This is a genomic window from Streptomyces sp. NPDC001492, from assembly GCF_053597275.1.
On the sequence record NZ_JBSFHW010000014.1, the window covers coordinates 56,724 to 114,394 of the forward strand.

At 66.7% G+C, this 57,671-nt stretch carries 51 protein-coding genes and 3 pseudogenes (2 of these 54 cut by a window edge); 30 read left to right on the forward strand and 24 right to left on the reverse strand.

Translation table 11 applies throughout. The features are described 5' to 3' along the window. The 12 genes and pseudogenes from ACWC1K_RS19445 to ACWC1K_RS19500 form a co-directional block, all read left to right on the forward strand. Positions 1 to 905, forward strand: the 3' portion of a protein-coding gene (locus tag ACWC1K_RS19445) for a hypothetical protein (protein ID WP_450832828.1). It extends 892 nt beyond the left edge of the window; the window shows 905 of its 1,797 coding nt (coding positions 893-1,797); the start codon falls outside the window, past its left edge; the stop codon is at positions 903 to 905. Between the two features lie 599 nt (positions 906 to 1,504). Beyond that, positions 1,505 to 2,176 carry a hypothetical protein gene (locus ACWC1K_RS19450; protein ID WP_450832829.1) on the forward strand — a complete coding sequence of 224 codons (672 nt, stop codon included), beginning with the start codon at positions 1,505 to 1,507 and terminating at the stop codon, positions 2,174 to 2,176. Between the two features lie 118 nt (positions 2,177 to 2,294). After that, positions 2,295 to 2,723 (forward strand): head decoration protein, encoded by a 429-nt coding sequence (locus ACWC1K_RS19455; protein ID WP_450832831.1) that lies wholly within the window; start codon positions 2,295 to 2,297, stop codon positions 2,721 to 2,723. After that, the gene (locus ACWC1K_RS19460; protein ID WP_450832832.1) at positions 2,720 to 3,769 is read left to right on the forward strand and encodes a major capsid protein; all 1,050 of its coding nucleotides are present in this window, start codon (positions 2,720 to 2,722) and stop codon (positions 3,767 to 3,769) included. The genes ACWC1K_RS19455 and ACWC1K_RS19460 overlap by 4 nt, the downstream gene beginning before the upstream one ends. Then, positions 3,766 to 3,984 carry a hypothetical protein gene (locus ACWC1K_RS19465; protein ID WP_450832834.1) on the forward strand — a complete coding sequence of 73 codons (219 nt, stop codon included), beginning with the start codon at positions 3,766 to 3,768 and terminating at the stop codon, positions 3,982 to 3,984. The genes ACWC1K_RS19460 and ACWC1K_RS19465 overlap by 4 nt, the downstream gene beginning before the upstream one ends. Before the next feature lie 71 nt (positions 3,985 to 4,055). Next, positions 4,056 to 4,376 carry a hypothetical protein gene (locus tag ACWC1K_RS19470; RefSeq protein ID WP_450832836.1) on the forward strand — a complete coding sequence of 107 codons (321 nt, stop codon included), beginning with the start codon at positions 4,056 to 4,058 and terminating at the stop codon, positions 4,374 to 4,376. 209 nt (positions 4,377 to 4,585) lie between these two features. Beyond that, entirely contained in the window at positions 4,586 to 5,290 is a 705-nt protein-coding gene (locus ACWC1K_RS19475) for a nucleotidyltransferase domain-containing protein (RefSeq protein WP_450832837.1), read from the forward strand. 69 nt (positions 5,291 to 5,359) lie between these two features. Continuing rightward, entirely contained in the window at positions 5,360 to 5,797 is a 438-nt protein-coding gene (locus tag ACWC1K_RS19480) for an NUDIX domain-containing protein (protein ID WP_450832839.1), read from the forward strand. 198 nt (positions 5,798 to 5,995) lie between these two features. Continuing rightward, positions 5,996 to 6,283, forward strand: a pseudogene (locus ACWC1K_RS19485) (hypothetical protein); the annotation flags it as partial. Between the two features lie 164 nt (positions 6,284 to 6,447). After that, entirely contained in the window at positions 6,448 to 6,765 is a 318-nt protein-coding gene (locus ACWC1K_RS19490; RefSeq protein ID WP_450832841.1) for a hypothetical protein, read from the forward strand. A gap of 92 nt (positions 6,766 to 6,857) precedes the next feature. Next, on the forward strand, positions 6,858 to 8,408 hold the full coding sequence (locus tag ACWC1K_RS19495; RefSeq protein ID WP_450832842.1) for a hypothetical protein: 1,551 nt from the start codon (positions 6,858 to 6,860) through the stop codon (positions 8,406 to 8,408). A gap of 156 nt (positions 8,409 to 8,564) precedes the next feature. Then, positions 8,565 to 8,660, forward strand: a pseudogene (locus tag ACWC1K_RS19500) (GP88 family protein); the annotation flags it as partial. 757 nt (positions 8,661 to 9,417) lie between these two features. On the opposite strand, the gene ACWC1K_RS19505 reads toward ACWC1K_RS19500, so the two are convergent. Beyond that, entirely contained in the window at positions 9,418 to 9,720 is a 303-nt protein-coding gene (locus ACWC1K_RS19505) for a helix-turn-helix domain-containing protein (protein WP_450832844.1), read from the reverse strand. Between the two features lie 667 nt (positions 9,721 to 10,387). Here ACWC1K_RS19505 and ACWC1K_RS19510 point away from each other — a divergent pair. Continuing rightward, positions 10,388 to 10,762: a VOC family protein gene (locus ACWC1K_RS19510; RefSeq protein ID WP_450832823.1), complete on the forward strand. Its 375-nt coding sequence runs from the start codon at positions 10,388 to 10,390 to the stop codon at positions 10,760 to 10,762. 58 nt (positions 10,763 to 10,820) lie between these two features. On the opposite strand, the gene ACWC1K_RS19515 is transcribed toward ACWC1K_RS19510, so the two are convergent. The 4 genes from ACWC1K_RS19515 to ACWC1K_RS19530 form a co-directional block, all read right to left on the reverse strand. Further along, positions 10,821 to 11,243: a hypothetical protein gene (locus ACWC1K_RS19515; RefSeq protein WP_450832825.1), complete on the reverse strand. Its 423-nt coding sequence runs from the start codon at positions 11,241 to 11,243 to the stop codon at positions 10,821 to 10,823. Then, positions 11,240 to 12,070, reverse strand: coding sequence for an IS5 family transposase (locus tag ACWC1K_RS19520; RefSeq protein WP_450832827.1), 831 nt, complete (start codon positions 12,068 to 12,070; stop codon positions 11,240 to 11,242). Before ACWC1K_RS19520 ends, ACWC1K_RS19515 begins: the two co-directional genes overlap by 4 nt. A gap of 188 nt (positions 12,071 to 12,258) precedes the next feature. Beyond that, complete coding sequence (locus tag ACWC1K_RS19525; protein ID WP_450832846.1) at positions 12,259 to 12,813, reverse strand: flavoprotein; 555 nt, start codon at positions 12,811 to 12,813, stop codon at positions 12,259 to 12,261. Positions 12,814 to 12,818: 5 nt separating this feature from the next. Then, on the reverse strand, positions 12,819 to 14,051 hold the full coding sequence (locus ACWC1K_RS19530; protein ID WP_351483440.1) for a helix-turn-helix domain-containing protein: 1,233 nt from the start codon (positions 14,049 to 14,051) through the stop codon (positions 12,819 to 12,821). 516 nt (positions 14,052 to 14,567) lie between these two features. Here ACWC1K_RS19530 and ACWC1K_RS19535 point away from each other — a divergent pair. The 5 genes and pseudogenes from ACWC1K_RS19535 to ACWC1K_RS19555 all read left to right on the forward strand — a co-directional run bounded on the left by ACWC1K_RS19535 (position 14,568) and on the right by ACWC1K_RS19555 (position 19,470). Beyond that, positions 14,568 to 15,634, forward strand: a pseudogene (locus ACWC1K_RS19535) (DNA polymerase III subunit beta family protein). 119 nt (positions 15,635 to 15,753) lie between these two features. Continuing rightward, entirely contained in the window at positions 15,754 to 16,188 is a 435-nt protein-coding gene (locus ACWC1K_RS19540) for a CU044_2847 family protein (protein ID WP_351483441.1), read from the forward strand. Continuing rightward, positions 16,185 to 17,048 (forward strand): S1 family peptidase, encoded by an 864-nt coding sequence (locus ACWC1K_RS19545; protein WP_450832848.1) that lies wholly within the window; start codon positions 16,185 to 16,187, stop codon positions 17,046 to 17,048. Before ACWC1K_RS19540 ends, ACWC1K_RS19545 begins: the two co-directional genes overlap by 4 nt. A gap of 988 nt (positions 17,049 to 18,036) precedes the next feature. Continuing rightward, positions 18,037 to 18,759 (forward strand): HAD family hydrolase, encoded by a 723-nt coding sequence (locus ACWC1K_RS19550; protein ID WP_450833018.1) that lies wholly within the window; start codon positions 18,037 to 18,039, stop codon positions 18,757 to 18,759. A 159-nt stretch (positions 18,760 to 18,918) separates the two neighbouring features. Continuing rightward, complete coding sequence (locus tag ACWC1K_RS19555) at positions 18,919 to 19,470, forward strand: hypothetical protein (RefSeq protein WP_351483443.1); 552 nt, start codon at positions 18,919 to 18,921, stop codon at positions 19,468 to 19,470. Positions 19,471 to 19,953: 483 nt separating this feature from the next. Here ACWC1K_RS19555 and ACWC1K_RS19560 read toward each other — a convergent pair whose 3' ends face one another. Then, positions 19,954 to 20,526, reverse strand: coding sequence for a GNAT family N-acetyltransferase (locus ACWC1K_RS19560; RefSeq protein ID WP_351483444.1), 573 nt, complete (start codon positions 20,524 to 20,526; stop codon positions 19,954 to 19,956). Positions 20,527 to 20,662: 136 nt separating this feature from the next. Next, positions 20,663 to 21,580 carry a hypothetical protein gene (locus tag ACWC1K_RS19565; protein WP_351483445.1) on the reverse strand — a complete coding sequence of 306 codons (918 nt, stop codon included), beginning with the start codon at positions 21,578 to 21,580 and terminating at the stop codon, positions 20,663 to 20,665. Between the two features lie 808 nt (positions 21,581 to 22,388). Here ACWC1K_RS19565 and aspS point away from each other — a divergent pair. Further along, on the forward strand, positions 22,389 to 23,711 hold the full coding sequence (gene aspS / locus ACWC1K_RS19570) for an aspartate--tRNA(Asn) ligase (protein ID WP_351483446.1): 1,323 nt from the start codon (positions 22,389 to 22,391) through the stop codon (positions 23,709 to 23,711). Positions 23,712 to 23,774: 63 nt separating this feature from the next. Here the strand turns inward: aspS and ACWC1K_RS19575 are convergent, their stop codons facing one another. From ACWC1K_RS19575 to ACWC1K_RS19590, 4 genes are read right to left on the reverse strand one after another with little or no spacing between them, the layout of a single operon-like run. Next, a complete protein-coding gene (locus tag ACWC1K_RS19575; RefSeq protein ID WP_351483447.1) occupies positions 23,775 to 24,560 on the reverse strand; it encodes a hypothetical protein in 786 nt (261 codons plus the stop codon). A 7-nt stretch (positions 24,561 to 24,567) separates the two neighbouring features. Beyond that, positions 24,568 to 25,473 (reverse strand): radical SAM protein, encoded by a 906-nt coding sequence (locus ACWC1K_RS19580; RefSeq protein WP_351483448.1) that lies wholly within the window; start codon positions 25,471 to 25,473, stop codon positions 24,568 to 24,570. Beyond that, entirely contained in the window at positions 25,470 to 26,771 is a 1,302-nt protein-coding gene (locus tag ACWC1K_RS19585) for a radical SAM protein (protein ID WP_351483449.1), read from the reverse strand. Before ACWC1K_RS19585 ends, ACWC1K_RS19580 begins: the two co-directional genes overlap by 4 nt. Before the next feature lie 3 nt (positions 26,772 to 26,774). Beyond that, positions 26,775 to 27,131: a hypothetical protein gene (locus ACWC1K_RS19590; protein WP_351483450.1), complete on the reverse strand. Its 357-nt coding sequence runs from the start codon at positions 27,129 to 27,131 to the stop codon at positions 26,775 to 26,777. Positions 27,132 to 27,474: 343 nt separating this feature from the next. Between ACWC1K_RS19590 and ACWC1K_RS19595 the strand changes: the two genes are divergently transcribed. Then, the gene (locus ACWC1K_RS19595) at positions 27,475 to 27,669 is read left to right on the forward strand and encodes a hypothetical protein (RefSeq protein ID WP_450832852.1); all 195 of its coding nucleotides are present in this window, start codon (positions 27,475 to 27,477) and stop codon (positions 27,667 to 27,669) included. A gap of 12 nt (positions 27,670 to 27,681) precedes the next feature. On the opposite strand, the gene ACWC1K_RS19600 is transcribed toward ACWC1K_RS19595, so the two are convergent. Then, complete coding sequence (locus ACWC1K_RS19600; protein ID WP_351483451.1) at positions 27,682 to 28,791, reverse strand: hypothetical protein; 1,110 nt, start codon at positions 28,789 to 28,791, stop codon at positions 27,682 to 27,684. A gap of 890 nt (positions 28,792 to 29,681) precedes the next feature. Here ACWC1K_RS19600 and ACWC1K_RS19605 point away from each other — a divergent pair. Continuing rightward, positions 29,682 to 30,041, forward strand: a complete 360-nt coding sequence (locus tag ACWC1K_RS19605) for an effector-associated constant component EACC1 (protein ID WP_351483452.1) — start codon at positions 29,682 to 29,684, stop codon at positions 30,039 to 30,041. Positions 30,042 to 30,043: 2 nt separating this feature from the next. Then, positions 30,044 to 31,981, forward strand: a complete 1,938-nt coding sequence (locus ACWC1K_RS19610; protein WP_450832854.1) for a caspase family protein — start codon at positions 30,044 to 30,046, stop codon at positions 31,979 to 31,981. A 439-nt stretch (positions 31,982 to 32,420) separates the two neighbouring features. Here the strand turns inward: ACWC1K_RS19610 and ACWC1K_RS19615 are convergent, their stop codons facing one another. Both ACWC1K_RS19615 and ACWC1K_RS19620 read right to left on the reverse strand, forming a co-directional pair. Next, complete coding sequence (locus ACWC1K_RS19615) at positions 32,421 to 33,122, reverse strand: 2'-5' RNA ligase family protein (RefSeq protein ID WP_351483454.1); 702 nt, start codon at positions 33,120 to 33,122, stop codon at positions 32,421 to 32,423. Beyond that, positions 33,064 to 34,458: a helix-turn-helix domain-containing protein gene (locus tag ACWC1K_RS19620; protein WP_450832856.1), complete on the reverse strand. Its 1,395-nt coding sequence runs from the start codon at positions 34,456 to 34,458 to the stop codon at positions 33,064 to 33,066. Before ACWC1K_RS19620 ends, ACWC1K_RS19615 begins: the two co-directional genes overlap by 59 nt. A 713-nt stretch (positions 34,459 to 35,171) precedes the next feature. On the opposite strand from ACWC1K_RS19620, the gene ACWC1K_RS19625 reads away from it, so the two are divergent. Together ACWC1K_RS19625 and ACWC1K_RS19630 are read left to right on the forward strand one after the other, a co-directional pair. Beyond that, complete coding sequence (locus tag ACWC1K_RS19625; protein WP_351480803.1) at positions 35,172 to 35,348, forward strand: hypothetical protein; 177 nt, start codon at positions 35,172 to 35,174, stop codon at positions 35,346 to 35,348. A 284-nt stretch (positions 35,349 to 35,632) separates the two neighbouring features. Continuing rightward, a complete protein-coding gene (locus tag ACWC1K_RS19630; RefSeq protein WP_351480806.1) occupies positions 35,633 to 37,123 on the forward strand; it encodes a S53 family peptidase in 1,491 nt (496 codons plus the stop codon). A 103-nt stretch (positions 37,124 to 37,226) separates the two neighbouring features. Here ACWC1K_RS19630 and ACWC1K_RS19635 read toward each other — a convergent pair whose 3' ends face one another. Continuing rightward, the gene (locus tag ACWC1K_RS19635) at positions 37,227 to 40,055 is read right to left on the reverse strand and encodes an ATP-binding protein (RefSeq protein WP_351480809.1); all 2,829 of its coding nucleotides are present in this window, start codon (positions 40,053 to 40,055) and stop codon (positions 37,227 to 37,229) included. A 92-nt stretch (positions 40,056 to 40,147) separates the two neighbouring features. Between ACWC1K_RS19635 and ACWC1K_RS19640 the strand changes: the two genes are divergently transcribed. The 6 genes from ACWC1K_RS19640 to ACWC1K_RS19665 all read left to right on the forward strand — a co-directional run bounded on the left by ACWC1K_RS19640 (position 40,148) and on the right by ACWC1K_RS19665 (position 44,998). Continuing rightward, on the forward strand, positions 40,148 to 40,330 hold the full coding sequence (locus tag ACWC1K_RS19640; protein WP_450832858.1) for a hypothetical protein: 183 nt from the start codon (positions 40,148 to 40,150) through the stop codon (positions 40,328 to 40,330). 13 nt (positions 40,331 to 40,343) lie between these two features. Continuing rightward, complete coding sequence (locus ACWC1K_RS19645; protein ID WP_351480815.1) at positions 40,344 to 41,213, forward strand: hypothetical protein; 870 nt, start codon at positions 40,344 to 40,346, stop codon at positions 41,211 to 41,213. Next, on the forward strand, positions 41,210 to 42,160 hold the full coding sequence (locus ACWC1K_RS19650; protein ID WP_351480818.1) for a hypothetical protein: 951 nt from the start codon (positions 41,210 to 41,212) through the stop codon (positions 42,158 to 42,160). Before ACWC1K_RS19645 ends, ACWC1K_RS19650 begins: the two co-directional genes overlap by 4 nt. Before the next feature lie 243 nt (positions 42,161 to 42,403). Then, positions 42,404 to 43,282, forward strand: coding sequence for a hypothetical protein (locus ACWC1K_RS19655; RefSeq protein ID WP_450832860.1), 879 nt, complete (start codon positions 42,404 to 42,406; stop codon positions 43,280 to 43,282). 298 nt (positions 43,283 to 43,580) lie between these two features. Continuing rightward, positions 43,581 to 44,126, forward strand: a complete 546-nt coding sequence (locus tag ACWC1K_RS19660; protein ID WP_351480827.1) for an IS1096 element passenger TnpR family protein — start codon at positions 43,581 to 43,583, stop codon at positions 44,124 to 44,126. A gap of 332 nt (positions 44,127 to 44,458) precedes the next feature. Beyond that, positions 44,459 to 44,998, forward strand: a complete 540-nt coding sequence (locus ACWC1K_RS19665; RefSeq protein WP_450832861.1) for an AAA family ATPase — start codon at positions 44,459 to 44,461, stop codon at positions 44,996 to 44,998. 55 nt (positions 44,999 to 45,053) lie between these two features. On the opposite strand, the gene ACWC1K_RS19670 is transcribed toward ACWC1K_RS19665, so the two are convergent. The 9 genes from ACWC1K_RS19670 to ACWC1K_RS19710 all read right to left on the reverse strand — a co-directional run. Continuing rightward, positions 45,054 to 46,532 carry a DUF6177 family protein gene (locus ACWC1K_RS19670; protein ID WP_351480832.1) on the reverse strand — a complete coding sequence of 493 codons (1,479 nt, stop codon included), beginning with the start codon at positions 46,530 to 46,532 and terminating at the stop codon, positions 45,054 to 45,056. Further along, the gene (gene eccCa, locus ACWC1K_RS19675) at positions 46,529 to 50,536 is read right to left on the reverse strand and encodes a type VII secretion protein EccCa (protein ID WP_351480835.1); all 4,008 of its coding nucleotides are present in this window, start codon (positions 50,534 to 50,536) and stop codon (positions 46,529 to 46,531) included. Before eccCa ends, ACWC1K_RS19670 begins: the two co-directional genes overlap by 4 nt. Further along, the gene (locus ACWC1K_RS19680; RefSeq protein ID WP_450832863.1) at positions 50,533 to 51,378 is read right to left on the reverse strand and encodes a nucleotide-binding protein; all 846 of its coding nucleotides are present in this window, start codon (positions 51,376 to 51,378) and stop codon (positions 50,533 to 50,535) included. Before ACWC1K_RS19680 ends, eccCa begins: the two co-directional genes overlap by 4 nt. Positions 51,379 to 51,931: 553 nt before the next feature. Continuing rightward, positions 51,932 to 53,227, reverse strand: a complete 1,296-nt coding sequence (locus ACWC1K_RS19685) for an EsaB/YukD family protein (RefSeq protein ID WP_450833020.1) — start codon at positions 53,225 to 53,227, stop codon at positions 51,932 to 51,934. 67 nt (positions 53,228 to 53,294) lie between these two features. Next, positions 53,295 to 53,588: a hypothetical protein gene (locus tag ACWC1K_RS19690; protein WP_450832865.1), complete on the reverse strand. Its 294-nt coding sequence runs from the start codon at positions 53,586 to 53,588 to the stop codon at positions 53,295 to 53,297. Between the two features lie 166 nt (positions 53,589 to 53,754). After that, positions 53,755 to 54,615, reverse strand: coding sequence for an immunity 49 family protein (locus tag ACWC1K_RS19695; protein ID WP_450832867.1), 861 nt, complete (start codon positions 54,613 to 54,615; stop codon positions 53,755 to 53,757). A 12-nt stretch (positions 54,616 to 54,627) separates the two neighbouring features. Continuing rightward, positions 54,628 to 57,165 carry a hypothetical protein gene (locus ACWC1K_RS19700; protein WP_450832869.1) on the reverse strand — a complete coding sequence of 846 codons (2,538 nt, stop codon included), beginning with the start codon at positions 57,163 to 57,165 and terminating at the stop codon, positions 54,628 to 54,630. A gap of 2 nt (positions 57,166 to 57,167) precedes the next feature. Next, positions 57,168 to 57,563 (reverse strand): DUF6507 family protein, encoded by a 396-nt coding sequence (locus tag ACWC1K_RS19705; protein ID WP_450832871.1) that lies wholly within the window; start codon positions 57,561 to 57,563, stop codon positions 57,168 to 57,170. Positions 57,564 to 57,619: 56 nt separating this feature from the next. Next, positions 57,620 to 57,671: the 3' end of a pore-forming ESAT-6 family protein gene (locus ACWC1K_RS19710; RefSeq protein WP_351480855.1), read on the reverse strand. It continues 257 nt past the right edge of the window; the window shows 52 of its 309 coding nt (coding positions 258-309); its start codon lies beyond the right edge, outside the window; it ends in the stop codon at positions 57,620 to 57,622.

The window sequence follows — 57,671 nt, forward strand, 5'->3', positions numbered from 1 at the left end:
ACGATCTGCCACTGGACAAGGCGCACTTCCGGACTCGCCCCGACGGCGAAGTCCTGCATCGCCTGGACCTGCAGCTCGACTTCATCCCGATCGTCCACATCAGCAACACGGTCGCCGACGGCGAGCACTTCGGACAGTCCACCCTGGCAAAGGTCATGCAGGCCCTGGACGAGTTGGCTGAGACCGACACCGACTCCGCCCGCGCCTCCGCGACTACAGGTGCGCCCATCATCGGTCTTGCCGGGGCACGTGCCGAAGTCGATCGCGTTACCGGCCGCCCCAAGCCCCTGGCAGTCGAGCCCGGCACGGTCTTCCAACTCGCCGACGGCGGACGCATGGACGTCCTCGATACTTCTGGCCAGCTCTCGGAGCTACGGGCCAGGGTCGAGGAGATCCGCGACCGTGCAGCCGTCAACGCCCGCTTGCCTGCCGTGAGTCTGGGCACCGTCGACCCCTCCGATGTTCCGAGCGGCTACGCGCTCCAGCTTTCACTCGGGCCGTTGGATTCCCTGGTGGACGCCATGCGTCTGGCCCGCGCCCACAAGTACGCCCTGCTGCTGAAGATGGTGCAGCGCATCCATCAGGCCGGCCGAGCCGAAAGCTGGCCCGCGGGCCAGCCGCTGGCCGCGCGCATCGTGTTCGGCCCGCACACCCCGACCGACCGAACAGCGATCCTCGATGAGGTCGTCAAGGGCGTGTCCGCCGGAGTGCTCTCTTTGGAGACCGGGATCCGCATGCTGCAGGACGCCGGATACCCGATCGAGGATGCGCGAGAGGAAGTCAGCCGGATCACTGCTCGGCAGGAAGCCCCGGCGCAGGAGCGTCATCCGACGGCAGTTGCGTCCTCCTCATCCCTTCCCGCTGCTGATCAACGGGCTGACGAAGATGCTCTTCTTCGACGGTGACGAGGTTCCCTCCACCTACCTGAACCTTGTAGGTGCCTTCGCCGCCAGGCAGGCCCTCGATACGCGTCACGTAGAAGCACAAAACTGCGATGTCGCCGTACGAGCTGGGCAGCACCTCGCCGGTGCTGGACTCGATGCCCAAGGCCAACTTGCTTTTCGGAGGCGTCGTAGATAACAACGGCCTCCCCCGCAAGATTGGGAGTGCATTCGCCGCCCTCGCCCTTGGCCCCGGGGTCCGTCACGGGTGACGCACCCGACCAAGGCGGTGAAGGGGCTACGGTCCACCCACGGCTCCCATGCCCACAGGGAGACTCCGGCAGCGACGACCACGGCGGCCGTGACCCCCCATATCGCCGCACGGCGCTTCTTGAGCGGCTCGGAGTCCTTCGCTAGGGACATAGCAGGAGATACCAGGTTAGACCCTTGGACATCAGACATGAGTTGATCATCTCAGGTTTGCGCCGACTGACAGCCAACGCAGCCGTGTGCAGACGTGGTTGGCCTACGAGATCCGAGTGGCCAGTGCCGGCAGCGGATGTGTTCTTGGCATCCGTAGACTCGATCACGGCGCGGGGCCGTCGTGGGAGTAGCACCACTTGATGACCCACAGCCTGCCCGCTCCGCGTACCGTGCTCGGCTACCGCCAGGACGGCCGCCCCATCTTTCCGGTTCTCGGCGCCTCTTCCGACGATCCATCGAACGACGAAGTTACCGTCAACATCAGCCAGAAGCAGCTCAATACGCTGATGGCCCGGGAGAAGGATCAGGGCGGCCGGGCTGCGGTGCGTGGCCTGATCGAGAAGCTCGGCTTCTCCAATACCAGCGCGCTTGAGGAGTACCTCGCCGGTGTCCGGCAGGCCGAGCAGGAGCAGCTGTCCGAGGCGGAGCGCCGCGAGCAGGCGGTGATCGAACGGGAGAAGGCTGCTGTCGCTCGCGAAGCTGCGGCTGTTGTTCGTGAGCGTGACGCTGCTCGCCGAGTTGCCCTCGCCGGTATTGGGGCGACTGGTGCCGACCTGGACGACGCCGTGGCGCTCCTGCGCATCCCGGACGACGCGGACGGCAACGCCCTCAGCGAGGCGGTACAGGAGCTGAAGACTCGCCGCCCCGAGCTGTTCGCCAGCGTCCCCGCAGGCGCCCGGCAGCTTCCTGCAGCTCCTGGCGGCGCACCTGCCTCCGTCCCGCCGCCGCGCCCCGGCGGTGTCGGCCACAAGCCCGGTTCGGCCGGTCTGGAGATGGCCCGGCGTCGCGGCATCCTCCCTCCGTCCGAGTAACAACCGATTGGCCCTGGTTCGGGTCTTGTTGGGGACCACGCCCCTGCCTTCCTCCTCGTGGACCGCGCCACAACCGGTGAGTGCGCGACCGCACCCAGTACCACCAGGAGAAGCGGCGTTGATCCAGCCGTACACCACCTCCGTCACGGTGACCGCTGACCGGGACTGGCTCGCCTCCCGGCACGGCACCGACTCCACGGAAACCGTCACCCTCGATCTGTCGAAGTTCGCCAAGGGCACTCACTACGTCGAGCCGTCAGCGGGCCAGCCGCACGGCTATGTACGCTCCGGCCTCCCGATCGGCCGCATCATCGCCTCCGGTCTCTACGGTCCGTACGACCCAGCGGCGAAGGACGGCCGAGAGGTCCTCGCCGGCCTCGTCTACGCCGAAGCGGCGTTCACGCCCGGCACCACCAAGGTCCCCGCGGCGTTGTTCTGGCACGGCACGGTGAAGACCTCCAAGATCCCCGGCGGAATCGACCCCTCGAAGATCACCTTTGACCCGTCGGGGGCGCAGATCCGCTTCCTCGGGGCGGTGAGCGCATGAGTGTCGCCGACCTCCTCAAGGGCGTCTCCGTCGCCGACCTGACGGTCTACGCCCGGTCCATCCCGACCCCTTCGGACTACCTCCTCACCCAGACCGTCTTTGGCGAGACGCAGGTGAAGGACGTGAAGTGGCGGGTTCGCCAGTCCAAACGTCGCGTCAACACCGCCTCGTACCGCGCCTATGACGCGTCCGTGCCGTTCGCGAAGCGGCAGGCCGAATCCACGCAGACCGAAGGCACCCTCCCGGCACTGGGCCAGAAGCTCCTGATCGGCGAGATGGAGCAGCTGCTCCTCGACGCTTCCCGCGGCGCAGACGACGACCGCCTGGTGGAGTTGCTGTACGACGATGTGGAGCGGCATGTTGAGGCGATCCGCTCCCGCCTGGAGCTCGCCGCCGGTGATGTGCTGCTGGACGGCAAGTTCAGCCTGGCCGGCGAAAACGGGCTGACCGTCGAGGTCGACTACGGCGTACCACAGGCCAACATGCCGACCGCCCCGAAGCCGTGGAGTGCCCCGGACGCGGATCCGATCGCGGATGAGCTGCGGTGGATCGACTACCTCGACTCGATCGGCGCGCCCGCGCCGGAGATGGTGCTCACCTCTCGTAAGGCGTGGTCGCACCTGGCCAGCAACCAGTCCTACCGCGCCGCCTATTACGGCACCCCGGCCGGCGGTCAGACGCCGACCGCGAACCTCAACCCGGAGCAGATCAACGCCGTGCGCGGTACGTACGGTCTGCCGCCGATCACGTTCTACAAGGCGCAGGTGTGGCAGGACGACATCTCGAAGCGGGTCCTTCCGGATGACCGGTGGATCATGCTTCCGCCCGACCGGGCGAAGTGGGGGCAGACCCAGTACGGCACCACCACCGAGTCCCTGGCCCTGTCCCGCGGGAAGAACCCGCAGATCGACCGGGAAGACGCCCCGGGCATCGTCATCACCCGTGATGTCGAGGATGATCCGGTGCAGATTTGGACCAAGGGTGCCGCCGTGGCGATGCCGGTTCTGTACTCGCCGGACTGCCACATCACCGCCACCGTCCTGTGAGCGCCGCCGTCAAGTCGCTCGGAGTGCTCGCCGCGAGCGTCCATGTTCTCGACCCGGTCGAGCGCATCCCCATGGTGCTGCTCGCCGGCGAGCCTGTGACGGACCCGGCGGTAGCCGAGCAGATCACCAACCCGCGCTGCTGGGAGGGCGAACAGCCGCCCTCGCGTGACGCAGCACCCAATAAGCCGTCTGCCCGGAAGGCGAAGCCCGCCTAGGGCAGACCCGCGTGGTGGGGAGAAGCGGGCGCCTCGATCCTCCCCACCACATCTCATGGATCAGGACCTGTGTGAACAGCGACGTACTGCGCTGGCTCCAAGCCCAGCTCGGCCCCGAAACCGACTCCATTGACCTCGCCGACCGCTACGAGCGACTGCGATCAGCCAAAGCGGTAGCTCTGGAGATCATTCATGAGCGCCTCGCCGCGCTCCTCGCCGAACCGTTGAAGGTCACGGTCAACGGGGTCGCCACCATCGACAACTCGGCCAACGTCTCCGCCCTGGAACGCCGTGCAGCACTCATCGTTGATGAGGCGGCGCCCGACGAGCCGGTCAACGCGGACCACGGCCTTCTGACCACTGTGCCGTTGTGCGCCAGACGAAGGCGGTGAACGCATACTCGTGTTCCCGGATCAGGAGTGACCGGCAGCCCGACGCGGCTACTCGGAGGGTGCGTGCCTGAGTTGGGATCGGGTCGTTCAATGGGCACAAGAGGGATGGGTAGTTCTGGCGGGGCGGCGAGAGATGCCGTACGACGGCTCGTCCGAGTGGTCGGAGAATCCACATGCGTGGCGCGTTCTGTATGCCGGATAGTGGCTGCATGGATACGGTTGTCGTTGCCCGCGCCGTTGTAGAGGAACGGCATCCTGCCGCCCGAGCAGCGTTTTTGGGAGGCAGCGTGCTGACGGAACGCCGCACGCCCTTGTCCGACTTGGACATCGTGGTGCTGTTGCACGGCACGCCGGCTCCGTACAGGGAGAGCCTGCAGGCGGGCGACTGGCCCGTGGAACTCTTCGTGCACACCGAAGAGTCCTGGCACGAATTCGTGGGCCGGGAAGTCCGCAAGCGCCGGTCCCCGCTGCTGTGGATGTGTGCGGACGGCGAGTTGCTCTTCGACGTGGATGGGCTCGGCGCGAGTGTGGCTGCCGAAGCGAGGAAGCTGGCCCTCGCGGGTCCGCCTGCGGCGACAGTGGAGGAGATCGAGGACTTCCGTTATGGGATCACGGATCTCCTGGACGATCTCGCTGGGTGTACCGATGAGGGTGAGCGGCTGTTTATCGCCTCAGAGCTGGCGAGGCGGACAGGCGAACTGGCCCTGGCGCTCGGCGGGTCATGGGGTGGTGGCGGGAAGTGGCTGGCACGTCGCCTCGATGACACGGCACCTGGCCTCAATGCGCGCCTGCACCACGCTGTCCGTGAGGCGTTGAATGGGCAGACCGAAGCCCTTGCTGGCGTCGTTGAAGACGTCCTGGCCTCTGCTGGAGGGCGACTGTGGATCGGGTGTCGGCGCAGCGGGACTCCGTGACTGGCGGCGATGGGTTGCGGGTGACCTCGATCGACACCGTAGGCGGCTCGTCGGCTCTACCGTGGAGCGATGGCTGAGGCTGTGCAGGGTCGCGCTGCGTTCCAGGTGTTGGTGCTGCCGTACCGGCAGACTGAGGGAGGGCTGCTCTACGCCTTGTTCCGTCGCTTGGACGGCGCCTACTGGCAGGGGGTGGCTGGTGGTAGTGAGGCGGGAGAAACACCGCTCCAGGCGGCCAGGCGAGAGGCCGCCGAAGAGGCAGGCCTGGGCGGCGACTTCGAGTTCATCGAACTGGATGTGCAGGCGACGATTCCAGTGGTGAGTGTCACTGGAGAGTTCACGTGGGGGCCGGAGGTTTTGGTGATCCCTGAGCATGCCTTCGGCGTCCGTGCCGACTGCATCGCAGTTGGTGCTGTCCAGCGAGCACACCGAGTACAGCTGGTTCTCCCTCAACAGGGCAATGTCGGCGGTGCGTTGGGATTCCAACCGGACAGCGTTGTGGGAACTTGACCACCGTCTCCGCCACGGGAGGGTGTCCCGAGAGTCGTGAGGGCCATGGGGACGGCGAAGCTGCTCCGCCGTCCCCATGGCCTCGACGGCTGTGGACCCGGCCGCCCTGTCGTCGGTTCGGTGGCCTCAGTCGGTCAGGAGACCCGCGAGCTTCCCGATCGCGGTGTCGATGCGGGTCAGCGTGCGTTCACGGCCAAGACCGGCGCGATCGAGGGCGCCTGGCGCCAAGAAATCGGCGACCGCCTCGACATCACCGGCGCCCGCTGGGGCCTGGCCATCGCCGAAGCCGTTCTCAAACTCCGCGCCCTGCACGACAACGACGACTTCGACAAGCACTGGACCTTCCACCTCGCCCGCGAACACGAACGCCTCTACCCCACCCCCGACCGGCACAGCCACCAACTCACGGCCTGCCCCACGGACTTCCCCGAGCCGGAGCTACACCCAAGTACGATTCCAGCTCAAGTATGGGCTGCTTGGGGATGATCTGATCAACCTGCGCTGCATCGAGTGCGATCCGAGTAGCACAGGGCGATACTCGATAAGCCGACCGTGGGCACTCTCCACGAACACCCGCCGCCTATCGCCACAACTTCTGCAAGTCACCGCCGCACTCCACGCCAGACGATCAGGGGACTTCAGTGGAACCGATGACCGTAGTGCTCGATTGCGCTCCTGAGACAGTCGACCCGATTGTTGCGCTCTTCACCGAAGCCGGGGCACCTACGCAGTCGACACCGCAGCGGAACCTCGACGGTACGGCGGCAGCGTCTTGGTTGGTGGTTGCGACGATCGTTGCCAAGCAGATTCCTGACACGCTTCGAGCGTTGGCGGAGTTCCTCACACGCGATCGTGTCACGCGCATCGAGGTTGGCGATCTCGTCCTGGAGAATCCTCGTCCGCAGGACGTCGACGACATCCTCCGGCGGCTGGGACCTTCGGCCGGCGAATCCGCCGCGGGCGATTGATCCTCGACGAGGCCCTTCTCGCACGGCTGGTCCAACGACGGGTCGGTGTCGCGGCGCGGGTGTGGGCCTATGGACGGGAACACTGGTCGCCGATGGTCGAGGCCATCCAGGTGGCCGAGGAACATCTCGGCCAGCCGATCACCGTGTTCTGGATCGACGGCGGGTTGCCCGAGACGTTTTCACTCCCAGGTCTGGATCCGCCTGTCGTGGTGTTCAGCGCCCGGCATCTGGAGATGCTTGCGTCGCTACGCGGGACCCTGTCTGCGGATCATCTAAGTGAAGAATTGGGAGCACGGGTCGCCGAGCGGCTGAATCTCCGCATCGTCGCCGAGCTGACCCTGCGCCACGGGGACGTGGCCACGGCGTGCTACTTGTTCCTCGAATCGGCGCTGAACGAGGGGTTTTTCGCACCGCTGGTGACGCTTGCGGATCTGGAGGCCCGACCTGTGGACGAGCTCTACATGGCGTTCTGGTTCTACGGGCTGTTGCACGAGTGTGGGCACGTCGTCCTCGCCCACGACCGGGGATCATCGACTGATTGGAGGGAGATCAACCTCGCTGACCTGATCGAGCGTGTCATCGACGAGTCGTTTGGCGACGAAGCAGCCACAGCACGCGAGTCGATACGTGCCGCCGGAACCACTCGATCCCTTGATCTTCAAGTGCTGATGGAAGAAGTCCGGGCCGATGTGCTCGGGGTGCGACTGCTGTTCGCCGCGGCGTTTCGGGTCCTCGGGCGGGCGGACGCGATCACCAATGAGACCGCCGGCCGCCTGGCTGTCGAGGTGGTGACGATGTTCGGGCTGTTCCACTACATGAACGGGTGCGCGCAGATCGCGCGGGACGCTTCCCAGGAGTTCGAAGGCGGGCTGGACAAGGACCTCGGATTCAACGTGGCGAACGCTGTCCGGCTCAACGTGGTCGCCGACGCGCTGGCCGATGACCTGGCGGCGGCTGTGCTCGCCTCTGGCGATGATGGCGAGGAGGCAGAGGAGACATACGAGCGCATCCGCACGTGGATCCTCGATGTCGTCAGCGAAGCCATAGAACGGCAGGCGGCCTTCGACCGCGGCCACCACCAGGCCATGCGCCTAGTGCTCTACGCCAACGAGCGCAGGGCCGACGTATACAGACGGCTCGCCGAGCACTTGTTGGCAAACGACGCGCGTGCCCTGTACTTCCAGAACGAGGCCAGGGCGTTTCTGGCACTGGCATCAGACCTGGGAGTCCAGCACCCGGACCTCGACCTGCTCGCCGCCATTGCCGGCGCTCCGCGCGATACGCACAGACTGGTGTCCGAGCATGCAATAACCTTCCGCCTGGCATGGGTGATGGGCGATGGAGTCGACCTCCCTCTGTGCGTGCCGCTGAGCGACGGACGACTGATCGTGTTCGTGTTCCTCACCGACGCAGTCGACCGGTACGTTGAGCGTGCACGGATATCGGCGCGACCTGGGTGGGCCGTCGGCAGGGCGGCGATTGTGGCCCCGACAGAGCACGAGGCCCGCATCAGCATCCATCGTCTGGTTGACCTGGACGCTCGGGACCTCACAGTCGTCTTCGAAGGCTCAGAAGCATTCGAGTTTCTGTCACGGAGCATCTTCCAGCACGAGGGCGGCGACGCGGTAGGACAAGCCACGTAGGCCAAGCAATCGCGCCCACTCCGCAAGTTCCAACTCCCGTGATCACCAGAAGCACGGCGCCTATGCGGAGCCCACACTCCACGCCAAGCACCACCCCAACCTCCGCTTGGCCCTCGGCTGTTCGGCCGCCGCCTGCTCTGCGTAGCCCTTCTCCTCGACCGCGTCGCGGACGTCTTCCCCGACGAGGGCGCCATCGCCGCCGGTCGGAATTCGCAGGAGGCCAGCAACCTGCTAAAGCATTGGCATCCCAGAGCGGGAATCCGCCAGGGGCCGAGCGTCGCGGCCACAAGCCCCGCGCTTCGGCCTCGCCGAGGATCTCGATGAACATCTCCCGGGTGATCTCCAGCCGCGACAAACCCACCTGCGCGCGCTCCGGCGGATCGGTCAACTCCGCGATCCGCTGCCGCAGTTCCCCGATCCGAGCACGAGCCGCCGCCTCCCGCGCATCCAGTTCCTCTCAGACCGCAGCCAGAAGTTCAAGTTCCCAGCTCAGCCAGTCCCTGAGGGAGAGCTACTACACCCATCTCCATTCCCGGGGCGTGCGCTGTTGATGCTGTTCCCGTTCTCCGACACCGCCGAGAACGATGCTCCGATTCGGATCCGCGTGGGGCTCGCACCTGAACGTCCCCTCGCGCCTGGAGGCCGCCGGGGAGGCCGGAATGAACACCGATGATCTTGTCGCTACCAGCTTGTTCGACTGACCGCGCGCCCGCAGGTCCTGACTACAGACGAGGCCGGGGACGTCTACCTGCCACCCGTTTCTGGTGCACGCTGCCCAGCATCACCGTGGGAGATTCCCACGGTGATGCTGGGCAGCCGCCGCTGTGCCCGGCCGAGCAGTATCACCTCGAACGCCCCTATAGCCACTATTCGCCCATGAAACTCGCTATCCGGAGCGGTTTGGGCAGGGCGGCCTGGCGAACCAGGCAGGCGCCGACTGAATGTTGCGACGTTGTGTCGGCAGGTTCCGGGCTCGCGCTGTCTTCGTGGGCGGCGATGAACAGCGAGGTCAGGATCGCGAAGCGGGCGTTTGAGTGGAGCCAACAGGCAGATCGTGCAGGCTTGGCCGCAGCATCGGTCCGGTGAGTTCTGGTGGGGCTTGCAGGCCATCCAGCAGTTGAATGATCTTGTCGATGTTGGTCAGCTTGCGGGCTCCGGACTCGAGCATCGACAGGAAGGGCTGGCTCAAGTCGGTGAGTGCGGCTATGTCGTCCTGGCGGACCCCGCCGTGCTGTCTGATCAGCTGACACATGTGCCCGAATTCGCGGTTGATCAAGGCTTGCCGGATGTCGGGTAACTGCCAGATGTCCATGGAGATGCTGCGTGCGGGCGGCTGGTTGTCGCGGGTACAACCGGAGCACACCTCCTCCTTGTTGTACCGGCTCAGACGGCATTGGCAGAGCGTGCAGAGCCGGGGGCCGCTGGCTTGCGTGGAGGTGCTTCTCGCGGTGTTCGCGACGAGGTGCTCCGTGCCCGACGGCGTCAGGGGAGCCTCTCGCGAGCGCCGAGACGAGTGACTGCCGCCTGTCCCATCCGCGCGTGCGTTCGGGCAGCTCCTGGATGTGCCGCCCCTGGCCTTCGTGCCGGGGAGCGTTGCGCTCAATCTCTGATCGGGCATCCGTACCCTCCGTTAGGCGGTGATTCCTCAGAGGGCGGTACGTGGCCTGATGTCCGTTTCGCGCTTTCGGGAAGGGTGTGCAGGTTGGCCGCCATGGTGCCGGGCGGTTGATCCCGGACACGAAGCCCTTCGAAATGGCGGGGCTGCGGGTGGGTCACATCCCGATGTGGCTTACGGGACGCACCAGGACCGTCGTCATCGGACTGCTCTCGCCAGCGCAGATACTCCACGCTCTGCCATGCCACGCGCTGGCCTCGATCTGCTCAGCCCGTCTGATGCACCCCGCAAAGACGGCCTGCGTCGATCCAGCACTGCGGAAAATGGATCGCCGCAGGCGAGCGTAGTCTCCTACGGTGCCCGAATGCAGATCGTCGTGACGCTGGACTGTGTTGATACCGAGGCACAAGCGGAGTTCTGGCTCGCCGCCCTCGCACCGCTGGAATACCGGCGTGCCCTCGACGCACCTCCCTACCTCAGCCTGACCGGGCCCGCGCCGGCGCCAACTCTGCTCTTGCAGCGAGTCCCGGAACCGAAGCACGGGAAGAACCGAATGCATCTCGACATCGACTTCGGCACTGCCAATCTGGCCACCGAGGTTGACCGACTCGAACGACTGGGTGCCCAGCGAACCTCTGGAGAAGAGAATGAACACGGCTTCCGATGGGTCGTACTCACCGACCCGGAAGGTAACGAGTTCTGCGTCTTCTCCCCGCCATCAGGCGCCAGCACGGAGTAGCCCACGACTCCGCCTCTCATCGCGGAATGTTACAGATCACCGGTTCTGACACAGCTTCTTACGGCCGCGGCTGGGTGAACAATCCCTGCTCGATCTCGACCAGGATTCCGCGCTCGGCCAGTCGCTTGAGTTTCAGGCGGGTGTTGTTGATGTTGTTGGGCGCGATCTCCAGGTCCATCGCTTGACACACCTGCCGCGCTCGCAGCGGCGCATCGGCTGCGGCGAACACCGCCATGATCTGCTGATAGGCAGGATGGTCCGGCAGCTTCGGGACCGGCGGCGCGGGCGGCTGTGGATCGGGCAGCTCCAGTAGCGTCTTGCGGGTGATCCGGATCTCTTCGGCGGCCCGGCCGAGCTCGTCCAGCTGAGCAGTGAGCTGCGCGATCTGTTCCCTCGTCGTCTCGGCCTGAGTGGCGATCTCCCCCTCTCGCTCCTCCAGGCGCGCCAGCACCGCGCCGAGGGTCAACTCCCCGCCACTCATGCGCTGCGCCAGGACGGCGCGGTGGCCCCGGTCAGCCGGCGCAGTATCACCGCGGTCATCGCCCAGTACACCCGCGACTCGCAGGTGCGGGGCAGGTGCTCATAGTCGCGCACCAGCCGACGGTGCAGCATCAAGATCCCGTAGGCACGCTCCACGATCCACCGCTGGGGGATCGGAACAAAACCAATCTGCGCGATATTGCGCTCCACGACCTCTACCTCGATGCCCACCTTCTGCCCATGTGCGACGACGGCGTTCTTGAAGCCCTGGTCGACCAGGGCCTTCTCCACGGTGTCGGTGTCGGCGACGACCTTGTCCAGCAGCGTGATGCCGACGGCGTTGTCGTGCACGGACGCGGCCACCACGACCACCGCGATCACCAGCCCCAGGACGTCAACGGCCAGGCCGCGCTTGCGGCCCGGCACTTTTTTTGCCGCATCACGCCCCGTCGACTGCGCGGGCACCCCGGCCGCAGCGTGCACACTTTGGGTGTCGAGCACCACCAGGCTCGGGTCGGCCTTCCGCCGCGCCTTCTCCCGCACCTGCCAGCGCAGCAGGTCATGGATGGTCTGGTCGGTGCCGTCGTCGCGCCAGGTGTAGAAGTAGTACTTCACCGCGCCGGGCGGCGGGAAGTCGTGCGGGAGCAGGTCCCACTGGCAGCCGGTGCGGCCCTGGTAGAGCAGCGCGTTGACGATCTCCCGCATCGCGTACCGGCCCTGATGGCCGCTGACCGAGGGGTGCACGGCCTTCCACGCCGTGATCACCGGCTCAACCAGCGTCCACTGCTCGTCAGACAGGTCGGACTTGTAGGGCTTGCGCTCACTCACGGCAACCAGCCCAGCACGCCCACTGCCGCCGAAGGGGCCCGGATACCGTCCTGCCACACATTCAGGTGACGACAAAAACACCTACACACTCACATACCGCTCTCTCAGAGTGGCGTCAGTTGTGACGAAGGACCCGGACAGACTGTCCGGGTCCAATTACTCATGCTCTCCGCTTCATTGATGGGCGGTCAGGACAGAGCCTCGCTCACCTCGTCCAGTACGGCTTCCCACGGGTACCGGCGCCCGGGCATCCCTGCCCGCGGCTCGGCGAGTGGCCATACCTCGGCCCCGTAGATCAACCGCACCCCTGAATCGCGAAGGGCCTTGATGTGTCCCTCCCAGGCGGGGTGGCGGGCATGCGCGGCGTTCACCCGGGGCCAGACGACGACAGGCAGGTTCGGTGTCCCGATGGCTTCGTTGACTTGCGTCAACGCCTGGTTGTCAGAGATCCCCAGGGCGAGCTTGGCGACGGTGTTGGCGCTCGCCGGGGCTACGACGTAGCAGTCCACTGGCGGATGGGGCCGGGAGTCCTTCGGCAGGCGTGGTTCGGACCGTACTGGAAGCCCGGTCAGCCTTTCGAGCTCGGTGGTTTCCCCGCTCGTGCGGAGCCACTGCCCTGCGGTTGGCGTGAGCGTGACCGCGACCGTCCAGCCCCGTTCGAGTGCCGGGGCCACAAGCCCTGCACGCAGCTCCTCGATCCCGCCGGTGCTCGATCCGACGACGCCCAGCACCTTGCCCTGCATCGAACTCACTGCACCGCCCTGCATCGTTGGGCCATGGCCAGCAGCTCGGACGAGTGGCTGCCGCCCGTGACCGGGGACTGCTTCCTCAAGTCGCGAAGGGTCTCGCGCACGCGTGGATTGTTCCGCACGAGCTGTGGCGAGGTTCGTTCGGCCTCCCGCAGCTCGCTGAAGGAATCGTCTACGCGGCCCCTGAGGCAAAGGGCGCGGGCGTAGTCGATGCGATGGGAGACGGCACGCTCCGCCGGCATGTGGGAGACGTCGATGCCGCCGTGCTCGACGACGTACGGGATGTTCTCCAGGTCAAGCTCGATCGACAGGCGGTGCAGCACGACGTTCGTCGGGCCGAAGCACGTCTGCCATTGGTTCTCGTCGGACCCGAGCCGTTCGGCGAGCCGATCTGCTTGCTCCAGCAGGGAGTTGGCGGTGGTGCGATCCTGATGACGTGCGGCGGCCACAGCAGCTCGTAGATGAATCATGCCCAGCAGGCTCAGGGCGGCTGGATCATCGTCGTGGGCCTGACTGACGAGCCAAGCTGCTGCGGTATCACCGAGTTCGAGGGCGTCCGAGTAGCGTCCGTTAGCCAGCAGTGCGTGCGTACCGGAGCGGGCGGCGGAGACGAGCGACAGCGGGTCCTCGGATTCGTCGGCGGCGCGCATAGCGCGCTCTGCCGCAAGCCACGACAGGTCGGACTCGCCGATCTTAGCGAGGGTGGTTGCCGCCAGGTGATGCGTACGAGCCGAGACGGCGAGGCCGCGTCTCCGCTCATCGCCAGGTGGAAGGTCTTCCAACTCCTGCGCAGTTCTCAGCAGGCCGGGCAGGGCGGCGATGACGTTGCCAAGGACGCCAGCTTGATAGTCGCCCCAACTGCGCTCGACGAAGACCTGCGCCTGCTCTGGCCGCGGCAACTGCCGATCCGCCGTGGGACCGAACAACAGCTTGGAGAGCCGCCGAGGGCTCATCAGCGCATCGCGTACGGCCGGCACGTCGTCCATGTGCCTCTCCTCGTCCTCCAGGAGGACGGGCTGTCCCATCAAGTCGCCGAGTGGGACCCGCAGCACATGAGCGAGCTCAGCGAGCTTGTCGATCCTGGGCGGCTTCCGTACGCCTCGCTCGATCTTCGACAGCCAGTCGGTGCTGTGCCCGACGAGACCAGCGAGCACAGGTTGCGTGTAGCCCCGGCGCTCGCGGTAGAACGCGATCCGCTCTCCGATGGTTAGGTGATCACCAAGACCACGCATGCGCGCTGCCTCCCCACTTCGGTCTGTCATTCACGGTAGCGGCCGAGCAAGCCGCGAGATCGGGAAGCGATCCGGGCTGCGATGCCATGGTCAACATCCGCCCTCGGGCCTGGAACAGGCCAGACACTTTGTCCGGGTACATCCACGAGCGAGGCAGCACGTCGAGCTGGTCTCCGACCAGCACGACAACATGCACCCTGGGGAGATCGAGACTTCTCTCCTCCTGGATGCATCGCCGGAGCTGATGCTGCCCGGCTACGAAGGCACCGGTCACAACGGCGGCCCCCGACGCCTTCTTCTGCCTGCTGGGATAGTCATCTACACGGGGTCTAGCGTGATCTGTCACCCGCCCTATGCCACGGCGGGCGAGGGCAAGGCGATCTCGAGCAGCATCGAGAAAGGATTCGCTGCTCGTCTAGAAGCATGGGCGAGGACAGTCATCGCGAGATCCGCTCCGGAGTCGGGATTGACCCTCGACCTTGTACAGGGCCCAGAGTGCTGGGTGTGGAGAACGACATGCGCAGCATTGGCGAGATGGCCCGCGGCAGCGGACTGAGCGTGAGCGCCCTGCGGTTCACGACCGTGCCGGCGTGCTGGCCCCGGCCTGGGTGGATCCAGCGAGCGGTTACCGCTGGTACGAACTCGGGCAGCTCGAAGAAGCCCGGCTGCTGGCCCACTTGCGCCGGGCCGGGATGCCATTGGCGGACATCCGGCTGGTGCTGGCCAGCTGGTCCGGCGCGGACACCGATCTGGTCGGGAAACTGCTCAAGGCGCACCTGCGCCGCCTCGAACAGGGACTGTCCGATGCCCGCAGCGAGTTCTCCGCGCTCCGAGCACTACTCGATCACAGGGAGAACGTCATGACTTCGCTCCGCGTCGCCACCGTCCGGCTGTCCATCGCCGCGCCAGAGCTGGCAGCCGCGCTGGACACCGTCCGTTTCGCGGCGAGCACCGACCTGGAGCTGCCGATGCTCTGCGGGGTCCTGTTCGACATCGAGGGCGAGAGCCTCCACGTCGTGGCCACCGACCGGTACCGAATGGCTGTCGCGCAGGCCGGTATCGCCGGACATGACGGGAGCCGAGTGCAGGTCATCGTGCCCGCCCCGCTCACGGACGCGATGCGGGCGCTATTGGACAGCGCGGGACCTGTGCGGCTCTCTGTCGACGGTGACCGCGTGACACTGGAGGCCGGGGACAGGCAGGCAGCCGGTCAGTGCCTCGACCACGACTTCCCCGACTACCGTCGTCTCCTCCCCCAGGCCGCAGGGCGCCGCACCGTCGTCGAGGTGGCGGCCTTCCGGAAGGCCCTGGAAACCGGTCCTGTCCGCACTGGAGATGCCGGAACGCACGACCTCAGCGTGCTCAGGGTGGAGGACGGCGGCATGGTGACCCTCTGCACTGACGGCGACGAAGACCCGAACCGCGTCGCAGTCAACCGTGAGTTCCTGTTGGACGCGCTGGCCGCCGGGGCCCGGGACCGACTGATTCTGGAGCTCGACGCCCCCACAACACCGATCGCGATCCGCCGGCTCGACGATGAGGGCACCTTCTCGATCCTGATGCCGGTCCGCCTGGAGGAATGACAGTCGTTCACCCTGATCCGGCCCGCCCAGACCAATCGGACGCAGCCGGATCAGGGTGCTGGCGAACCCATTTATGGCGGGCGATGTTGCCCAGCGGGCCGCGCCGTAACAGTGTCGACATGGTCCGACGGACCGTAGGTTCTAAGAACGCGATCCATCACAGACGCACTCAGGGCTACGCTGAGCTGATCAGTCCGGTCGTGCGGGAGGGCGCCGCTGTGGGGGATGATTCGACAAACGACGCACCTGTGGTGCGTGTTGAAACCGTAGAACTCAACGGGCATGGAGCTCGGCAGATCGGAAGCCGCACACGGCAGTCTGCGTCTTTGGCCGACCGCTCTGACGAACTACAAGAAGCGATTGTCCAGGCTTCGACAATCGCGCAGGATTCTCTGGCTCAGGTTCCACAGCGGCACGGCTGGTCAGTCACCAGCTTGGAGGTTGTCTTCGGGATCACGTTGGCGGCCGAAGCCGGAGTGATCCTTTCGAAGGCGTCAGCGGAAGCCTCCTTCGAAGTGACGCTCACCGTGGAACGGGCCGTAGACACGCCATGACCGACTGGCACTACTGGGTGCGGATCCGCGAGAACGGCAGGCATCTGGGCGCCGGCTTCCTCGTGACTCGGGTCTTCGTGCTCACAGCTATGCATTGCCTCCGTCAGGTGTCCTCGGAGGACGCCCGGCTGGAAGTCGAACTAGCCGACGGACAGGTCATGAGCGGTCGGTTGTGCGACTCAGTCAAAGAGGTCGATCTCGCCTTGATAGCCATCGAAGGCGCACATGCATTCGATCTGCCACTTGCACCGCCGACGGACTGGCCGCGACCGCAGGTGAGATGGAGCGGTGCATATTGCCCGCCGGGTGAGAACACGCAGCTGAGCGGTCGCGTGACACATGCACCGATCAACTACGGCAGCACAGAGGGCGGCGAGTTCAAAGGGATTCAACTGACAGTCGACCAATTACTTGGTGACTACTCCGGGTACTCCGGCAGTCCGGTGGACACCGATCCCGTCAAGTCTGGGCGATCCGATCCCTTCGAGCGCGAAGAGCGTCCGGTAGTGGGGATCCTCATGGAACAACAGTTCACCCGTGAGGATCCCGCTACGGGAAGCAATGTTCTGGTCGCAGCGTCGGTGCGGCACGCAATGGATCTTTTCCCGCACTTCAGCATCGACTGGCTGCGCAACGGGGGCCGCGCCCCGGGTCCGCAGCGTGCTGCAAGCCAGGAGCCCTCGGAAGCCGCAGAGGAAGCGGCAGCGCAGCGCGCGGCACGGGAGGCCGATGTCGTACTCAGATCGCTGCGACGATGGGAGGAGGCGGGGCTCATCACATCGACGGAGGCTCAGGAGCAGCGGCGCCGCACGCTGCGGCAACTAGGCGATGGCGCACTGGGAGGTGACGGTGATGACTGAAACCTCCACCATGCTGTGGCAGCACAGGATCAGTGTCGCGGAAAGAGCGGTAAGAGGCGACCATGAAGCCCTGGCGCCGCTTCGGGAGGAGGTTCTCCGCCTCACCGAAGACCCGAGCCTCCTGAACACTCCGGCCGCCGCAGGCCATATGTCCTACTTTGTCGCCTTGTTGCGTGAGCTGGGCCGGGTAGGGGGGCCGGATTACGCGCGCACGCTGGGCGTGATCGGCCAGTGGGTAAAAGGCGGCTTGGTTCCTCCGGAACATCAGTGCGTCGTGCATAACAGAATCGCCACCGTGCTCGCCGAAGGCGGGGCCGAGCACGAGGCCCGCGAGGCCCTGACGGCTGCGCAAGTTGCAGCGCATACAGAGCTGGAGCGGGCCTACACGCTCGCCCAACTCGGCTCCATCGAGGCCCGCCTCGGAAACTGGGGACGCGCGCGTGGGTACGCCGAGCAGGCTGCACGCCTCATCCCGGCAGCAGGCAGTGAGGAGGCATGGCTGGACGTGTCAATGCGGACGACCTCCGTGTTCTTCCGCATCGAGCACACCTCCAGAGACCGGGATCACCAGCGCGTGGAGCTCCTCGCCCAGAAGCTCGTGGATATCTGCGGGCAGCAGATCGACCGCTGGGGCAGTGATCACCCTCGAACATTAGAAGCCGTCGTCGTCATGGCCTCGGCACAGCATGCGATCGCCGAGATACGAGCAGATCTGGAGGCCATGGACCGGCTAACCGACGTCCTAGCAACGGCGGTGCAACGGTCCGCGACCATGCTCGGCGCACGGCATCCTCAGGCCGGATCCGCCCGCGCCGCGCTCGCGGAAGCCCATCAGACCACCCAACGCGTCCGCGAACAGCAGCGCCATTCCGTTCGAGCTCGTCCGCTGGCTCAGTCCGCGCTGGACGGTTCAGGTGTGCAGCCGCGCCAGCCGGCGCAAGGGAGCGAGCGCGAGTCTCCCGTGGCCAACACCGCCCGGGTCACCACGGTGGAGCCTCCTACGCCAGCCGGTGAAGCTGCTAAGGATCTACGGGATCTCGTTACCCGGGCTCGGTGCGTCCTGTTCGGGTTTGACGGGCCGATCTGCCGTCTGTTCGCGGGGTATTCAGCAGAATGGGCAGCGGACGGCTTGGTGGAATGGCTCGAGGGGCAGGGCCTGCGTGGTCTGTTGACGGAGGCCGAACGGGATTCTCCGGACCTGCAGGTCATCTTGCACGCTGTCGACCGAAGGCACCCGGGCAGCGACTTGGTGTCGGAGTTGGAGGAGCGGGTCACTCGCGAGGAGATGAGTGCGGTGTCCTCAGCGATGCCCACAGCGTACGCGGACCCGCTGATCCGTACCTGGACAGCCGTCGGTGCACGGCTTGCGATCGTCACGAACCACTCCTCGCGGGTGGCCCAGAAATACCTGAATAGCCGCGGCCTCATGGAGTGCTTTGCCCCCCGCATCTACGGACGTACCGCGGCGCTCGATAGCCTCAAACCGAACCCGCACAACCTGAACCGGGCGTTGAGCGCCATGGGAGCGATGCCTTCGGCCACGTTGATGATCGGCGGCGCGCCTTCAGACTTCATCGCTGCGAGCAGCGTCGGCGTCTCGTTCATCGGCTTTGCGCGCAACGAACGGACGGCCAAGCACTTGAGGGAGGCTGGTGCCGAACTGATAGTGGAGTCACTGGAGCCGGTGTTGCGAGTCGTCCGCGGCGGATGAACACTCTGACGCTGACTGGCGTCCCCTAGGTCCCGTCAGCATCCCCGGGAGAGTCGCTTCACACAACTCTCCTACCTGCTCAGGATCACTGGTCCGGTGTGTGGGAATAGCCGCACTAAACGGGCGGCTCGTGACGTCCGAGCCAGCGGAGGGGTGGGCGTGGGCACGGTAGATGTGCTGGTGGGGGTAGGCGGGACCGTGATCGGTGGAGTGCTCGGTCACGTGTTGGCTCTGCGCCAGCAGAGCCTGATCTGGCGGCGAGAGGATCGGCGACTCGTCCAACAACGCGAACACGCCGAACGGATTGATTTCGGCGTTGAGGTGCGCTTCGTGAGCGTGCATGGGGACACCTGGCTCGTGGAGCTGGCTGCCATGCTCGACAACAAGGGCCAGGTACAGTACGCGACTAGCCATCTGACCTTTGAACTCCGTTGCGTGTATCCCGAGGACCCCCTGATCACCGGCGCAGACATCGGTGGCCAAGTGCTAATCCCCCACGTCCTGATCACGGGTTCCTGGCTGCCGCAGGGGTGGGTCGCGACCTTGATTGAGCCGGGGCTGACCACGCGGTACAGCTTCGTGGCCAGCGTGCCGCGAAGTGCGACGGCCGTACTGCTGCACGGCGCCTTCCGTTATCGAGCGGGAAATGACGCCAGCCATCACACCGCCGAATCATTCCACGCTGTCCCCGAATCCCCAGGCAGTGAGTGAGCGAGCAGCCGCGTTTCGGACTCATGGCGAGAGGGAGGTGCAGGAAGCACTGTTCACTCGTGACTTCGGCAGGTTGTGTCAACTGGTGCGTGTGGCAGGCGACTTACGGCAGAGCGACATGGCTGTACTCACACGGCTGAGCCAGGCCTTCTTGTCCACGCTTGAGTCAGGTGGGCGACGGCTGACGAACATAGACAAGATCGTCGAGCTCCTTCCAGGACTCGGTGCTCCAGCGAAGCTCACCGGCCCCATGCTCCGAATGCCGCCCCAGACCGCTGATGAACCCATCGAGTGGCCGGGCACGCGAATAGTCTTGAGGGATGAACCGCTGCACACGGCGGAACGCGCTGGGGACCGGATCGGTTCAACGCCCGTCATTCGTTGGGACGTCAAACCCGTCCATGCCGGGTGTGGTGATGTTTCCTACACCAGCGGACGCAACCGCGATATGGATCGAGCAGTCCGCTAGAAGGGGCGAATCCGTCACCAGTGGCGACGCATAAACGCTGCACGGTCAAGCTGCCATGTAACGCGGCGTCCGCACTCTGCGGGCGCTTGCGGTGCCCCTCTGCTGATGCCGATCTGCGTGAACCCAAGTCGCTTGGGGATTGCCCGACTTGAGTGATTCGCTTCGTCGTGGAGGATCTCCACACACTGGATGTCCGGGAGGCTGAAGGCCTGGATCGTCAACGCGGCAACGGCCGACGTCGCCAGGCCGCGCCCTGTGTATGAGGGTGCGAGCCAGTACCCGATCTCCATTCCTGCGAGTTGGTCGTAGCGAACGACACCGCAACTCCCGGCCAGGGCGTCTCCCAAGAGGATGGCGTAGGTATAGGCGGTTCCTGCCGTCCACGCTCGTTCGCAGATGGCAGTGAACTTCGCACTCAGCGGCTGGCTGTGCTCGGCTGCCCATGGCATCCATGGGCGTAGGTGATCGAGCGACTCGTTCACGAGTTGGTACACGGCATCGGCGTCAGCGGCTCGCCAGCGTCGCAATGTCGCGGGGCCGTATTCGGTGGTTTCAGCGGGCATCGCGATCTCTCTATTGATCGGCATGACCAGGCTGGAGGCTCTCAGCGCCGCTCGTGTCGCTTTCTCCTGGTTCGGGCACGTTCTACCGTGTCTGGATGAGGCCACGGGCTTGTGCGCAATCCACCCCGGCACCTGGTGCGATGTGGTCGTGTCGTGATCCTCAGCCGATGTCGTGGCTTACAACGTCGGCTGGTGGACCGAATTCCAGGAGGCTGGCGCGAAGCTGCCCGCAGGCGGCAGCTGTTGCTCGTCCAGCGGACGAATGGTGGGCCACCGTCCACCCGGTCAGCTCGCGAGAGATCGCGGCGATGAATTCGGTCTCCCGTGTGCTGGGTCGCAGGGGGCTACCTTGTACGGGATTGAAACTGGAGAGCCGCAACAGCAGGAAGCGGCCGGCGTAGGGAGCGAGCAAGTCAGTAAGCGTGGCCTCGTCCTCGGGCCGGGTGTTGTGCTCGCACAGGACGTAGTTCAGGACCACGGGGCGCAGTTCGGCAGCCGCAGCCCACAGCGGTAGTACGGCAGCTGGGTCGTCAGCGCGTGGAATAACGACCTGCCGCTGAGCGGCATCGGCTCCGTGCAGCGAGAACATGAACCGGTTCGGTAGCCAGGCCTGCGACTTCAGGAGGCTCCGAACCCACGCTTGCGGGGCGATGCTGGTTACCTTCACCTCGCGAGCAAGTTCCCGGTTGGTGATGGTTCTCGCAGCGGCGGTAACGTGGGCCCAGTTGGCAGCCGCATCCCCGACGCCGGCGAAGTCGACCCAGGCGAGAGGGCCCTGCTGGTCACGGACGTTCATCTCCACCTGCTCTATCGCGGCGACTATCTCGTGGCCTTGGAGGTTCCGGACAAAGGGGGTGCGTGCGAAGGTTGTTGCGCAGTGCGTGCAGCCGTACCGGCACCCTGCCTGGGCCGACATGCACACCGAATAGGCTTTGTGGTCTCCCTCCCAAAGTTGCACAGCCTCGAAGGTGGCCCTGTCTGACGTTTTGAAGACGTACTTTATGGTGCGGTCGGGCGCTTTCGATGAAACGGTTGAGACAACCTCAACCAGATTCTCGGGAGCTGGCATCCCTTCCATCGAGTGGATTCCTTTCCCTGAGTCGTCTCGCCTGGCCGGTGGTGACAGTCGGGACGATGGTTCGCGCATGATTTCAGATTCGCTGATCGTTCAGCGGCCATAGAGGTCGCTATCGCATGGCCAGGTCGCCGGCAACTCAAGCGATGACGGCCGTGATTCACGCTAAAGCCCATCGCACGCAAATATCCCCAGACGCCTACGGTGGGCAAATATCCGCGAGGATCTAGCGAATGAACAGTAGAGCTTGATCGCAACTTACTGAAATCACTCTCGTGATATCTCTCGCGTAATTCCTGGAGGCAGGTCTGCAGATCTGCCTGCTCGGCGGGCTGCGGCCGGGTGGTGCGCGGCCTACCGGATGGCGGTGGCGCTGCCCATGCATCCGGGGCAGGGCGGATGCAGCCTGACGCCGAGCAGTTCGTCATAGGTGCCCGGGCTCGCTACGCGACGGCGGTGGGAGGTAGCCGCGTGGTGACGGGCCAACTCGTTGGCGTGATCTTGCTGTCGTATCCATGCCTGCCCAGCTATGCTCTTCAGCAACGCGTCGATGGAGACGAGTAGCCACGGGATCACGCGAGCAGAGAGAGCCGCCGGTAGCTGGGAAGGCGGCCTTGCGCCCCGGGGTGAAGACCCTCCTGAGTGCGGAGAGGAACGGCCTGGTGAAAGGTCCAATGCTCCGCCGGTTGGCCCCCGTCATCGGGCATGAATGAGGCCGTAGTTCTGCTGCGGTAAAGGCGCGGTGGCACCGCGAGTACCCTTCTCGTCCGCGCCCCCAAGGGATCATGACGACGCCCCTGGGAGGGCTGCGATGATCCACACGACTAGCCGTGTACTGGTGTTTGACCTGCGAGAACATGTCGGGCAGACCGTTTCTGTGTCGGGCTGGGTGAACACGCTCCGCCTGCAGAGCAAGATGCAATTCGTCGTCGTGCGCGACCACACCGGAATGGCTCAGGTCACCCACAAACGCGGCGGTGAAAGCGACGAGGTTGAGGCGGCGCTGGAGGGATTGACGCCGGAGTCCGCGATCCGGATCACCGGTCGCGTGGTCGACAACCCGATCGTGAAGCTCGGCGGCCTGGAGATCGTCCCGGAATCAGTCGAGGTTCTGAACCGGGCTGAGACGCCGTTGCCCATCGACGAGCAGACTGGTCTCGAACACCGTCTGGACTGGCGGTTCCTCGACGTACGGCGCCGGCCGCAGGCCCAACTGCTGTTCGCCGTGCAGACCACGTTCGAGCAAGGGATGCGCGAGTACGCCTATCGGCAGGGCTGCACTGAGATGCACACCCCGAAGCTGATGGGCACAGCATCCGAGTCCGGCGCCGAGGTGTTCAAGCTCGGTTACTTCGACCGCTCTGCCTACCTGGCGCAGTCGCCTCAGTTCTTCAAGCAGATGGCGATCTCGGCCGGTGTCGACAGGGTCTTCGAGATCGGGCCCGTCTTCCGCGCTGAGCCATCGTTCACCTCGCGGCACGCTACCGAATTCACTGGTGTGGACGTGGAGTTGGCGTGGATCGACGGGGTTGAGGACGTGATGGCCTTCGAGGAGCAGATGCTCGCGCATGCCATCGCCAAGGTCGCCGACGCACACGGGGAGGCGATCCGGGAGACGTTCGGTGTCGAGGTCACGGTGCCGTCGACGCCGTTCCCGCGGATCACGATGGCTGAGACGCAGGAGATCCTGCGGGCCAAGGGCTGGGACCCGGCGGGTGTGAAAGAGGACCTGGACCCGGAGGGCGAGCGCGGAATCGCAGCGCACATCAAAGAGCAGACCGGACACGAGTGGGTGTTCGTCACCCACTATCCGACGAGCATCCGGCCCTTCTACCACATGCGTCCGGCGGACGACCCGAGTGTGACGCTCAGCTTCGACCTGCTGTGGAAGGGGCTGGAGGTCACCACCGGTGCGCAGCGCGAGCACCGCTACGACGTGCTCTTGAAGCAGGCTGCGGAAAAGGGCATGAGCACCGAGCCGATGCAGGACTACCTGAACGCTTTCCGGTACGGGTGCCCGCCGCACGGTGGTCTGGGCATGGGGCTTGGGCGCGTCTTGATGGTGATGCTCGGCCTCGACTCGATTCGGGAGGCCACGTTCCTGTTCCGTGGTCCTAACCGGCTCACCCCGTAGTCACGCGAATGGCCGGGTCCGCTGCTCCCCTGAAGGATGCAGCGGCCCCGGCCTCGGCTCCGGTCAGTAGCGGACGTTGCGCAGATCGAGCTTCCATGCCTCGTCGGGGTGCTGGTCCCAGTAGGCGCGGAGTGCCAATTCCCGGTCTGCGAAGCGGCCCTGGTGGCACAGGCCGCCGTGCGCGAGGGTGACGCTCATCGCGAGCGGGGACTCCGTGGTCACCCAGTGCGGGGTCAGGGCATGGCTCCACAGCAGGTCGCCCGGTCCCATGCATACGGAATGGCGGTCGACTGGCTCGTGTTCAGGCGGTTCCTCCGCCGTGGTCTCGCCTACGACAGCGGCCTCAGCCGTGAGGTGTCGGTCGGGATTCTTATAGCTGTGGAAGGTCTTGGTTCCCTCGATCTGCCACACGAGTCCGTGTGAGTTGTCGTTGTGGTACGTCGAGGAGGCGCCTCCAGTCGAGATGAACAGCAGCGGCGCGCACCGTTGCCATGTGAACCCCCAGCTCGACAGTTGCGCACGCCAGGGGATCATGACCTGCTCCTGGAATCCGCTGAGGAGCCGGTCGTAGAAGCGGGTCAGGTTGAAGTGGACGAGGCGGAAGGTCCAGCTGGCGACTTCTTCGATCGGGGCTGTGCGGAAGGCCGATGTGCGGTCCATGCGCACGGACCAGTCCTCGTCTCCGAGGATGGTGAAGCGCACTTCTTCGTCTTGCCGGATCACATCGAGGACGTCGAGGGCAGGCGGAAAGGTGAAGCCGGTGGCGGTGAGGATGTTGCTGACGCGCAGGTTGGGAGGGGTTCGCCACCGTTCGATGAACTCGTCTGGTGTGGTGACTCGGGTCGTCATCGTCCGCTCACGGGATGTCGGGGGCGCGGCAGATGGCCGCGCACTCGGGGGTGGTCCGGTCGTCGCATTCAGCGTCGAGGAAGCGGCCGATCTCTGCGCGAGCTGCGCGGACGCTCACCCCTGATGTGCTGTAGGGGCACCGTCGGATCTCGCCGCTTGCGGACACGTACAGGGCCGCGGATGCGCAGGACGGCCGTCCCTCGGGGTACAACTGCATGGCTCGCAGCGTGGTGAGGTACTCCTGGAACCGCTCCGAGAGCTTGAAGAAGCGTCCGAGAAGATCGGCGTCCTCCCGCTGCCGGGCAAGGTAGTCGTAGAACGTGTAGCCGGCGCGCTGTCGAGCCGTGCTGTCGAGCGCCACCGGGCTGATCTGGATCTTGATTCCTAACTTGTCGACCCGCTCGTAGATGTCCTGGCACTCGCGGGCCGTGAGGTTCCAATACGTGACGTGGAGAACTCTCTCTCCCGCGGGGACCTGTTCCAGCGTCGCGATCGCCGACGCCACGGACCGGGTCGTTCGCCCGAGTTCCATGGCGCCCATCGAATCGGCCGACACAGTGACGTTCGCCAGCAGGCGCGCAATGTCGGCCAGGCGATCGACGTCTTCCGGTGCGCGGGCCGAGGTGACCATCGACACGGGAAGCCCGAACTGGTGGGCAAGCCGAACCAGTTGGCGCAGTTCTGGGTGGTGCGCAGGTTCACCGCCAGTCAGGCAGATCGCTTCGACGCCGGTCTCCTTCAGCCTGGACAGTGCCCGGGTGTAGGTGGGGATGTCGAGGAAGCCGTGGGCCCGATCCGCTCGGAAGCAGAATCCGCAGGCGATCTTGCAGTGGCCGGCGGTACTGATGAGCGCGGAGCGGAACCGCTGCCGGGCTGACGCGGACGAGCTCTCGGGGTGAGTGACGGTGTTCACTGCACCCCCGTGCTATCCCAGACTGCGATCTCCACAGTGCTGGCGTAGAAGTCGCACATCTGCGCATCCGGTCGGTCTCCGCCGATGAGAAGTTGTTCATTGCGGGAGGGCCCACCGCAGATCGCAAGGGCGGGGCACTGGGCGCATTCGGGGATGGGGGCGATGTTCTTGGCGATGCCGCCGAGCAAGTTCGGGTCCGCTCGCAGCTCGTCGAGGGTGTGCAGGAAGGAGGGGGCGGTGAAGTTGATGTCGCAGAGGCTGACTCGGCTGCCGGGCAGCAGGGCGACGTTCAGACTCCGGTCGCTCTGCATGTGATCCAAGAGCATGGGGCGGCGCCGGTCGAGGGCCTGGAATGCCCGGTCGAGGACGGAGAACATCATCCCGCCACGCCCGAGGGCGACGAGGCGTGCCTGATAAAGCTCCTGAGCCAGTTCTTTGCCTTTGACCGTCCAGCGTCCGCTGGTGGGGATCGGCGTGTTGGCGTAGATGAACTTCAGTCCGAGGTGGTCGATGATCCAAGTGACGGTTTCGGCCAGGCGGCCTATGTTCGCGGGCGTGGGAGTGAGGTTGCAGCCCACGTGGATGCCGCCCGCATCGAGGAGCCGACGGACGTTGCGCTGGATCCTGTTGTCGGCCGGTTGCCCGCCCAGGAGCCTGCGGTTCTCGGCGTTGATGGCGGGTGGTCCGTCGATGGAGATGCCGACGCCGTACTGGTAGCGGGCGAAGTGCTCGATCATGGCGTCGGTGATGCGGGCGCCGTTGGTGACGACTGTTCGGCGGACCCGTTTGACGTGGTACTGCTCGGCGAGAGAGTCCGCGAGAGTGTCCCCGTACTGCATCAGGTCGAACCGGGTCGTCGGTTCGCCGCCGAACCACTGGATGGCTACCTCGTCGCGGCCGGCGTTCGTCTCGAAAAGGTAGGTGAGGCCATCGGCGATTTCCTGCTCCGTCATATCCGGCTTGCCGGTGTTGGTCTCGACGAAGCAGTAACTGCACTTCATGTTGCAGGCGTCGGTGAGGACGACGCGCAGGCCGCTGATCCGTACGGGGACGGGATCCAGGTCGAGTTGGTGGAGTCGGATGCGGAGTGCTTCACGCTGGTCGACATCGGGATTGTCGGGCGTGAAGCCGAGCTCGGCGAGAGCTTTGTGTGTCGCGGCCGGGGGAACCGCGGAGAGGTCGGTGACCTCCCCGCGGTCGAGGTACACGCTGTCCAGCGTGACCGGGTCGAGGAGGGCACCCTCGCCGTCCCGGATGTACTGGATGTACTTCCCCCACAGGAGCTGTGAGGAGGTCACGTGTTACGCGGCTTCCTCTTCGACGATGCCGCGCTCGGCCATGACCTTGCGGACGAGCTCCTCGCCGGCTGCCTGCAGCTGTGCTGAGGCCTCCGGTGAGCCTCCGTCGGCGAGGACGATCACGCCGGGGAGGGTCGGGTTCGGCGCGATGACCGTGATGCCGGCGGGCTCCGTGCTGACCACCATGATCGCGTTCTCGACCGGGACCCAGTCCGCCTGATCCTTCACCGCTTCCAGGATCTCGGCCTGCTTGGTCTGGAAGGCGTCACGCTCGCCCATCCAGACTCCAGCCTTCTGCTTGGAGTCCACGACATCGGCGTAGAGCAGGTGATCGTTCTTGGCGCGACGAGGAGTCGGCATGCTCTCTCCCTTCGATTGCTCTGTTTCTTTCGACGAGCGATGTTGCTGAGTGCAGTGCCCTGCAAGGCTCCGCGGCGAGTAGCTTTCCGCACCATGGGGATCGAGTACATTCCACGAGTGATATCACCAGAGTGATATGGCTTCAGTGGCCTAATCCGTTGGGACTCGGAAGGACATGTAATTTCCGTGACCGCGGCAGGAGAGTTCAGCGACAGCTCGCGCTGCGACCCCGTAGCGCGCTTTCTTTCCTTTCACATATCACCGCAGTGATATGCGCTGCGTTTCAGCATTGTCGGCTGGCGGAAGCAGGGAGCGGGTGCCAGTAGTTTGCGGTCTCAGGTGGGTGCTGACGGCACTCTTCATGCTGCCCCAGTCCCGTCCTGTGACCCTCGAGACGTTCAACTACGCGGCCCTCGCCGTCGGCATGGTGCTCGCCTTCGCCAAAACCTGGTGGCTCGCCTCGGCCCGTAAATGGATCCTCAACCGACACCACGCGCGGAACGACATGCTGCTCAGCCTAGATCTGACGTCGGTCTGACGTATCCGGAGGTCAGGGTCGCCGGTGGGGCGCCTGATCCAGCTTTCCGTCCAAGGCGGCGTCGATCAGCAGATGCGCCCGGCGCTGTACCGCGGCAGGCTGGCCTTTGAGATTGCTCTCCACCTCGTTCGAGGGCATATCGAGGACACGCCGGATCTCGGCCGTCAGCGCAGGAAAAGGTTCCAAGGCGGTCGCGATGGTGTCCAAGTTCTCCTGCCATCCGGCACGGATCATCCCAATGACCATCGGCACGAGCAGCATCACGAACTCCGGATGGTCGTCCAGGTGCCCCATTCCTTCCATGCCGGCGTAGTTGTCGTTGCCGAACACGGCGCCGATCGTCCTGGCAACGAGCGGCAGGAACCGGAACAGCATCGCTACGAGCTGCCGGGCCGACTCCAACTCGGAGTCCGTTGCGTCCACGAGGGTTTCAGCCATCCTCGGCACGGAGATGACTTGCGCCGCATCGAACAGATCCTGCGCCGGACCGACCAGCCACGGCCCGTCCCCGTCCACGCGTTGCCGACGTCCCGGCGAGACGCCGAGAACCCTTTCGACGGTCGCGGCTTGCTCCTCGGTCGTGTCGAGCGTCTCACCGTACGCGAACAGTCGAAGCATCAACTCGACCGCGTTAGTGCGCTCGGAAGCCGTCACGCGTACTGGCCGCGGTAGAGCGTGCGGTCCGCGCCGTGCGGCCAGTGTCGATGCGATGGAGTTCAGCGCGGCCTCGCGCTCCGATGCCGGATCCAGGCCCCGGCGCGCGGCTTCCGCCTTGAGTTCGCGTTCCAGTGTCTGGGTCATCGTGCTCAGGCTGGCGCTCACGGATTCACGCACGGCGCTGGTCGCGATGGGAAACCCGTCGAGCCACAGCAGCACCCGCAGCACGTTGGGGTCCTTCGTGTGCTCGCGCCAGCGCATGAGGCTCACCAACTGCCGCTCGGCGCCGGGCGGGTACAACCACACGGGCCTGCGACCTCGATTCGCCCCGCGCTCAGGGCGAGGAATCAGGCCTTGCGTACGGGAACGGAACTCCTCAAGCATCCGCCCGCTCACGGGGTGCCCGGCTGCCGCTGCGGCCTGGAGTAGATCTTCGCTCTCGATACCAGCAGGGTTGACGCTCATGGGGTGAGCGTAGCCCCGTAAGTACTCCCGACAGATCGATCACTAACCCCCCATCAGTTTGAGTACTCCCAGGCAAGACCCCGATAACTTGCATACCGGTCTGGCTCCCTTGTTACCTGCACGTTTGTCCTGCTTCGCTGAGAGCACTGGCCCCCTTCTCAGGGTGAGGTCAACACACACATAGAGAGGCAACATCGTGTCTAAGAAGATGACTGCGGCGATCGCGGGCTCCTGCGCCCACGCCATTGCGAAGCGATGGGCGCTCCAGAACGGACTACAGCAATGGGAGGCCGCCGCCCTCGCATGGATGGCCAGCGCGGTCGTTTCAGCTTTCGTCATGCGCGCGTGATTGGCTGCCCGAGCCGTAGACGGTCTACGTCGTCACCAGCCTGACCTCCGAGCATGCCACGGCCCAACTCGCCGGACTCATCCATGACCATTGGAAGATCGAGGAGCTGCACCACGTTCACGACACCACCTTCGCCGAGGACGCCTCCCAACTGCGGACCGGCAACGCGCCCCGCGCGATGGCCACCTGGCGCAACCTCGCTATTGGAACCCTCCGTACAGCCGGAGTGAGGAACATCGCGGCAGGTCTCCGCCGCAACGCTCGCGCCCCTCGCCGCCCCCTCGCACTCCTTGGCCTCGCATGATCACGAACCGAACGTCATGCGACTACCCGAAGCCCTGGATGGAAGCCCGTGGCCAACAAGGCAAGGCCAGGGTGACGAGGAATTAGCCCCGACGGGCTGCCGTCAGAGCCGCAAGCCGCCACACTGTTGGGTACGTCATCGCGACGACTCGCATTCGGGGGACGCATGCAGGACGAGGTTTCGATGAGGAGGCACCACAGAGGTGCCCAGTCGGGTGATGAGCTGAACGTACGGCTGATGATCGCGCCCGACCCTGAGGTAGAGCCGGAGGCGGTCGAACGGCTGACGCGTCGATTGCGGATCGAAATCGCCGAGTTGGACATCGAATCGCTCAGTCCCGCTCCGACCGGTGCATCTCCCGAAGGGGCGAAGGGCGCAGATCCAGTTACGCTGGGCGCGATCGTCGTAGCGTTGAGCGCGTCCGGTGGGGTGTTCACCGCCCTCATCGAGACCCTGCGCGACTGGCTCAGCCGCCAGCCCGCACGGCATCGCATCTCCGTGACGATCGATGACGACACCATCGAACTGGAACAGGCATCCGCCGCCGAACGGCGAGACCTGATCGACGCCTACATCCGCCGTCATACCAGCGAGTAACCATGGGACGCAGACTGGCACTGCTGATCGCCACGTACGACTACCAGGACACGGGATTGCGGCAGTTGACCGCTCCAGCACATGATGCGGAAGCCTTAGCCGCCGTCCTCCAGGATCCCAAAATTGCGGGGTTCGAGGTCACTACCTTGATCAACAAGCCGCACTACCAGGTTGGTGAGGCGATCAGTGACCTCTACCGAAACCGGCGGAGTGACGACCTCACCCTCTTGTACTTCACCGGCCATGGCCTGAAGGACGAGGATGGCCGACTCTATCTGGCGATGGTCAACACCCGGCGCGAAAGCCTGCTGTTCACGTCCCTGCCCGCAGAGCAGGTCGACCAGGCCATGTCCGGATGCATGTCCCGGCAGAAGGTCCTGATCCTGGATTGCTGCTACAGCGGAGCCTTCCCGGCTGGGAATAACGCCAAGGCTGACACCGACGTGCACGCCCTGGAGAGATTCCAGGGGCGGGGGCGGAGCGTCCTGACCGCGTCCGACGCCACCCAGTACTCCTTCGAGGGCAACCAGCCCCACGGAGAGGCCGCGCAGTCGGTGTTCACCCGCCACCTGGTGGCGGGCCTGCGCGACGGCAGCGCCGATCTCGATGGTGATGGAAACATCACCATCGACGAATTGTACAGATACGTCCATGATCGGGTCGTCGACGAGACGCCCCAGCAGCGGCCTAAGAGGCTTGACAACGTCGAGGGCCGCATCGTCATCGCCCGGAACAACAACTGGACGCTGCCAGCACACCTGCGCAATGCCCTCGGTAGCCCGATCGCCGCTGATCGTCTCAGCGCCTTAGACGGACTCGCCTACCTGTACCAGATCGGCAACGACATCGTTCGCCAACGCGTCGCTGACGAACTCCAGCGCCTAGCGGACGATGACAGCCGGAACGTGTCGGCCGCGGCGGCTGCGAAACTACAGGCCATCCATCCTGGGGCGCCCGAACCCTCCAGAACCGCGCCTGAACCTGTTCCGAAACTGGCGTTCACGTCGCCGGCCGAGCCGACAAGCGAGGTGCAGGCAACGCCGCCCAGCGTCGCTACGGGCACGGCACCGTCGAAGGGTGAGAAACGCAGCGCACAGCCGGACGAGGAGCTGACCGCAGCACCCCTCGAGCCAGGGGAACATGTCGCGGGTCGGACCGCCACAGTGCTGGCCGCCAGTGTCTCTGGACTATTCCTGATCCTGTCAGCCGCCCTGTTGATCACAGGAATCATTCAGGAAGGCCACTCCGACGGCTATTTCACCCACGGAGATCCGCCATGGAGTAGGGACTGGTATGTCATCACCATGGCGGCAGTGGCACTGGCTGCGGCGATCTGCATGCTCCTACCGCGGACGAGGTTCCTCATCGGACCAGGCGTGGTGCTCGGCACGGCGGCAGCCTCGGTCTGGGGGCTGGTGTACTTCTACCTAGCGAAGGATGAGTACTCACGGCTCCCGATGGGTTTCATTAGGAATTCGGCCTATCAACTGGAATACGCCGGCCATGTGACCTTGATGGTCGGTGCCTGCCTCGCAGGTCTCGTACTGAGAAGGAGTCGGGCTGTTCGCATCGAGCTTTGGCGGCCAACGAGTCCGCTGACGTGGTCCGTGGCCACCCTGGCCGGGGCGAGCGCGGTCGCTGGCGCGTTGCTCTTGCACCACGAGGGCTCCAAACTGAACGGCTACACCATCGGTTTGTGCTACACGGCGGCTGCCGCGCTGGCGGTCGGCTTGCCCGTGTGCGCCGCCGCGCTGGCCCCCAGACGCTTCGGGCTCTCTCTTCTCTTCGGCTGGGTCGGGGGCGCCTTCGCCATCGCTCTGTACGTCTACGAGGAAGCTCCATGGAATGAAAGGCCGTACCTCAACATGATTGCCTTCGCCTGTACGTTGCTGGTGCTCACAGCTGCGGGGGTGGCTATGGACCGGTCGTCCGCCAAATGAGACCCGTATGCCCGTGCTACCTCGTTTTGTCGCCCCGAGGAGCGCCTAGCGGATCATCCTCAGCGCCGCCGTGGCGGTATCCCGTCCACCATCCAGGGCTTCAGGTAGGCGCATGACGTCCGGTTCGTGATCATGCGAGGCCAGGGAGTGCGAGGGGCGCGAGCGTTGTGGCGGAGGCTTGCCGCGATGTTCTTCACTCCGGCCGCGCAGCCCGGTCGTCTCCGGTCGGTGAGCCAGCGTCAGACCCATCTGGTCCAGTGCGTCGCCGTCAAGGCGAGCCGGCAGCCGCCGGACCGTCGTCTCCGCAGGCAGGAACCGCTTTGGGAACAGTCGGTCGGGGTATGCCAAGGCATTCCAGGATGTGAGGCGGGTGCCACCGCGCTGACAGACCGCTATGAACCGGGCCACACACGACAACCCCGAAGCCCTGGCATGGTGCTCACCGCAATTCCAGTGAGTGGATGACCTGCCAGCGGTAGGCCCGGTCTTCACGACGCATTTCGACTAGCTGAACCCTGCGCACTGGTACATCCACCGCATCGAGCTTCCGGAGGGGCCGTATAGCATCGCGCACGATTTCGGCTGCCATGGGGCGGTTGCAGTACGCGATGCCTAGGTGCGGGCGAAGAACCGCTGTGGGCTTGCGCGGCGGAATCCCCGACTCGGCACCGGCTACGGATAGAGCCGCATGCAGTTGAATGACGGGAGTCCATGGAGCGACGCTGTAACGGATCGCGCCGCGGGATGCCGTCAGCGGCACAGCTCGGAGAGTAAAGCTCTCCGGTCTGCGTTCATGCGCTTTTGCGGCCAGGCGGTCCAGATGCCCGGAGCCGATCTCGTCGACGCGGCCGATGCGTCCCAGGGTCAGGTGCAGGCCGTCCGCGTCAATGTCGTCGAAGGCGAGGTGGCGCAGCTTCTTCTGGCATTGGCCTGCGTGGTCGATGAGCGGGGTCGCGTCGGGGAAGGTGAGCATCCAGTAGTAGGCACGGGTGGAGGACGTCCAACCGGGCCGGTCCCAGTGGTCTTTCATCTCCTCGACTGCCTCGAAGGCAGCCCAGTCGTGCTCGGCGATCAGCGTCGCGTTAGTGGTGCTGGGTGGAGGGCTGGCAGGAAATGCGTCCGGGTCGGCTGTGAGCTGCATCCGCTGGCCCTCTCGTCTGCTCCGTCAGGCGTGTCATTTTGGCAGACTTCGCCAGGTCTCTCGTTTGTGGGGCGGACTGCCAGGAGTGCAGGGCGTCGCCGTATTCCCGTACGGCTGGCAGGTCCTGCCAGCTTTCGGCTGTGGCGTGGAGTTCACCGGCGCGTTGGACCACGGAGCGGATGGGTGGGCCGCCCCCGGCTTCGAGGACCTGGCGGCCGAGAACCATGGCGTGCTCGACGTCCGGGCGTGGGCCGGCCAGGAGAGCGGTGGCGACGTCCAGGCGGACCAGGGCCTGGCTCCAGGCGGAGTCGGACTGCTCGACGAGTTCGTCGATCTGATCGGCGTAAGCGAGAACCCGTGGGGCGTTGGCGAGGGAGACATGGACGGTCGCGGCGTTGGCCAGTGTGCGGGCCATGCCGTACGGCTTGAAGGAGATACACGAGGTCAGACCGGCAGGGACCAAGTGGCGACTGCTCAGTTCCTCAGCGGCGGCAATCGCGCGTTCCGCGCCGGAGCGGTCGCCGAGCTTACCCAAAGCCCGCGCGCGTCCATTCGATTGGAGTCGGATGGCTTGCGGGTGGTTGGGGGCGATCTCGATGCCCGCGTCTGCCCAACGGACGGCTTGGTCATAGTGGCCTGCGTAGTAGGCGTTGAGCGATCGCGTGCCTTGGATCCACATGATCAGCTCAAGGTCTGCGATCTCCCTCGCCAGTTCCTCTGCTTCCTTGCAGTAGGCCTCCGCTATGGATTCGCAACCCGCATTGACGGCCATGTAGCCGAGCAGCCCTGAGGCTTGGGCCGCCAGCCGGAACAGGGATTCGCGCTGTCGAGGTGGCTGTCGTCCGTCCAGCCGGTCCTGGATGAAGTTCCGTAGATCGACAGCCTCGGGGGCGAGGCGGTGCGGCCCTTCGGTCTCATAGCGATCGACGAGGTCCGTCACGCCCTGTTCCAGGATCGCGATGGTCGCCAGATCAGTGTTGGACGAAGTGGTGGCGTTCAGCCTCTTCGCGATAGCGAGAGGGCTTTCCCAGCCCGGAGTGGGTAACAGCGTCGGCTGCGGGCCGGGATCTTGGGACTGATTCTGGGCAGCGGGACCTGGGAGAGGAAGCGGTGCGACATGCGGGGGAACACCGAGCCGCTCAAGGACGGGGATGATCTTGTCGATGTTGAGCAGTCGTCGTGTCCCGGATTCGAGCGTGGACAGGAATGACTGGCTGAGGCCGGTGATCACCGACATGTCTTCCTGGCGCAGCGACGCAACCTGGCGGATCAGGCGGAACGCTGTGCCGAAGTCCCAGTCGGCCAGGGCCGCCGTGACTGCGGGGTTCTGCCACACGTGATCCGGCAAGCTAAGCGACGTCGCGCGCTCGTTGCCCGCAGCTCGGGTACACGCGCCGCATCGCGGGTCAGTGTTGTACCGGCTCAGGGGGTTACCGCACCGGATGCACCGACGATCGACCTCGTGTGCCACTGCCGCCTCCCAATAGGGCCGAGATCCTGGCAAGGGATCTTCGTCGGGCGCAATCAGTTCAGTGATATCACCAGACGGATGTGCCAACGCGGGCTTTCCGTCAGCCCTTGGCTCCCCGCCAAAACCATAATCGGCTCCCGTGGTGCCACGGCTGGTCCAGCTTGGGAGTTGGGGCGTGTGGCGCTCGCCCCTCGCACAGTAGCCACGAGGGGCCAGCTGCCAGTCTGCGCGACAGCGATGGTGTCCGCCTATCGCTCAGAGAATCCCACCCACCCCCTTGCCGATGTCCTGGCCTGTGTTCGGATCGCTTTGCTCTACCTCCTGTCTAGCTTCTACGGGGCGACCACTGGCGAGTACGGCCGGCAGACCACGATCCATCGCCTCCTCAACAACTCCGACGACCTCGAGGACGTACTGAACACCCCGGTTCCCCGTCCCGGGGACCACCAATGACCGCCACTTCCACCCTCTGCCGGACACCGATCACCAGGACTAAACCGGAGCTGCCGTGTTCGTTGCTCTCAGCAGCACCTTCATCTGACCAGCCCTCCTCCCCCGGCACGCAAGGAGTCCTCACCGTGGGATACACCACGCCCGAAGAATGGGACGCGCACTACACCGACGGTAGAATCTTCCGTCAGCTCGGCGACGGCGAGCGCCAGCTGCTCGCCGAGCACGCCCCGGCCCTCGACGGCGGAGTGGCCCTGGACGTCGGCGGCGATGGTTGTTTCCGCAGGAACCGCGTCCCTCGCTGATCGTGTCGCTTTACGAGGCGTCCAGTGCCGAGGGCGGTGTCCCATCACAGCGGCACATCGTGTCGCATCCCAATCATGACTGTGACGCATCCCACATTCCGCTGTGTGCGTCTCCAGTCCGCGGCGCCCAGATGGAGAACGACGGGCATGGCTACGCTTCGTGATGCCACAGGATGCGAACCGCCTGCGCCGGTGGAACGCTCGAAGTCATGAACAACACGCGACTGGTTCCCCTCCGAGGCAGTGAGCGCAGCGCCCATGCGGATGCGCGCTCGACCGGAGCGGTGAGCGATTCAGAACGTATCGAGGTCACGCTGGTCCTGCGCCGTCGCGCCGAGATCCCAGATGAGTTGGTCGAGGGACCCGAGACGATCACGCGTGAGGAACTGGCGGCCCGTTACGGCGCCGACCCGGCCGACATTGACATGGTGAAGCGGTCAGCGGAGCAGCACGGGCTGACGGTGACGCAAACGGATCCGGCCTCACGTCGGGTCAAGATCTCCGGAACGCTCGGTCAGCTCCGGTCCGTTGTGCAGGCCGACTCGCTGACCATGGTCACGACCCCCGACCCGGCGGCCGAAGGACGCATGGTGGAGCACCGGCAGCGGACCGGCGACCTGCGCATCCTGCCCGAGTGGGACGGCGTGGTGATCGGCGTGACGGGCTTGGACAACCGACCGCAGGCCCGCCCGCACATACAGCGCATGCAGGCCCATGCCGTCCACTCGTCGTACTCGCCCGTCGACCTCGGCAAGATCTACCGCTTCCCGCAAGGCAGGGACGGCAGCGGTCACACGATCGGCGTCGTCGAACTCGGCGGTGGGATCCCGCCAGGCGACCTGGACGCGTACTTCGCCGAACTGGGCATTCCCACGCCGCGCGTGGACGTCGTCGAGGTGGGCAACGGCAGTAACTCCCCGGGCGACCCGGCCGACGGGGAGGTGATGCTCGACATCGAGACGATCGGCGCGCTGGCCCCCGGTGCGCGCCAAGTCGTGTACTTCGCGGAGAACAGCGCGCAGGGCTTCGCCGACGCCATCAGCACCGCGGTGTTCGCCGATCCCACGCCCACGGCACTGAGCATCAGTTGGGGCGCCCGCGAGGACCTGTGGACCGCCCAGGGCCGCGCGATCCTCGACGCCGCGCTATCCGACGCCGCTGCCATGGGCGTCACCGTCTGCGTGGCTTCCGGTGACAACGGCAGCAGCGACGGCGACCCGACGGGCAAGCCGCACACCGACTTCCCCGCCTCAAGCCCCCGTGCCCTCGCCTGCGGCGGTACCCACCTGGAAGCCGACCCAGCCACCGGCACCGTCAACTCCGAGACCGTGTGGAACAACGGCAACGGGTCCGCCTCCGGCGGCGGCGTCAGCAGCAAGTTCAAACAGCCCAGCTGGCAGGCGAACGTCGGCGTGCCCAACGGCAACGGCCACGACCCCCGACGCGGGGTGCCCGATGTGGCCGGTGACGCCGACCCGAAGACCGGATACAGAGTTCTCATCCACGGCCGAGACGAGATCATCGGCGGCACCAGCGCAGTGGCCCCGCTCTGGGCCGCGTTGACCGTCCGTCTCGCCGAGGCACTCGGCCACCCGCTCGGCATGCTCCAGCCCGCGCTGTACGAGGGTGCGGCACCGGGGGTGAGCCCGGCCGGCTTCCGTGACATCACCCTGGGCGACATCGGCGACTTCGCGGCCACGCCCGGCTGGGACGCCTGCACAGGACTCGGTGTCCCAGACGGTCAGGCGCTGCTGACCCGCCTCGCCTCGGTATAACAGCCCACAGGCGACGTGTCGTCCACCAGGAAGCCTCTGGTGGACGGCACCGCGAACCCGAGGCTCGTGGCTGCCCACAGCCAGTGCAGTGCGTTGGCGCGGTTCAGTCCGCGGAGTCAGCGCGCTGTTCCGTCGCATGGTCGATGGCCTCGCGGAGCGCCTGGCGTGAGGTGATGCCGAGTTTTCGGTAGGTGCTGGTGAGATGGATCTCGACCGTGCGGCGGGCGACGAACAGTGCCTGGGCGATCTCCCGGTTGGTGTTGCCGGCGGCCGCCATGCGTGCGACCCGGAGCTCACTGGCGGTGAGGGCGGCGGGGCCGCTCAGCGCCGCACGTCTCGGCCGGGCGCCAGCCGCCACGAGCTCGTCGTTGGCGCGCTGTGCCAGGGCTCGGGCCCCGCATCGTGCCGCGAGGTCCATCCCCCGCCGCAACGGCTCCTGGGCGTCGGCGCGTCGGCCGGTCCGGCGTACCGCTGAACCATAGGCGACGAGCGCCTGGGCGTGTTCCAGCTCGGCGGGAGAGCCATCGAGGAGGGTGACGGCCTCCCGGAGCCGCTCGATACCTAACTGCCCGCCCTCGATCCGTGCGGCCGTGCGCAGGGCGGCAGAGATGGGGCGCGGCGCTCCGAACGCGCGGGCGAGAGCCAGCTCTTCGTCGACCAGCTTCCGTGCCGCGGAAGTCTCGCCCAGCGCGAGGTGCGCCAGCGCAGCAGGACAACGCCACACTGCAAAGCCCGGGTTGACGCATCCCGCAGCCACGAGGCCCGCGCCGCACGGGAGCAGGTCGGCGAGCGCGTCACGCGGCCGGTTCTGAAGCAGGCGGAGCCTGCCGCGCGCGGTATGCACGAAGTGCGCGATGAGCATGCTGAGCGGCTGGTCGCCGTCGAGTCCCTGCTCGGTGAGGATCCGCTGCGCGCCTGCCAGGTCCCCGCGGTCGACCAGAGCGTCCACCAGCACAGCAGCCGCGATGGGCGCGTCCTGAGACTCTCCTTCTACAAGGCGCAGCGCCGCCCACGCGTCGGCCTCCGCGTCCAGCAGGCGCCCGGCGTAGAGGGCGGTGTGGGAGCGCAGTACGGACAGATAGGCGAAGGCGGTGATGTCGCCGAGCCGCCGCGCGGTCTCCAGCCCGCGGTCGAGCAGGTCCAGGGCGGGCGGCAGATGGTCGGCGATGGCCAGGGCCGAGCTGGCCAGATTGATGAGGATCCAAGGTTCGGGCGGCAGCGGTGCGGCGCCCGCGGCGGTGGCGAGCCGGGCAACCTCGGCGCTCGGCCGGTCCCCGGTCGCGGCGCCGCCGAACGCGAGCAGCGCCAAAGCCACGCGGTCGTCGGCGTTGTCTCCGTTCAGTCGGGGAGCGACCGCGTCCAGTTGCCGCATCCAGTCCGCCGGCGGTTCCATCGCGGTGAGACGGCCCCAGGCGACGTTCACGAGGATGCGCCGCGGAATGTCACCGGAGCGGGCGGCGCTGCTCCGCCGGGCGGCCTCGAAGAGTTCGATGGCCTGGTGCCCCTGTCCGGTCATCACCATCAGCCTGCCGAGGTCCATGGTGATCTCGATGTTCCGGTCCGGATCCGAGGTGAGGTCGAGTGCGGCCCGGAGGGCATCAGCAGCCTCGGCGGTGCGGTTGAGCATGCCCAGGGTTCCGCCGAGCCGCGTGAGCACGTCCGCGCGCAGACCGGGCTCTGGCGGCTCCGCCAGGGCCCGTTGGAGACAGGCGGCCGCGAGCTCCGGCGCCCCGCGTGCGAGGGCGTCGGCCGCTGCCGCGCCCAGTTCGCCGACCACCCAGGGGTCACCGTCGGGCGCCGCTGCAAGCAAGTGCGGTACGAGATGCTCGGGGGGCGCGGCGTCCGCAGCCAGCATCCGGGCGGCCTCTTTGTGCGCCACGGCACGGAGGGATTCGGCGGTGTCCCCGTAGACGGCTCCACGCACGAGCGGGTGCGCGAACTCGATCGTCGGTCCTGCGGTGATGAGCCCGTCGTGTACCAGTGCGTCGACCAGATCGGCGGCCTGCCCCAGGCCCAGGTCAGCCAGTGCTGAGATCCGGCGCAGGTCGGCGGCGGGGCCGAGGACGGCCACGCAGCGGGCTAGGCGTACGGCGTCCGGGCCGAGGCGCGCGAGCCGGGTGAGCACGGCGCGGGTGAGCGTCTCGGGACGCAGCGCGTCGATCCGGTGGGCCTCGGAGGCGACCGGCTGCACGCAGTCCGTACGCAGGCCGATGAGTGCCTCGCCGAGCAGGAAGGGGTTGCCCGCGGTGGCTCTGGCGCAGGCCCGGCAGAACTCGTCCTCGGCGTCGGCGGACAGGGCTTGCCGGACCAGTGCGCCAACGGCTTGCTCGCTGAGCGGTCCCAGCCGCACAATCTCCGGGTGCATGCCAGTGAGCGCACGGTCCACCGAGTCGGTCCGGCCGGGCAGCACGGGCCGTGCAGCGAGAACGAGCAACACCGGTAACTCCGCGACTCGGCGCGCCAGGTGGGACACGAACCGCAGCGAGGCTTCGTCGCACCAGTGGGCGTCGTCGATCACCAGGAGCAGCGGGCTGCGGTCTGCGAGATTTGAGCACAACCAGTACAGCCCGTGCACCACCGCGCCCACGGATCCCACGTCGCGGCCCGCGGGTGCCACTCCGAAGACGGGCGCGGCCAGCTCCGCGGCGCCGGACAACAGCTCCTCGCGCACACTGGCTGGCTCGTCGCGCAGTCGAGGTTCGAACAACTGGCGCACGATCGCGAAGGCGAGGTCCCGTTCCAGTTCGCCTCCGCGCGCTGTCAGCGAGGCCATCCCCTGCAGTGTGGCCTGGGACCGGGCTGCGGCCACAAGCGCCGTCTTTCCGATGCCGGCCGTTCCTTCGATGAGCAGGGTTGCGCCTTCCCCTGTCCGGGCCCGGCCCAACAGCTCGTTGATGCGGCGCAGTTCGCGCTCCCGCTCCATGAGAGTCATCTGGCGCCCACCCTGCCAATCTGCGGCCTGCCGGAAAAGACTTCGGTAGCCACCACGATGTGTCCTCTCGGCAGGCGCCACATCCTCTTGCCATGGATTCCCCCACCGTCGGCGGCCTACGCCGTGTGATCGTCGACTTCTCGTCCGGCGCCGACCCTGTGTCGGGCCGCGTCATCTCCGAAGACGGCGAGGAGGAGTTCAGCGGCTGGATGGAACTCATCCAGCTCCTCGATCAAATACGGACGGGATCGGGGCACAACGGGGCACGGGGGTAAAGGGGGCAGTCGCATGACGGGATCACGTTCGATCCGCATGCACGTAACACTGGCGGCTCTGGCAGGGGTTCTTCTGCTGTTGGGGGTGTTCGTCATCGCGCGTACGGCATCCGGTGGCGGTGACTCCTCCTCCGGCAGCGGGAAGCGGCCGGACGCGGCCGGGCCGGGCGTGGTGTCGGAGGGGCAGAGTGGCGCCAACGCCTCCGGCGGGGAAGGTCAGGGCTCGTCCGGAGGGGGCAGCGGGGGCGGTGGAAGCAGCAGGGGCGGATCGTCGACGTCCGGCGGGGGTGGCGGGCAGCAGCCGGGCGCGATCCGGGTCGGCGGCGCGACGTTCACCAACGACTATCCCATCTATAACTTCCCGGATTTCAAAGGACCGGTAGGCTGCTTTGCACCGGGCAATCCATCACGCATCGTGCAGTTGAAGATCCAGGAGGTTGGACTGCTCGACGCTGACAATGTGCAACCGCTGATCAGCGGCTGTGACGACGCGGGTGATGCCGGCGGTGTCGTAGACACCCCCTTGTCCCAGGGCTGCGTGGGCAAAGTCCTGGACCCCGGCACCGGTTGCCTCATGACCGCCCAGGTCAAGGCGCCGGGGCCCGGTCGGGCCACGGTCTACGTCAAGGCTGAAGCCACTTGCACCTCTCATTCGGGATGGCCCTGCAACAGCCCTGAACTCGCACGCTACTCGCCCTCACCGCAGCACCCCATCGTGGCCCAGGTGACCACAAATCAGGTGATTACCTTCCCTGCGGCAACACCGGACGACACCACCTCGGCTCCGTCGACGACCGATCCGTCGTCTCCCGTCGACGAATCCCCGCCCGTCGGCACATCGCCTGCTGCCGAGAGCACCGGCCCCACGGACAGCGGAACATGACCGCCACCGCGTCGCCCGGCGGCCAGTTCTTGGAACGGACGCGCGCTGTCATCAACGTGCTGGGACCGGCCACCGTCGTGACCTCGCTGCTGTTCTACTTCGGCTACGTGGCAACGACGGCGCGGTTCCGGTATTTCGGGGTCTATCTGTCGCTCATGAACCAGTCGCTGCAGGACATGTTGCTGTACGGGGTGGAGGCGGTGTACCCGCCCCTCATCGCGGTCTCCATCGTTGGTCTCCTCGCCCTTGCCATCCACACCGGCGTCCGCGTGCTGCTCTTGGCGGAGGCCAGGGACGACGTCACCGGCTGGATCGGGGTCTTCGTCACGCTGCTTGGCTGCCTGGCTCTGACCCGCGGCGTCGTGGGCATGCTGATACCGCGCATCGCCCGCACCGAGGCGATCGCGACCACGCCCTTATGCCTCGGTGTAGGCCCCGTGGGCCTGGCCTACGGGGCCTGGCTACTTCGCCGGATGGCCATCCGCCGGGACCGGCGCCGGCTCCGCGACGCGCCCGAGAACTCGGATCCTCCCGCGCGTTCACCCGTGGCGGACTGGCTCGGCTCACCGGCCTGCGTACGGCTGTGCAGATACGCGATGGCGTGGGTCACCCTCCTTGTCGTCGCCAGCGCGTTTTGGACGGCCAACAGCTTCGCCGCCGCCTACGGACTGGGCAGGGCACTGGACGACGCCGATTCCCTGCCGCGCCGCCCGGAGGTCGTCCTGTACACCAAGGAGCCACTGCGTGACCTTCCGGCCGGTGCCAGCAGTACGCAACTCGCGCCGAGCGCGGGGAGCCAACTCCGATACCGCTACCGAGGGTTGCGGCTGCTCGTCCAGGCGAACGGCCGCCTCTTCCTGGTGCCCGCACATTGGACAGCGCCTGGAGGTCGCACCCTGGTCGTGCCATACGACAACACCATTCATCTCGAACTCGTGCCGTCCTGAGTGACTCCGTGAGCCTGTCCGCCAGCGCCGGGCAATCCGTCGCCACGCCGCAGGCACGCCTCATGATGCGAGCGCGGACAGGTTGCCGTCCACAAGTGGACGGCCCGGCTCGGCAGACGGCCGAATCGGTCGATGGCCGCCCGTCCCACGCGCCTGATCAGCGTTCCGTCAGCTCAGCACTTCCACACAAGGAGCTCCGGCTCTGATCATCACCTACGCCACGTCTGGACATCCGGAGGAATCGTGAACGACCGTACTTTCGTGATCTGGAAAGGCCACGGCTCAGACCAGGGGATCTACTCGGCACGCAACGACCACGGCACCGACTTCAACGACGCCCGGCAGGTGAGCTGGTTCGCCAGCAGCCGCGGGATCGCCGCGGTGGTCGAGCCGGTCGGACACGGGATCCGCGCGGCGTGGCGGGGAGCGGACAACGACAACCGGATCTGGACCGCCGCCGGGCACTTCACCGGAGATTCCTGGGGTGAGCAGTTCCTTCCGAGCGGGGTGCCCCGTACCGAGGACCGGCCGGCGCTCGGCGTACTCGGCGAGCGGGTGATCATGGCGTGGCGCGGCGCTGGCCAGGACGAGCACATCTGGTACTCCGTGCTCGGGCCCGGCGGCTGGAGCCCGCAGCAGCTGGCCAGCGACGGCACGGCGAGCTCGACGCACGGGCCGGCGCTGGCCCAGCACGACGGACGTCTCTTCATGGCGTGGAAGGGTTCCGGCGGCAATCAGAACCTCTACTGGTGCACGTACGACGGCCAGTCCTGGACCGCGCCGAAGGCGTTCCCCGGCGGTTCGACCCACGGGCCGGCACTGGCGTCGAACGGCGCGGCGCTGGTGATGGCGTGGAAGGGTTCCGGCGACGACGACCGCCTCTGGCGGGCCGGCTACGGCAACGGCGGCTGGTCTGCCCAACAGCTCGCCATCGGCCGATCCAGCCATGGCCCCGCACTGGGGCGAGTGGACAACCGGATCGTGATGACGTGGAAGGGGGCGGGAGGCGACGAACGGCTGTGGTGGACGCCGGACAGCTTCCGCACGCAGCTGCCGCTGCGTGCCGGCTACACCAGCAGCAACAGCCCTGCGATCGTCGCCCTCAATTTCGCCGACCTGTGAGCTGGCGCCGCATACGACATCGCGATGGGGCCGTTGCCTCCATGGCGCGATGTAGCGAGTTGGACGCCCGAGTCGGGTTGTATGACGCCGCTCCACGGCCCCGGCGGACCGGGAGAAGACATGAGGCCTGGCCGCCGACCAGTTCTTGGCTCTCCCCCGCTCCGTGTGAACGCCGCGATCGTCCACGGCGGCCAGAACCGGCTGGTCCCCACATACGGTCACGCAGATTCGCCACCGGCAAGTCACGCTCTGTACCTTGTGTCGTGGTCTGGTTACCTGCCCGTGAGGAGCAGCCGTCGTGGCGCGCACCTGGTTGTCCATCCGTGTGGCGCTCGTTTCCGGGGGTGGAGCGGACATCTGGCCGCGTCCCGGACGGATCTTCGCGGCGGCACGCTCCCATTCCTTCGCTCAACTTGCCGAAGCCATCGACGCTGCGTTCGGGAGGTGGGACCTGTCCCACCTGCACCTGTTCACTCTGGCTGACGGAACCGGAGTCAGCCCGTTGGACTGGTGGGGAGACGAGGTCCCTGATGACACCGTGGATGGCCGCGCCACCAAGCTCAGCAGATTGGAGACCGGCGAGCAGTTCGCCTACGTCTTCGACATGGGAGACGCCTGGGCGCATCTGTGCACCGTGGGCGAGAAGCGCATCGACCCTTTGGAGGCTCTCGGCGACACCCCGAGCCACCCGGCTCCTTACTGGGGTTGGGGCGCCCTTCCCGATCAGTACGGCCGCCGCTGGGATGGTGACGACGGCGAGTCCCCGCAGCCCAAACGGCCCGCCGGATGCTTGAGCGACCTGCCTCCAATCCTGCCCTGGTGGGGTGATCAACGCACCCGCTGATCGTCGTGCACTTGCAACGGAAACTGATCACCGGCGTCCAACGAGCAGAACACGGGCATCTGCTGAGCCACCGTCGGGAGCCATGGTCTTGTGGCTCTCAGGCAGTGAGATCGCCGGTCAGGCCGTCAGCTGGAAGGTGTGCTGGTCGGCACGGGCGTAGAGAAGTTCACGTTCTCGTTCGCCTGGAGAGAACCCGGGAGACGTGTGTCTCTCGACACCGGCATGCCGCAGGGTCTTTGCGTGTAGGCGACCTCTCCGAGCCGCGACGCGGCCCGGAGATCTCGGCAAGGAAAGCAGTTGTCCTCCAGCTGGTTTCCTTGAACGATCTGGGTGTGACCACGTTGTTCCTGACCGTCGGCCTGCCTGGGGCCGGAAAGACCACGAGGGCCCGGCAGTTGGCCAAGGAGCACAACGCGCTGCGGCTGACACCGGACGAGTGGATGATTCCACTGTTCGGCGAGCCGGAGGCGGACGGGAAGCGCGATGTGCTGGAAGGACGGCTGCTCTGGCTGGGTCTGGAGGCGCTGAGGCTGGGAACCAACGTGGTGCTGGATTTCGGATGCTGGTCTCGTGACGAGAGGTCCGCGATCCGCTGGTTGGTGATGTCTGTGGGCGCGTCCTGTCAACGCGTGTACGTGCCGGTCGACCACGAGACCCAACGTGCTCGGATCGCCCATCGCCAGTCGACCACCCCTGATCAGACCTTCGTGATGAGCGAGACGGACCTCTTGCACTGGAGGACGCTGTTCGAGGAGCCCGGCGCCACGGAACTCGATGGACATGAGGTAGGAGGTCCGCCTCCTGGGTGGTCAGGATGGCTGGAGTGGGCCGCCGACCGGTGGTCATCGCTCGCGTTCCCGGCGGATGAGTGAAGATGAACAGTGTCTCCAGTTGCTCCAGCTCAGACCGTTCCATCGCACGTGCTCCTTACATGGGGCTGCCCAGGCTGTTCTTGAGGTGGATGGCGAGGTTTTGGAATGCCGTCCAGGCTGCGGCGTCGGTTCCGTCGCCGAGCGGGTAGTAGAGGGCGGGGCAGCTGGGTGAGCCGAGCTGTCGCGGTTTCGTGGCGAGCGGCGGGCGGCGGGCGTAGGTGAGGCCGATCGTGTCGACGTCGCGTGGGCCGAGGGTGAAGGAGACCGGGAGGGGCGGAGCTTCCAGGTGCGCGGGGAGGGTGAGGTCGGCACGGGCGGTGCGCAGGGTGGTGAGCATGGTAGTCAGGCCGTGTTCGTCGACGAGCGTCGCGGCGAGGGATTCCAGGCTCTCCAGGGGGACCTCGGCGGGGGTGGTGTAGCCAAGGGTGAGGGTGGTGTCCTCGGCGACGCCGGCGGTGGTGCGGGTGATGCGGTGAGTGGCGATGGCCGGACGGTCGGGTGTGCCGATGGCGATGAGGTGAGTGGGTGCGGGGGCCCGGTTGCGGGCGAGGTCGGTCAACTGGCGTGGGGACCAGGGGAGGTTGACGGGTTCTGCGGTGCCCCAGCCGGAGGGGGGTGCGCCGGTGAGGTGGCGCCAGGCTGTTTCGAGGGCGTGGCCGAGCTGGAGGTCGGTGTCGGCCGCGTGCACCGTGCGGAAGGAAACGGTGAGCTGTCGTTGCCCGGCGGGTGTGGTCGATGCGGTGAACGCGTCGGCGACAGTGGTGCCGGGCGGGGTGAACGTGCCGCCCAGCCAGGCAAGTCGGACGCCGGACAGGCCGTCGTAGTAGCCGCCTGCGGGATCTTGGACGACCCAGCGGTTGGGCGCACCGCCCAGTGCGGTGCGCAACGGCAGGCTGAGGCGGACGTGGGGTGGTGTGACGAGGTGGAGGGCGCGGTTCGCCTGCACGGTGGTGCGCAGGATGTCCGAGAGCCAGCTGGTGAGGGGGACGAGCGGGCGGTCGGCCAGGACGACTGCGGTCGAGTCGGTCAGGACGTCGACGGCGGGGAGGATGGAGGTGGGGGCCGGGGCGACTGTCTCGGTGGGGTCGTCGTCCGAGGCGCTGGTGGGCGTGGGTGGGTGCGGTGGCTCGGCTGTCGTGTCTGTCGCGTCGTCGGGGGCTGTGACCCGCGCGGTGTGGGCTGCGCCGGGCGGCCATGTGGTCCCGCCGAGCAGCATCGTCAGGCGTCCGCACACGGATCCTGCCAGGGCTTCCGCCTGGGGAATGGCCGCGGAGGCGCGGGTTTCGGTCCACCAGAACGGCGGCTCGGGAGTGACCGCTTGAGGGCCGAGGAGGCGTTCGGCCTCGCCGGGGATATGGACCAGGACTGGTGCCTCGACCGAGACCAGCGGGCGGCCGCCCGTCGTGCACAGCTGCAGGACCGCGCCGTCGTCGGTGGCGGTCAGGTTCAGCTCGGGGCCGCCGGCGTGCAGGGCTGCCAGGAGCGAGCGGGTGTCGGGCATTTTCGGGGTGAGCGCGATGATGTCCTTGGTCACGCCGAGTTCTCCACGGGGTCGGTCTCGGCCGCGAGGGCGGTCTGGATCAGCACGTGACGCCGACCGCGGCGGACCAGAGTGCCCCTGCCCGGCGGCTGCGCAGAGGCGTACAGGCCCGGGAAGAGCTGACCCTCCGTGCGGTCGCCCGTCATCACGAGGGCCGTGGCGCCGGTCTCGCGCAGCGTCGTCAGGAACGGCTCGTACAGGGCGCGCGAGGCGCCCGCCACGCGGCGTGCGACGACGAAGTGCAGTCCGATGTCCTGGGCCGAGGAGATGTACGGCAGGAACGGGTCGAGGGGCTGCTGGCCGGCGGTGGTGAGGATGTCGTAGTCGTCGACGAGGATCACGATCCTCGGGCCGGTGAAGGCCGGTTCGTCGCTGACCGCGTCGGGGTCGGTGCTTTCCGGGAGCCGTTTTTCCAGTTCGGTGGCGATGCCGGTGGCGAGGGCGGCGGACAGTTTCGCGTTGTGCGCGTAGCCGCCGCGGTACGGCTCCGGGATCACACCGCGCAGGCCGCGCCGCGGGTCGAAGATGCCGAAGACCAGCTCCTCCTCTGCGTATCTGTCCACGAGCGCACGGGAGATGAGCTTGAGGAGGTTGGTCTTGCCGCACTCGTTGTCGCCCAGGACCAGCAGGTGCTGGTCGGTGCCGAACAGGTCGAGGACGGCCGGGGACAGGGACTCCTGGTCGACGCCGATCGGTACCGCTTGCGGTACCTCCGCGGTGGAGGGCAGGCGCCCCGCGGGCAGCCGGGTGGGCAACACCCGTACGGGAGCGGCGAGGTCACCGTGCCAGGTGGCGCGCACCTGGTGTGCGGCGTCCTCGAGGGCGGGCCCCAGGTCGGTGCTCGAGGCAAGGGTGTCGAGCCGCGGCAGGGCGACATGGGCGAACAGCTTGCCGTCGGTGAGGGCGCGGCCCGGGGTGTCGGCGGAGAGGGTCTCGGACAGCTTGCGGTCGATGGAGGAGTCGGCGGCATCGTTGAGGCGCAGTTCGATGCGGCTGCCGAACATCGACTGGGTGGCGATGCGGACATCGTTCCAGCGGAGCATGCCGGCCACGACATGGATGCCGTAACCGCTCCCCCGCTTGAGCAGGTCTGCCACGGCGTCGTCCAGGTCGGCGAACTCGTCGCGCAGCGCGCCGAACCCGTCGATGAGCAACACCACGTCCGTGGAGCCGAGCTGCGGCAGCTCCCCCTTGGCGCGCAGGGTGCGCAGCTGGTCGACGGAGTCGATGCCGTGCTCGCGGAAGACGGCCTCGCGTTCGGCGAGCATGGCGCGGACCTCGGCGACCGTGCGGGTGGCACGTTCGTGGTCGGCGCGCCCGGCTATCCCACCGACGTGCGGCAGGCCGGACAGCGCGCTCAGACCGCCGCCGACCAGATCGAGACCGTAAATCGCCACGTCGCGGGGCGTGTGGGTCAGGGCGAGGGACAGGGCCAGGGTGCGCAGCAGGGTGGTCTTGCCGGACTGCGGACCGCCGATGACGGCCGTGTGCCCGCCAGCGGTGTTCAGGTCGTGCACCCACCGGCCCTGCCACTGCCGCGCCGGATCGTCGAGGACACCCAGCGGAATCCTCAACGCGCCCTCCCTGTAGGGGAGTTGCAGCCCGCCGGCCGATGCCTGCACCGGGCCGACCGCTTGCGTCAACGTCACCGTGTCAGGCAGCGGAGCCAGCCAGATCCGCCGAACCGGCTCGGCCGCGCCCGCGAGCTGGTCAACCACGGCGGACAGCACGGTGGGCCCGCTCGTCCGCTCGCGCGGCGAGACCACGGTGTCATCGCCCGCTGCACCGGTCGGCGTCGCCAGGGCGTTGTACGGCGGATACAGCCAGGCCAGCGGCTCGTCGGCGGCGACCGCATCGCGCTGCACCGGCCCGCGGTAGGCGCCGGAGACGAAGCCTGCCTTGAACCGCGTATACGTGGACGTGTCGACCTTGAGATAGCCGAAGCCTGGCAGCGGCGGCAGGTTGAAGGCGTCCGTGGTCTCCAGGACCGTACGCGACTCGTCGGCTGAGAACGTGCGCAGTCCGAGCCGGTACGACAGATAGGTCTCCAGGCCCTTCAGCTTCCCGCCCTCGATGCGCTGGCTGGACAGCAGCAGATGCACCCCGATGGAGCGGCCGATCCGGCCGATGGAGAGGAACAGGTCGATGAAGTCCGGCTTGGCGGTGATCAGTTCACCGAACTCGTCGATCACGACGAACAGATGTGGGAGAGGTTCGAGATCCGGGCGGGCGGTGGCGCGCAGCGCCCGGTAGTGCCCAATGTCGGCGATGTTCCCGGCATCCTTGAGGACCTGCTGACGTCGCTTGATCTCACCGGCCAGCGAGGTGTGCACTCGCTCAACGAGACCGGCCTGGTTCTCCAGGTTGGTGATGACGCCTGCCACGTGCGGCAGGGCGGTGAACGGGGCGAAGGTGGCGCCGCCCTTGTAGTCGACGAGCACCATCGCCAGATCCTCCGGCGGATGCGTCGTCACCAGCGCAAGCACCAGGGTGCGCAGCAGCTCGCTCTTGCCGGAACCGGTGGCGCCCACGCACAACCCGTGTGGCCCCATGCCGAGGTCGGAGGACTCCTTCAGATCGAGCAGGACCGGCTCGTGCCGGTCGTCCAGCCCGATCGGCACCCGTAGGAAGTCCCGCTCGCCACGCGGGGCCCACTGCCGGACCAAGTCCAGGGCGGCCGGATCATCAATGCCGAGCAGCTCCGGGAAGTCCACCGCCCCGGACACCGGCGTCCCGTTGGCGGCCGACTCCGGGGACAGACGCAGCGGCGCCAGCATCCGGGCCAGCCCCTCGGCGCCAGCAGCACTCACCGAATCCAGGATCCCCGCCACCCGAACAACGTGCTCACCCCGCAGGTCCTCGACGGTGACCCGTTCTCCGTCGACGGTGATCCGCACCGACACCTGATCGGGCTCGTGCACCTGCTCGGCAAGCAGATGCAGCACGGTCACCCCCATGTCGCCGAGGGCAACCGCCGCATCCGGCCGGGGCAGTTCGACGGCGTTCTCCCCGTACTCGTCACTCACCACGAGCAGGCGGCTACCAAGGCTCAGCGCCGTGCGGTCGGACAGGCCGCGCCGCACCTCGGCGGCGTAGGAGGCACGCTTCTTGAGGTCCACGCCGATGAGGCGAGCGAGCTGAGTGAGATCGGGCGCGATACGGCGGGCGGCAACCGGCCCGTCGAGCTCGTCGGCATCGAGGACATGGGGCAGCCACTTCGCCCATGCCCACTGATCGATATGCTCTGCGGGTACGCCCAGCGCGAGTGCAACGTCGTCGGGCGCGTGCGTGACGGCGGCCTGTACTAGCAGCGCCCGGGCGACGCGCAGGACGCCCTCGCGGTCGCCGATGACGCTCACGTTGCCCGCGCGGTCCAGCGGCACCGTCAGCGGATGGTCGGTAGTGGTCGCGAAGCGGGCCTGCAGCGCCCGCGCCTCGTTGAGCATGAACGGGTCCGGCGGCGTGAGCACCCCACTCGCCGAGTTCTGCCCGACCACCACGTCCTGTACCGGTACGTCGCCCACGCCGATGCGTACCCGAAGGAAGTCGGCGTCCGTACGGCGCCGTTCCCACAGCCGCGCCGGATCGCGCACCAGGTCGTACAAGGCCGCCGGTGGAGGGTTCAACTCCCGTGCCGCGCGGCGTCGTTCCCTCTCGGCTTCGCCCAACTCCTCACGCAGCTTCTCCAGATATTCCAGATACCGTTCTCGTTGCACTCTCCGCTGTCGCTGCGCCTTGCCGCGCTGCGACAAAAACAGCGCCACGGCCCCGAGCAGCGCGATGACGAGCACGACCGCGCCGAGGCCCGCGAACTGGCTGGAGCGGATGACGGTCATCATCACCACGGACCCCATGACTCCGGCCATCGGCAACAGGGCCGTGGCCGGGCTGCCCATCTTGCCCTCGGGCAGGTTCGGTGGCGGCTCGATGGTGCGTGCCTCGGCCGCAGGCAGCGGGCGGGTGGCCCGGGCGGGGCGGTGGATCAGGTGCTGCGTCATCGGACCTGCACCGCCCGCTGCAGCGCCTGCGCCGCGAGTTGCGTGGCGGCGCGGCGCGTACCCGAGCCGAGCAGCTGGGTACGGATGGGTCCGCCGGCCGCGAGATGCCGGTCGTAAGGCAGGTGCACGATGGTGACCCCTGTTTCGCGCAGATGCGCTGTGGCCGTCTTCAGGTTGAAGTTCAGATCAGGTGTGCCCGAGGTGAGGGCGACGACGGTGGACGCGAGAGCTTGGTGCGGCAGTTGGGCGAGCCAGTCCAGGACGATGCGCGTGCCGCCGACGCCCTCGGCGGTGAGCGGGGCGACGACCACGCGGGCATGTGCGGTGTCCATCGCGGTACGGGCCACTTCACCGGGCAGCGTCTCGCAGTCCACGACCGTGACGGCGAAGTAGCGGCGCAGCGCGAGCGTCACCGTGCGGTAGGTGCGGATGTCCAGCGGCGCGCCGAGGCGTCCCTGGCTGGCGGGCAGCAGCCAGCCGCCGTCCGTAACCGGCACCAAATAGCCGGTGATGTCGGTGAGTTGCATCGACGGGGTGAGGATGTGGGCCAGTTCGGTGCACGACCAGCGCACCGACTCGGCGCCGAGCCGTACCGGCAGCGTTCCCAGAGCGGCGTCCGCCTCCAGCGCGAGCACCGGATCGTGCCGGTAGTGGTTGAACGCACGGGCGAGCAGCGCGGCGGTCGTCGTCTTACCGACACCGCCCCGGATCGACGTCACGGCGATCACCCGGCCCGTGGTGACCGGCTGCTGCAACTCCCGGCCGATCCGCGTTTCCTCGGCGACCTCCTGTGAGGCCGATGAGGTCAGCCGCCGGATCGATTTCCCGGTCCGCCGCGCCACGGAATCGCCGTGCAATGGCTTCCCCAACGCGAGAGCAAGTCGCGGGTCGAGGGTGGGGACCGACTCCGGGGTGAGGAAGGGAAGGTTGGGACTGGCGGGGCGGTGGCGGACCACCGGCGTGCCGCTCTCCTCGGGCCGGGCCCCAGGGGTATCCGGATGCGCAGGCGCAGGCGGGGCAGCTGGGTAGGGGGGCGGCATGGTGGGCGGGCGGGGCTGGGCCACCGGTTGCGCAACCTGGCCGGCCAGCGGCCCCGGAGGCTCCAGCCGATACTGCGGTACGTCACCGTGGTGTGCCGCCGACGCGGTGTGCGGGGCAGGTGGCTGTCCAGGGTTGGGGCGCTGCTCGTCAAGGTGACGGACCGGGAGAGGTGCCTTAGCGTCCGCCCCGTCCTTCTGGTCCGCCGAAGCACCGTGCTCCGTCGCGTCGTTCGCGTTCGCGTTCGCGTTCGCCGCAGCATCCGGACCGGCCGGCTCCGACGCGGCGCCCCGCAACTCGCGCAGAACCTCGTCCTGCCAACCGCCCTGAGCCCGGTTCATTCCTGCCGCCCTACGCTCACGCGAACGTGCCGAGCAGCCGCCCGTACACCCCGAAGACGCCAAGCACCAGCGGGAACAACGCAATCACCCCGACCGACTCGAGCACATCGCCGAACCGGCGCAACCGCACCCGCACATGCTCCGGCGGCTGCACCACGAGCACGGCCAGCGGAACGACCGCCAGCACCACCAGCACCACGAGCGGCGCGACCGTACCGGATCGCTCCAGCCACACCCAGGCCAGCCGCATCACCACCACCGCGCTCGCCGCAAGCAGCGCGACGACCTCAGGGACCAGCGGATACGCCCGGGCCCGCAGCGCGAGCACCAGCGCGACCGCCACCGCGAGCAGCACCGTCCACACCGTCCCCGCATCCAGGACGAGCGACCCGGCGACGGCGGCGGACAGCGCCGTCACGATCGTCGCGAGCGCGAGCCCCCGGTGCGTGGCCGCGAGCGCCGTCGACACCTGATAGCGGCTCACCGACACGCCGCCCGAGCGCCGGTCGTCGAGCCCGGAGAGCCCCGACGCCATCAACGCCAGACGCGGCAACAGCCCCAGCGCCACGACTGAGACGAGGGCGAGCAGCGCGCCGGCCCGCCCCGCCGACTGCAAGGCGAGCGCACACTCCCAGCACACCCCGCTCCCGAGGACCGCGGCAGCACCGAAGAGCCCACCGCGTCCCAACGGCGAGCACCATCCCAGCAACAGCAAAGCTACGGCCACCACCCCGGCCACGCCGGCCAGCCGCACCGCGCCGGACCAACCTTGGGCATCGCCCAGGCTCCATGCCCCGAAGACTCCCAGCGCGCCACCGGTGACGACGAGCGTGGCAGCGAGCCCGCGCACCCCGGCCCGGCCGAAGACCGCGCCCGCGCCCGCGGCGAGCCCGGCGACTATGGCCAGCACGACGCCCACGCTCTGCGCGGCGAACTCCTGCCGCGCAAGGAAGGAGGCGCCCAGCGCCCACCCGACCGTCGCTCCCCCGGCGACGACGCGGCGCGCGGCGGGCTGCCACCGCCAGGCCCGTACGTCGAGATCGTCTGCGGCTTCATCCGTGACATCGTGGACGACGGGCGCGGACGGCGCGTCCTCGACGCGCACCAGCCGCAGCACCGCACCGTCCGCCACAGCTGCCGACTCCAAGGTGGCGTCCGGGTCCAGGACATGGCCGTCGCCCGCCACCAGATGGCGCGTTTGCGGCCGCGCACCCACCTGATCGTCCAGTAGCCGCATCACTTCGGGAAGCAGTCGCCCGATCGGCTCCTGCGACGGCAGCACAAGATCGACTCGCCGCCGCTCGCCGACCAGGGTGACTCAGCTCAACGCTAGTCCCGTACGGCTCAATGCCCCCGCAGATATCACGCGTTCGAACCTATCATCGGGCAGAAGAGGCAACGGTTGGTGTCTGGGCAGACGGTGTTGACGGGACCGTGGTCGAGGTCCCGTAGGGGCTCGTGCTCGCGCCGAGAACCCGATGCGAAATGAACGACCACCCCACACAGCCGGCGCACACCACCGCAGCGATCACCACACCCGCAAACACCTTGCCCAGCCGCTCATCCACGGTGCGCCGCTGGCGCTGTCCGCCGAACAGCACAGCATCGCGCAGCCGCCGACGCCGGACCGAGACCGACTCAAGAAGCTGGCTGTCATAGTCCTGCGCCGACATGACTCGATTCCTTCTGGTTCCACGGGTTACGCGGGGGCTCAATGAGTACGAGCATGGTGACTCCTCGCCGCCATGCCGAGCGTGTTGGCGAGCAGTTGTTCCACCTGTCGTTACCGGCAAGGCTTGACGAGGCACGCCCGTCAGTACGGGGACTGCTCAAGGCCGGTCACGTCTCGAACTCGCCTACCCACTCACGTTCGAGGAGATGCTTCGGAAGGTAGTCGGACTCCACTTCGATCGGGAACCCTGCATCGTAGGCCAGGCACGCGATGGCCAAGGGCCCGAGGGCTACAGAGCCGCCGAGGTCGTTCGCCCGCTTCTCGTCAGCAGTCCAATATGCCTTGTGGAGTTGCAGCGCCTCGACCAGAGCCGCGTTGAAAGCGGCATGATCCTTACGCAGGAACTGGTAGAAGAGATTGATCGGTTGGTACAGAATGTTCTGGAGGAGATCCCGGGAGACGATCGTTGCGACTTCTGGAAAGGAATTATCGATTGCGGCGGACAGCTTCTCCACCAGCCCCGGACGCTCGAGCCAATACGTTTGCAGGGTGTCGACCCAGTCGTAGACGTATTCGTCGCCTTGTGCGCCCGATGCACGGAGAAGTTCCAACGGCACTTGGCACATCTGCGTCATGCGCTCCTGATCACGACAAATAATGGCGAACCAGAAGGCGGTGAGCCAGTTTCCCGCGTTGGCGTAGAACTGCGGTCCCGTCGCGGGCAGCGAGCGCATCTCGTCGAGGATCCGGCACTCCACGGTGCCCTCGGTCACTGCTGCCGCGGCAAAGGCGGCAGAGCCGACCTGCATGGCCGACACCGTTGCTCGCCACGTCGGCAACTCGGACGCCTTCGGATCAATGACGAGGCGAGCCTGTACCTGCATCAGAGCTTCGTTGAGGGCGAGTCCGAAGACGGTGGCCGACCTTCCCAGGTTCTGGACGCTGTCTTCCAGTTCCTCGGCCAAGTCCTGAACATCGGCTTCATCCAGGGTGCTCGGCCTGTCATGCCGGGCCACTGTCTCAGTCACCGATGTCTCCCCTTAGCTGATGTCGAAGGTCCATTTTTGGTAGCCAGCATACTCGCCCGCCGAGGTGACCTTCCCCTTGACCAGGATGTAGTCGACATTGCCATGCTTCAGGGCCTTGCTCAGCTCCTTGTACAGACGTTTCTCGTTCGTATTGCCGTCGAGTCCACGCTGCTTCATTTCCCGCATAATGTCGAGGAAGTAGTCCCTTGAACCCTGCCGGGCATCGATACCGCTTGGCAGCTGTCGCTTCCCCAGTTCCGTGGTGACGGTGCTCTTGGACTCGATGACAACGAAATTTTTGTTCCCGTGCTCATCCGTCCAACTCCACAGCTGATCGAACTGGTCGTTCCCGTTCTTGGGACCCGCCAGCTCCTCCATCCGCGCACCAGGGTAATGCTCTGGAATGACATGATGCTGCGCGACAGCTTCTCCGAACGCCTCACTGTCCTCGCTCATGGCCCGGTGAAACGGCGCATGATCGGCCTTGATTTCTTCGTAGGCCTTGAGGTTGTCCGGGGTGGGGTCTGCCTTGTAGGCGTGCTTCGCGTCCTTCAGCGGATCGTGCCACGCATTGTCCGCAGTCACGGACGAATGTCGCCGCTGCGCCCTGTCGCTGATGGCGTCAAGACCCTCCTGCGTACGCACAGTCTCCGGTCCCTGTTCGACCTTGGAGCCATGGACATACTTCTCAGGGATCGGTGAGGCCTTGTCACTGGCTGCGATCCAATTCCCAGGGTGATGCGGGTCCTTGACCAACTGGGGCGGCGCGAAGCCGCTTTCGTCGGGGACGGCTACACGTATGCGGTGGCCGTTCTTCTGGTAGTACGTCTCACGGTAGCCCGGCTCGTGATTGGCCCTGTAGACCTGCACGTCCTTGATCTGGTGCGGATCGAGGTCGTCGTACCAGCCCTTACCCGTCGGATGCACGCCGTCACTGGTCCGGCCCGGCAGTTCTCCGCCCGATCCGCTCCCGGATGGACCATTGGACAGCCCGCGTCCACCGCCGCCTTCTCCGTGTGCAACACCGGTTGTCGCGTGCCCTGTTGAGACGCCCGAACCCAGACCGTGGGTCCCGTCGCCGCTGGCGTGGCCGGCAGCGGCTGGCCCTGTGTCCGTTACCGAGTTGGTGGCGGCATGCGCTCCCACTAGTTCGGGGCTGCGTGCCCCACCTTCCGCGGCCTCAGCACCCGCGCGCTCGGTCGCCGATGGTTCGACCTTGGCCTGGGTGACGTGCTGGTGAAGTGTGCCGTCGGCATTGAGGACGTGGCCATCCTGGGTGAGATAGACCGGGTTCCCCTTGGCATCGATGTACTCGATGGCGCTGTCGGGCACGGAGACCGGGCGTTCCGCGAGGGGCAGCGGGTGTTCGGCGGGCGTGTACCTGTCGCCGAGGTTCGCCATGTCCAGGTACGTGCCGGAGTGGAGGTTCTCCAGCGTGCTGAAGGTGTCGCCGACCTTGACGAAGGCGAACTTGCCCACCTTGCCGATGTACGTCATCGGGTCGACGGCCCGGCCGACCTTGCCGACCACCGACAGGGTACGGGCCGCAGCGCCGGCCTTCCCCGCCCCGCTTGCCGCGCTCCCGACGCCCTCGGTGCCGGCCACGGTCAGGACGTTGAAGCCGAACGCACCGGCCGCGCGGGCCGGGTTCGTCTTCCACTGGTCGTAGGCGAGGAAGCCTTTCACCGCCTGGTTGTGGACCTTGCGCGAATCACGGAGCCAGGAGGGCAGTTGGTCGTCCGGGATCAGCCACCAGGCGCCCAGCGTGGAACTGGTGAGGAAGGAGGCGGTGCCCAGCTTGGCGAGGTTCTTCCAGGCCTCGCCGGCCGCACCCCAGCCGTCGGAGCCGAACAAGGTGCCCAGGCCGTGAAGGGTGCCGATGACACCGTCGTGCCAGACGCCGTCCCACACCTGCTTGCCCTGGTGGACCAGCCAGGACCAGCCCTCATACTCCCGCTCGACCGGCGCTCCCCAGGGGGTTTCCTTGGCGTGGTCGAGGTCGTCGGCGTTGTAGCCGTACGTGTTCTTGCCGTGGGAGCCGTCGTCGGCGCTCAGCCCGGCTCCACCGATCAGCGCCATGATCTTGTTGTAGGCGGCGCGTTCGGCGGCCTGGAAGGCGGCGACCGTGTGGTTGACGTCGTGCCACAGGTCGTTGTTGTGGTCGACCTTGTCCTGGTCCTTGTGCCAGCCGTCGTCCCCGGTCACTGAGTTCACGAACGCGGTCGCGTCGGCCTTGAGCGCGTCCAACTTCTGTACCAGCGGCTGGACTTCGAAACTGTAGTCCGACAGGGCCGTGGCGACCTTCTCCAGGTCGTCGGCGAACGCGTCCGACTTCTGCTTCACCGGCAGCGTGGACGCAAACAGCTGCTCCGCCTCCGGCGCTTCATAGAACGCGGACAGGCCCTGGAACTCGGTGTGCACATCCGAGCCGGACGCCCGGAACTGGCCCGCGTCCGCGGTCAGCAGCATCACATCGGTGTCCAGCGTGGCCAGGTCGCCGATGAAGTGCGGGATCCCGGACGGGTCGATCAGCTTCGCCTCGTCGCCCACCGCTACCGGCCCTCCGTACGACGGCCCGTCTCACCGCCGGGCAGATCCACCTTCGGCTCCTTCGCGGCGTCGCGCTGAGCGTTCACCGCCTGCTCCAGGGAGCCGGCCATGTAGTAACGGGTGGCCTGATCCGCCCCGTTCAGGGACCTCGAAGTCCGCTTGGCGATGTACAACAGATCCCGGTTCCAGTGCTCCGCGAACTGCCCCAGGGCCGAACCGACCAAACCGACCGTACTGGTGTACGGCCCGAACTGATCGGTCAATGTCCCTGCTGCGGACGCAGCTTCCTCAAGATTGCCCTGCATCGCCGAGCCTGCCTCCGACATGTCCTTCGCCGCTGTCCCCGCCTTGGACAGCACGCCGTACACGCCGGCTGGATCGACGTCCCACCGCGTCACAACTTTCCCCCTATGTCCTTGCCGGACAGCCGCCCGGCTTTGCAACTGCCGTCGTATCAGCCGATGTTGTCGACTGCGGCCCGGGCCTTGGCCAGGGTGGCCTGTGCA

Coding starts and splice junctions, on each gene's coding strand:
- ACWC1K_RS19475 (WP_450832837.1), top strand. CDS start 4,586: ATGGATACGGTTGTCGTTGCCCGCGCCGTTGTAGAGGAACGGCATCCT.
- ACWC1K_RS19645 (WP_351480815.1), top strand. CDS start 40,344: ATGACGGGATCACGTTCGATCCGCATGCACGTAACACTGGCGGCTCTG.
- ACWC1K_RS19590 (WP_351483450.1), bottom strand. CDS start 27,131: ATGCCGACTCCTCGTCGCGCCAAGAACGATCACCTGCTCTACGCCGAT.
- ACWC1K_RS19575 (WP_351483447.1), bottom strand. CDS start 24,560: ATGACGACCCGAGTCACCACACCAGACGAGTTCATCGAACGGTGGCGA.
- ACWC1K_RS19510 (WP_450832823.1), top strand. CDS start 10,388: ATGCAGATCGTCGTGACGCTGGACTGTGTTGATACCGAGGCACAAGCG.
- ACWC1K_RS19480 (WP_450832839.1), top strand. CDS start 5,360: ATGGCTGAGGCTGTGCAGGGTCGCGCTGCGTTCCAGGTGTTGGTGCTG.
- ACWC1K_RS19600 (WP_351483451.1), bottom strand. CDS start 28,791: ATGAGCGTCAACCCTGCTGGTATCGAGAGCGAAGATCTACTCCAGGCC.
- aspS (WP_351483446.1), top strand. CDS start 22,389: ATGATCCACACGACTAGCCGTGTACTGGTGTTTGACCTGCGAGAACAT.
- eccCa (WP_351480835.1), bottom strand. CDS start 50,536: ATGACGCAGCACCTGATCCACCGCCCCGCCCGGGCCACCCGCCCGCTG.
- ACWC1K_RS19560 (WP_351483444.1), bottom strand. CDS start 20,526: ATGCCGATCAATAGAGAGATCGCGATGCCCGCTGAAACCACCGAATAC.
- ACWC1K_RS19565 (WP_351483445.1), bottom strand. CDS start 21,580: ATGGAAGGGATGCCAGCTCCCGAGAATCTGGTTGAGGTTGTCTCAACC.
- ACWC1K_RS19530 (WP_351483440.1), bottom strand. CDS start 14,051: ATGCGTGGTCTTGGTGATCACCTAACCATCGGAGAGCGGATCGCGTTC.
- ACWC1K_RS19605 (WP_351483452.1), top strand. CDS start 29,682: ATGATCGCGCCCGACCCTGAGGTAGAGCCGGAGGCGGTCGAACGGCTG.
- ACWC1K_RS19450 (WP_450832829.1), top strand. CDS start 1,505: ATGACCCACAGCCTGCCCGCTCCGCGTACCGTGCTCGGCTACCGCCAG.
- ACWC1K_RS19650 (WP_351480818.1), top strand. CDS start 41,210: ATGACCGCCACCGCGTCGCCCGGCGGCCAGTTCTTGGAACGGACGCGC.
- ACWC1K_RS19515 (WP_450832825.1), bottom strand. CDS start 11,243: ATGAGTGGCGGGGAGTTGACCCTCGGCGCGGTGCTGGCGCGCCTGGAG.
- ACWC1K_RS19490 (WP_450832841.1), top strand. CDS start 6,448: ATGACCGTAGTGCTCGATTGCGCTCCTGAGACAGTCGACCCGATTGTT.
- ACWC1K_RS19505 (WP_450832844.1), bottom strand. CDS start 9,720: ATGGACATCTGGCAGTTACCCGACATCCGGCAAGCCTTGATCAACCGC.
- ACWC1K_RS19690 (WP_450832865.1), bottom strand. CDS start 53,588: ATGTCGGCGCAGGACTATGACAGCCAGCTTCTTGAGTCGGTCTCGGTC.
- ACWC1K_RS19615 (WP_351483454.1), bottom strand. CDS start 33,122: ATGCAGCTCACAGCCGACCCGGACGCATTTCCTGCCAGCCCTCCACCC.
- ACWC1K_RS19545 (WP_450832848.1), top strand. CDS start 16,185: ATGACCGACTGGCACTACTGGGTGCGGATCCGCGAGAACGGCAGGCAT.
- ACWC1K_RS19495 (WP_450832842.1), top strand. CDS start 6,858: ATGGTCGAGGCCATCCAGGTGGCCGAGGAACATCTCGGCCAGCCGATC.
- ACWC1K_RS19460 (WP_450832832.1), top strand. CDS start 2,720: ATGAGTGTCGCCGACCTCCTCAAGGGCGTCTCCGTCGCCGACCTGACG.
- ACWC1K_RS19640 (WP_450832858.1), top strand. CDS start 40,148: ATGGATTCCCCCACCGTCGGCGGCCTACGCCGTGTGATCGTCGACTTC.
- ACWC1K_RS19540 (WP_351483441.1), top strand. CDS start 15,754: ATGGTCCGACGGACCGTAGGTTCTAAGAACGCGATCCATCACAGACGC.
- ACWC1K_RS19525 (WP_450832846.1), bottom strand. CDS start 12,813: ATGCAGGGCAAGGTGCTGGGCGTCGTCGGATCGAGCACCGGCGGGATC.
- ACWC1K_RS19610 (WP_450832854.1), top strand. CDS start 30,044: ATGGGACGCAGACTGGCACTGCTGATCGCCACGTACGACTACCAGGAC.
- ACWC1K_RS19635 (WP_351480809.1), bottom strand. CDS start 40,055: ATGACTCTCATGGAGCGGGAGCGCGAACTGCGCCGCATCAACGAGCTG.